This is a genomic window from Pseudomonas sp. R3-41, from assembly GCF_054161485.1.
On the sequence record NZ_CP096421.1, the window covers coordinates 1,894,314 to 1,950,774 of the forward strand.

Sequence of the window (56,461 nt, forward strand, 5' to 3'; positions counted from 1 at the left end):
CGCAGCGATAAGCAGCAGATATTTAGCCACGGAAAAACTCCAGCATGGCGTCGCTGTTGACGCGGTAATTAAGGTTGCCGCAGTGGCCGCCCAGTGGATAAACCGTCAGGCGATCGCCAAAGGTCTTGCGCAGGAAGCCCAGGTCGCCCGGGCCGAGAATGACGTCGTCGGCGTTGTGCATGACCGAAATCTTCGTGCTGGCCTGCAAATAATCCTTCAGTGCGTACAGGCTCACCTGGTCGACCAGTTGCAGCAGGCTGCCGCCGTCGGTGCGCGCGCGCCACATCGGGATCACCTGCTCGGTGAGGTAGCAGTCGAAATCGCATTGCAGCGCGCGCTTGAGGAATGGCGTGAGGCTGGTGCTTTCGGTGATCGGGAATTTCGGCGGGATGATCAGGCCCCGGCGGTTGATCAGGTCCGAGGTGAAGGCGATGTCGGCCGCCGAGAAGCGGAACGAGGTGCCGATCAACATCGCCATCTGCTCGTTGCTCAGGTGTTGCTTGGACTGCTGGAAGTCATACAGCAACGCATCGTTGAGGTCGATGTAGCCTTTTTGCTGGAAGTAGCGGGTCAGCTTGTTCAACACCAGTTCATAAAAAGTCGTGGTGCTGTTGATGCCCTTGACCTCGGTCTGGACCAATTTGTCCAGGTTGGTGATCGAGGTGTAGAGGTTCACCGGCGGGTTCAGCAGCAGCACCTTCTTGAAATTGAAGCTGCGCCGGGTTTCGTCCAGGTGGGCGACGAAGGCCGCGTCCAGGGCGCCGAGGCTGTAGCCGGTGAGGTAGTACTCGGTGACGGGGACTTTCGGGTTCTGGGCGCGTACCGCCTGCATCACCCGGTACATGTCTTCGGCGTCTTCCTTGGTGATGCCCGGGGTGGCGAAGCGCGAAGCGGCGCTCATGAAGTCGAAACTGGTGGGCGAAGACAACTGCACCACGTGGTAGCCGGCCTTGTAGTAGAGGCGCTTGAGGTATTCGTTGAGGGTGCTGTCGTAGCGTGCACCGGTGCCGGCGATGAGGAAGATCAGCGGCGCGGGCTTATCCTGGGTGGCCATGCGGTAGGTGAGGCTTTTTACCGGCCAGAAGTTGTCCGGCAGGATGAACTCGCGTTCCGGGCGCAGGGTCAGGCTGTGGTCCGCCTGATTGATGTCTTCGATCAGTGGCAGCTCCGGACGCAGGTCCGGCGGCGTGGTGGCGATGGTCGCCTCGAACGGGTTGGTCAAGGGGTAGCCATAGCTGGCGGCGTCAATATCTGCCGCCAGCGCGGACGCACTCAGGATAAGGCCGCCGAGGAGGGCAGCGAAGCGCAAGGAACGGAGCATGACTGGATCCCTTAGAGGAAGGTGCCGAATGAGGTTCGCAGCCTATGACCACCGAAGCGGAGCCAAGTGCCATGACAGGCACAAAACAGGCACGGACGGGGCGCGATAGTAGCGGGACGATACACGGTCACGCGCAGTGGCGGCTAGTTATCTGGTATTTACTGTATTTCGTCTGCAAACCTCACTGGGAGGGGCGCCAATTGCGCGAAATCATTAGCTGGCGTTCTGATGTCGTTTCTCGTTGCTTCGACGTCGCAGGCAGAGCAGGTTCCGGAGCGGCACAGGTTGATGATCGATCCTGTCAGTACTCCACTGGCGTTCAGACCGGTTTGAGGGCGAGCGTGATGGGGGCGCTGAGCATCATAACTATACGTTGACGCCGCCCGGCATCCGTCGGGCGCAGCACTTTCGGGGAAGTAACGATGAAGATGCGACGACTCTTGGGCGCAGGTGCCGCACTGGTACTGGCCATCAGTTCCACCTTGGCCAGCGCCGAAACCAAAACCCTGAGCATCGGTTACGTTGACGGCTGGTCCGACAGCGTCGCGACCACCCACGTGGCCGCCGAAGTGATCAAGCAGAAACTCGGTTATGACGTGAAGCTGCAAGCGGTCGCGACCGGGATCATGTGGCAAGGCGTGGCCACCGGCAAACTCGACGCGATGCTCTCGGCCTGGCTGCCGGTGACTCACGGCGACTATTGGACCAAGAACAAGGACAACGTGGTCGATTACGGCCCCAACTTCAAGGATGCCAAGATCGGCCTGATCGTGCCGGAGTACGTCAAGGCCAAGTCGCTCGAGGATCTCAAGACCGACGACTCGTTCAAGAAGCGCATCGTCGGCATCGACGCCGGTTCAGGCGTGATGATCAAGACCGAGCAGGCGATCAAGGATTACGACCTGACCGGTTATCAACTCAAGGCCAGTTCCGGCGCCGGCATGATCGCCGAGCTGACCCGTGCCGAGAAGAAAAACGAATCCATCGCCGTTACCGGTTGGGTGCCGCACTGGATGTTCGCCAAGTGGAAACTGCGTTTCCTGGAAGACCCGAAAGGCGTCTACGGCGCGGCTGAGACTGTAAACAGCATCGGCAGCAAGGAGCTGGGGACCAAGGCGCCAGAAGTGGCGGAATTCCTGAAGAAGTTCCAGTGGGCTTCGAAGGACGAGATCGGCGAGGTCATGCTGGCGATCCAGGAAGGCGCCAAGCCGGACGCTGCTGCCAAGGATTGGGTCGCCAAGCACCCGGACCGCGTGAAGGAGTGGACCGGCAAGTAATCGGCCTGGTTTGACTGTTCCGAAAACCGCATGGCTTTTGAGTCATGCGGTTTTTTTGTGCGTGCGATTCCTGACTCCTCCACAAAACCCTGTGGGAGCGGGCTTGCTCGCGAATGCGGTGTGTCAGTTGATCATGTGTTGACTGACACACCGCATTCGCGAGCAAGCCCGCTCCCACAAAGGGAACTGAGAAATGTGCGGAAAACCGGCAAAACCGTCATGTCGTTCTAATACTAAGGTCGTCTGGAACCTGGCCTGGAGCCGCATAGAGTAGAGCTGTTCCAAATAAATCTGTGCTGCGAGGATAAAAACAATGAACGACAGCATTTACCTCTCGATTCAAAACAGCCCGCGCTTCAAGGAGCTGGTGAAGAAACGAGAAAGGTTCGCCTGGATTCTCTCGGCGATCATGCTTGGGCTGTATTCCGGCTTCATTCTTCTGATCGCCTACGGGCCGCATATTCTCGGGGCCAAGATGAGCCCTGGGGCCACCATCACTTGGGGTATCCCCATCGGGGTCGGCCTGATTCTCTCGGCCTTCGTCCTGACCGGTATCTACGTACGGCGCGCCAACGGCGAGTTCGACGACCTGAACAATGCGATTCTCAAGGAGGCTCAGCAATGATCCGGCGTCTACTGGCTCTATTGAGCGTCGCAGCGTTCGCACCGGGCGCCTGGGCGGCTGATGCCCTGACCGGTGCCGTGCAGAAACAACCCCTCAACGTCGCCGCTATCCTGATGTTCGTGGCCTTTGTCGGCGCGACGCTATACATCACCTACTGGGCGTCCAAGAAAAACAATTCGGCGGCCGACTACTATGCGGCCGGCGGCAAGATCACCGGCTTCCAGAACGGCCTGGCAATCGCGGGCGACTACATGTCGGCGGCGTCCTTCCTGGGCATTTCCGCGCTGGTGTTCACCTCCGGCTACGATGGCCTGATCTACTCCATCGGCTTCCTGGTGGGCTGGCCGATCATTCTGTTCCTGATCGCCGAACGCCTGCGCAACCTGGGTAAATACACCTTTGCCGACGTGGCGTCCTATCGCCTCGGGCAAACCCAGATCCGCAGTCTGTCCGCCTGCGGCTCGCTGGTGGTGGTGGCGTTCTACCTGATCGCGCAAATGGTCGGTGCCGGCAAGCTGATTCAGCTGCTGTTCGGCCTGGACTACCACGTCGCGGTGATCCTGGTGGGTATCCTGATGTGCCTCTACGTGTTGTTCGGCGGCATGCTGGCCACCACCTGGGTGCAGATCATCAAGGCGGTGCTGTTGCTGTCGGGTGCTTCGTTCATGGCCCTGATGGTCATGAAGCACGTCAACTTTGACTTCAACATGTTGTTTGCCGAAGCGGTCAAGGTTCACCCTAAAGGCGAGGCGATCATGAGCCCCGGCGGCCTGGTGAAGGATCCGATCTCGGCCTTCTCCCTCGGCCTGGCGCTGATGTTCGGCACCGCTGGCCTGCCACACATCCTGATGCGCTTCTTCACCGTGAGCGACGCCAAGGAAGCGCGCAAGAGCGTGCTGTATGCCACTGGCTTCATCGGCTACTTCTACATCCTGACCTTCATCATCGGCTTCGGCGCGATCCTGCTGGTCAGCACCAACCCGGCCTTCAAGGACGCGGCAGGTGCCTTGCTGGGCGGCAACAACATGGCAGCGGTGCACCTGTCCAACGCAGTGGGCGGCAGCATCTTCCTGGGCTTCATCTCGGCGGTGGCGTTCGCGACCATCCTGGCGGTAGTAGCAGGCCTGACCCTGGCCGGTGCCTCGGCGGTGTCCCATGACCTGTATGCCAGCGTGATCAAGAAAGGCAAGGCCAACGAGAAGGATGAGATTCGGGTCTCGAAAATCACCACCATCTGTCTGGCGGTGCTGGCAATCGGCCTGGGCATCCTGTTCGAGAAGCAGAACATCGCGTTCATGGTGGGCCTGGCGTTCTCCATCGCAGCGAGCTGCAACTTCCCGGTCCTGCTGCTTTCGATGTACTGGAAGAAGCTGACTACCCGTGGCGCGATGATCGGCGGCTGGCTGGGCCTGGTCAGTGCCGTGGGCCTGATGATCCTCGGCCCGACCATCTGGGTGCAGATCATGGGTCACGAGAAGGCGATCTTCCCGTACGAATACCCAGCGCTGTTCTCGATGGCCATTGCGTTCGTCGGCATCTGGTTCTTCTCCATCACCGACAAATCGGCTGAAGGCGTCAACGAGCGGGCGCTGTTCTTCCCGCAATTCGTGCGTTCGCAGACGGGTCTGGGGGCGAGTGGGGCGGTTAGCCACTGATGTAGCGATAAGTGCTTGAAGAAATACCCCGGTCGAGAGGCTGGGGTATTTTTTTGCATGTGATATTTGCGTTGTCTGTGAGGGCGCCTTCGCGAGCAAGCCCGCTCCCACACTGGATCTGTGTACGACGCAAATCCCCTGTGGGAGCGGGCTTGCTCGCGAAGGCGTCAGACCAGTCACCGCGGATGTAAAAGAGGGCATAAAACAAAACAGCCCCTGCTCTTATATAAGAAGCAGGGGCTGTTTCAGTGCCGCTTGGGACCTAGCGCAAGGCAGGTCTTACTTGCGATCTTCCAGCTGGGTAATGTCACGCGACTCGTAGCCGGTGTACAACTGGCGCGGGCGGCCGATCTTGTACGGGCTGGAGAGCATTTCCTTCCAGTGGGAGATCCAGCCCACGGTCCGCGCCAGGGCGAAGATCACGGTGAACATGCTGGTTGGAATGCCGATCGCCTTGAGGATGATCCCCGAGTAGAAGTCGACGTTCGGGTACAGCGAGCGCTCGATGAAGTATGGGTCGGTCAGGGCGATCTCTTCCAGGCGCATGGCCAGTTCGAGTTGCGGATCGTTCTTGATCCCCAGTTCCTTGAGCACTTCGTCGCAAGTCTGCTTCATCACGGTGGCGCGTGGGTCGCGGTTCTTGTAGACCCGGTGACCGAAGCCCATCAGCTTGAACGGATCGTTCTTGTCCTTGGCCTTGGCGATGAACTTGTCGATGTTCGAGACATCGCCGATTTCATCGAGCATGGTCAGTACCGCTTCGTTGGCACCGCCGTGGGCCGGGCCCCAGAGTGCGGCGATACCGGCGGCGATACAGGCGAACGGGTTGGCACCCGACGAGCCGGCCAGGCGCACGGTGGACGTGGAGGCGTTCTGCTCGTGGTCGGCATGGAGGATGAAGATCCGGTCCATGGCCTTGGCGAGCACCGGGCTGATCGGTTTGATCTCGCACGGGGTGTTGAACATCATATGCAGGAAGTTCTCTGCATAGGTCAGGTCGTTGCGCGGGTACATCATGGGCTGGCCCATGGAGTACTTGTAGACCATGGCTGCCAGGGTCGGCATCTTCGCCACCAGGCGGATCGCGGAGATTTCGCGATGCTGGGGGTTATTGATGTCCAGGGAGTCGTGGTAGAAGGCGGAGAGGGCGCCGACAACGCCGCACATGACGGCCATCGGGTGGGCATCGCGACGGAAACCGTTGAAGAAGGTCTTCAACTGTTCGTGAACCATGGTGTGGTTCTTCACCGTGCTGACGAACTGGGCCTTTTGCTCTGCGGTTGGCAGCTCGCCGTTGAGCAGCAGGTAGCAGGTTTCCAGGTAGTCCGATTTCTCAGCCAGTTGCTCGATCGGGTAGCCGCGGTGCAGCAGGATGCCGTTGTCGCCGTCGATGTAGGTGATTTTCGACTCGCACGAGGCGGTCGACATGAAACCTGGGTCAAAGGTGAAACGGCCCGTGGCCGTCAGGCCCCGTACGTCGATTACATCGGGACCAACGGTGCCGGTTAAAATGGGCAGCTCGACGGGGGCTGCGCCCTCGATGATCAACTGCGCTTTTTTGTCAGCCATGTGGCCTCCTATTAATGCTTGGAATCATCAGACAGACCCCCCACGCAGGGCCCGCACCACTATAGTGAGATAAATCCGAATGTCAATTTGCCTAAAGTCTTGCTCCAGAAGGCTTTAACCGGACTTTTTCCGCGAAATTGCCTGCCGTTTACGCCTTTTGCGCCATATGTGCAATGCGCTATTAGGGGAAGGTGAACGCGTTGTCATTAGTAGCCTAACTGTCTATACTCGGCCACCGACCGCCAGGGGCTTTTGGGCCTGCTTTCTTGGGGGTCGTCACTCCCTGGGTGGTGAGTACCTGACCAGTGCGCGCCCCAACAACTTTGCCCTGATTGTTAGGGGCTCTTCAGTGTGAAAAAAAAGCCGTGAAAAGCCAACGACCTGTAAACCTAGACCTAAGGACCATCAAACTCCCAGTCACTGCTTACACGTCCATTCTTCACCGTATTTCCGGTGTCATCCTCTTCGTCAGCCTGGCCATCATGCTTTATGCATTGGACAAGTCGCTCGATTCGGAAGAAGGCTTCGGTCAGGTGAAGGCGTGTCTGACCAGTCCGCTAGCCAAGCTAGTGATTTGGGGCATCCTGTCCGCCTTGCTGTATCACTTGGTTGCCGGTGTGCGCCACTTGATCATGGACATGGGCATCGGTGAGACGCTGGAAGGCGGCAAACTGGGCTCGAAAATCATTATCGCCGTGTCTGCGGTGCTGATCGTTCTGGCAGGAGTCTGGATATGGTAACCAACGTCACGAACCTTTCGCGTTCGGGCCTCTACGACTGGATGGCCCAGCGTGTGTCTGCGGTCGTTCTCGCGGCTTACTTCATTTTCCTGATCGGATATGTCGTGGCAAACCCTGGCATTGGCTATGCCCAATGGCATGAACTGTTCGCAAACAACTGGATGCGTATCTTCAGTCTGCTGGCACTTGTCGCACTGGGCGCCCACGCCTGGGTCGGCATGTGGACCATCGCGACCGACTACCTGACGCAAATGGCGTTCGGCAAGTCGGCGACTGCCGTACGTTTCCTCTTCCAGGCGGTATGCGGCGTTGCGATGTTCGCTTACTTCGTCTGGGGTGTGCAGATTCTCTGGGGTATCTGATTCATGGCTAACATTCCAACGATTTCTTTCGACGCCATCATTATTGGTGGTGGCGGTGCCGGCATGCGCGCGGCGCTGCAACTGGCACAGGGTGGTCACAAGACTGCCGTGATCACCAAGGTTTTCCCGACGCGCTCGCACACCGTTTCCGCCCAGGGTGGCATCACCTGCGCCATCGCTTCGGCCGACCCGAACGATGACTGGCGCTGGCACATGTACGATACCGTCAAGGGTTCCGACTACATCGGTGACCAGGACGCTATCGAATACATGTGTCAGGAAGGCCCGGCCGCGGTGTTCGAGCTGGACCACATGGGCATGCCGTTCTCCCGTACCGAGCAAGGTCGTATCTACCAGCGTCCGTTCGGCGGGCAGTCCAAGGACTACGGCAAGGGCGGCCAGGCAGCGCGTACTTGCGCGGCGTCCGATCGTACCGGCCACGCACTGCTGCACACCCTGTACCAGGGCAACCTGAAGGCCGGTACCACGTTCCTGAACGAGTACTACGCGGTTGACCTGGTGAAGAACCAGGACGGCGCCTTCGTCGGTGTGATCGCGATCTGCATCGAAACCGGCGAAACCACCTACATCCGCGCCAAGGCCACCGTACTGGCGACCGGCGGTGCAGGCCGTATCTACGCATCCACCACCAATGCCCTGATCAACACCGGTGACGGCGTCGGCATGGCCCTGCGTGCTGGCGTGCCGGTACAAGACATCGAAATGTGGCAGTTCCACCCGACCGGCATCGCCGGCGCCGGTGTACTGGTGACCGAAGGTTGCCGTGGTGAAGGGGGTTACCTGATCAACAAGCACGGCGAGCGTTTCATGGAACGTTATGCGCCGAACGCCAAGGACCTTGCCGGTCGTGACGTCGTGGCTCGTTCGATGGTTAAAGAGATCATCGCCGGCAACGGCTGTGGCCCGAACGGCGACCACGTGATGCTCAAGCTCGATCACCTGGGCGAGGAAGTGCTGCACAGCCGCCTGCCAGGGATCTGCGAACTGTCCAAGACCTTCGCTCACGTCGATCCGGTCGTCGCGCCGGTTCCAGTGGTTCCAACCTGCCACTATATGATGGGCGGCGTTGCCACCAACATCCACGGCCAGGCGATCACCCAGAACGGCGAAGGCGTGGACGAAATCATCCCTGGCCTGTTCGCAGTGGGTGAAGTGGCTTGCGTATCGGTCCACGGTGCCAACCGCCTGGGCGGCAACTCGCTGCTCGACCTGGTGGTCTTCGGTCGTGCTGCCGGCCTGCACTTGGAGAAAGCGCTGTCCGACGGTATCGAGTATGACGATGCCACCGACGCCAACATCGAAGCCGCCCTGGCGCGTCTGTCCGCTCTGAACGAGCGTACCGAAGGCGAAGACGTGGCAACCCTGCGTCGCGAGCTGCAAAACTGCATGCAGAACTACTTCGGTGTGTTCCGTACCGGCGAATACATGCAGAAGGGTATCGCCCAGCTGGCGCAATTGCGTGAACGAATCGCCAACGTGAAGATCAACGATAAGTCGCAGGCGTTCAACACTGCCCGTATCGAAGCGCTGGAATTGCAGAACCTGCTGGAAGTGGCCGAAGCCACCGCCATCGCCGCAGAAGTGCGTAAAGAGTCCCGTGGCGCCCACGCCCGCGAAGACTTCGAAGACCGTGACGACGAAAACTGGCTGTGCCACACCTTGTACTTCCCGGGTGAAAAACGCGTCGCCAAGCGTGCCGTGAACTTCTCGCCGAAGACTGTTCCGACTTTCGAACCAAAAGTCCGGACTTATTAAGGGTGACCGCTATGTTGCAAGTCAGTGTTTATCGCTACAACCCTGATCAGGACGCTGCGCCGTTCATGCAGGACTTCCAGGTCGATACCGGTGGTAAAGACCTGATGGTGCTGGACGTGCTGGCCCTGATCAAAGAGCAGGACGAGGGTTTCTCCTATCGTCGCTCTTGCCGCGAGGGCGTTTGCGGCTCCGACGGCATGAACATCAACGGCAAGAACGGCCTGGCCTGCATCACGCCGTTGTCGGCCGTGGTCAAGGGCAACAAGCTGGTGGTGCGTCCGTTGCCAGGTTTGCCGGTTATCCGTGACCTGGTCGTCGATATGAGCATCTTCTACAAGCAATACGAGAAGGTGAAGCCATTCCTGCAGAACGACACGCCGGCTCCGGCCATCGAGCGTCTGCAGTCTCCGGAAGAGCGTGAAAAGCTCGACGGTCTGTACGAGTGCATCCTGTGCGCTTGCTGCTCGACGTCGTGCCCGTCCTTCTGGTGGAACCCGGACAAGTTCCTGGGCCCGGCCGCCCTGCTGCAAGCGTACCGCTTCCTGGCAGACAGCCGTGACACCAAGACGTCCGAGCGTCTGGCTTCGCTGGATGACCCGTTCAGCGTATTCCGCTGCCGCGGGATCATGAACTGCGTCAACGTCTGTCCGAAAGGCCTGAACCCGACTAAGGCCATCGGTCACATTCGTAACATGCTGCTGCAAAGCGGCGTGTGATTCAGCTGCTGTACCCCGTAGGACCGTTGTACCCGTAAAGGCCAGGGCGCGGGCTTCAACCCGCGTCATGGCTATAACCAGAACAGCCGCTTACAAAGCGGCGGTTCTTATTTTGAAGAAATGAGACAAGCAGGGGCATCCGGGCTGGTACCCGGACTATCAGCGTGATCCTAAGTGGCTTGTTTTAGTCGCTGCACTCGGACTTCTGCAAGTTTGCTCGGTGTTTTCGCCGGTGGTGTTCCCCTAATCGAGGGTGACCAAGCATGCAAGAAAGCGTGATGCAGCGCATGTGGAACAGTGCCCACCTCTCCGGTGGTAACGCTGCCTATGTGGAAGAGCTCTACGAGCTCTACCTGCACGACCCTAACGCTGTGCCAGAAGAATGGCGCACCTACTTTCAGAAGTTGCCCGCTGACGGTAACTCTGCCACCGATGTTTCGCACTCGACGATTCGCGACCATTTCGTGCTGCTGGCAAAGAACCAGCGCCGCGCTCAACCGGTGTCTGCCGGCAGCGTGAGCTCCGAGCACGAGAAGAAGCAAGTTGAAGTACTGCGACTGATCCAGGCCTACCGGATGCGTGGCCACCAGGCAGCCCAGCTTGACCCGCTGGGGCTGTGGCAGCGTCCTGCACCTGCAGACCTGTCGATCACTCACTACGGCTTGACCAATGCCGACCTTGATACGACCTTCCGTGCCGGCGACCTGTTCATCGGCAAAGAGGAAGCGAGCCTACGCGAAATTCACGAAGCGTTGCAGCAGACATATTGCCGCACCATCGGCGCTGAATTTACGCACATCACCGATTCCGAGCAGCGCCAGTGGTTCCAGCAGCGTCTGGAAAGCGTTCGTGGCCGTCCGACGTACTCCGCCGACATCAAGAGCCACTTGCTCGAGCGCGTCACCGCCGGTGAAGGCCTGGAAAAATACCTGGGTACCAAATACCCGGGCACCAAGCGTTTCGGCCTGGAAGGCGGCGAAAGCCTGATTCCGATGCTCGACGAGTTGATCCAGCGTTCCGGTTCCTACGGCACCAAGGAAGTCGTCATCGGCATGGCCCACCGTGGCCGCCTGAACGTTCTGGTCAACACCTTCGGCAAGAACCCGCGCGAGCTGTTCGACGAGTTCGAAGGCAAGAAGAAGGTCGAGCTGGGCTCCGGTGACGTGAAATACCACCAGGGCTTCTCGTCCAACGTGATGACCACCGGTGGCGAAGTCCACTTGGCCATGGCCTTTAACCCGTCCCACCTGGAAATCGTTTCCCCGGTGGTCGAGGGTTCGGTCCGTGCCCGCCAGGATCGTCGTAACGATCCGACCGGCGAGAAGGTGCTGCCGATCTCCATCCACGGTGACGCGGCATTCGCCGGTCAAGGCGTGGTCATGGAAACCTTCCAGATGTCGCAGACCCGCGGTTTCAAGACCGGCGGCACCGTGCACATCGTGATCAACAACCAGGTCGGTTTCACCATCAGCAACCCGCTGGACTCGCGCTCCACCGAGTACGCAACCGACGTCGCGAAAATGATCCAGGCGCCGATTCTCCATGTGAATGGCGATGACCCGGAAGCCGTGCTGTTCGTGACCCAGTTGGCCATCGACTACCGCATGCAATACAAGCGTGACGTGGTGATCGACCTGGTCTGCTACCGTCGTCGCGGTCACAACGAGGCCGACGAGCCAAGCGGCACCCAGCCGCTGATGTACCAGCAGATCGCCAAGCAGCGCACCACCCGTGAGCTGTATGCCGAGCGCCTGACCCAGGGCGGTGTGCTGGATGCCGGCCGCGTCCAGGAAAAAGTCGATGAATATCGCAACGCCCTGGATAACGGCCTGCACGTGGTAAAAAGCCTGGTCAAGGAACCGAACAAGGAACTGTTCGTGGACTGGCGTCCGTACCTGGGCCACGCCTGGACCGCGCGTCACGACACGCGTTTCGACCTCAAGACCCTGCAGGAATTGTCCGCCAAGCTGCTGGAAATCCCGGAAGGCTTCGTGGTCCAGCGCCAGGTTGCGAAAATCTACGAAGACCGGCAGAAGATGCAAGCCGGTGGCCTGCCGATCAACTGGGGTTACGCCGAAACCATGGCGTACGCGACCCTGGCGTTCGAAGGTCACCCGATCCGCATCACCGGCCAGGACGTAGGCCGCGGCACTTTCTCGCACCGCCACGCGGCGCTGCACAACCAGAAAGACGCCAGCACCCACATCCCGCTGCAACACCTGTATAAAGGCCAGCCACGTTTCGACCTGTACGATTCGCTGCTGTCCGAGGAAGCCGTCCTGGCGTTCGAATATGGCTATTCCACCACCGAGCCAAATGCCCTGGTGATCTGGGAAGCGCAGTTCGGCGACTTCGCCAACGGTGCCCAGGTGGTTGTCGACCAGTTCATCACCAGCGGCGAGCACAAGTGGGGCCGTCTCTGCGGTCTGACCATGCTGTTGCCACACGGTTATGAAGGGCAGGGGCCGGAGCACTCGTCGGCACGTCTGGAACGCTACCTGCAGCTGTGCGCCGAGCACAACGTCCAGGTTTGCGTACCGACGACTCCGGCGCAGATCTACCACCTGCTGCGTCGCCAGGTCATCCGTCCGCTGCGCAAGCCGCTGATCGTGCTGACACCGAAGTCGCTGCTGCGTCACAAACTGGCGATTTCCACGCTCGAGGACCTGGCCGAAGGCTCGTTCCAGACGGTCATTTCGGAAATCGACACCCTGGACGCGGCGAAAGTGACTCGCCTGGTCCTGTGCAGCGGCAAGGTCTACTACGACCTGCTGGAAAAACGTCGTGCCGAAGGCCGCGAAGACATCGCCATCGTGCGTATCGAGCAGCTTTACCCGTTCCCGGAAGAAGACCTGATGGAGGCCATCGCGCCTTACACCAACCTCACCCATGTGGTGTGGTGTCAGGAAGAACCGATGAACCAAGGCGCGTGGTACAGCAGCCAGCATCACCTGCGTCGCAGCATCGGCAACCATAACAAGGCCCTGGGCCTGGAATATGCCGGCCGTGATGCTTCCGCTGCACCTGCGTGTGGTTATGCGTCGATGCACGCCGAGCAGCAGGAAAAACTGCTGCAAGATGCCTTCACTGTTTAACGCCTTCGCGCTGACTGAAACCGAATTTTAAGGACCCACAGATAATGGCTATCGAAATCAAAGCCCCGTCATTCCCGGAATCGGTTGCCGATGGCACCGTTGCCACCTGGCACAAGAAACCAGGCGAGGCCGTCAAGCGTGACGACCTGATCGTCGACATCGAGACCGACAAGGTCGTGCTGGAAGTATTGGCCGAAGCTGACGGCGTGCTGGGCGCAATCGTTGCCGAAGAGGGCGCTACCGTTCTGTCGAACCAGGTCCTGGGCTCGATCGAAGAGGGCGGCGCTGCTGCCGCCGCTCCAGCCGCCGCTGCCGCACCGGCTGCCGCTCAGGCCGCTGCGCCTGCTGCTTCGGGCGAAGACGATCCAGTCGCCGCGCCTGCTGCTCGCAAGTTGGCTGAAGAGAATGGCATCAACATCGCTTCCGTTGCCGGCACTGGCAAGGGCGGTCGTGTGACCAAGGAAGACGTGGTGGCAGCCGTTGCCGCCAAGAAAGCCGCGCCAGCCGCCGCGCCTGCCAAGCCTGCCGCACCTGCCGCCGCCGCTCCGGTGTTCGCTGCCGGTGATCGCGTTGAAAAACGCGTTCCGATGACCCGCGTTCGCGCCACCGTGGCCAAGCGTCTGGTTGAAGCCCAGTCGAACATGGCGATGCTGACCACTTTCAACGAAGTCGACATGACCGAAGTCATGGCCCTGCGTTCGAAGTACAAGGACCTGTTCGAGAAGTCCCACAACGGCGTACGCCTGGGCTTCATGTCGTTCTTCGTCAAGGCTGCCACCGAAGCGCTGAAACGCTTCCCGGCCGTCAACGCGTCGATCGACGGTTCCGACATCGTCTACCACGGCTACGCCGACATCGGTGTTGCTGTTTCCAGCGACCGTGGCCTGGTGGTTCCGGTACTGCGCAACGCCGAGCTGATGAGCCTGGCCGAAATCGAAGGCGGCATCGCCACCTTCGGCAAGAAGGCCCGTGACGGCAAGCTGTCCATCGAAGAGATGACCGGCGGTACGTTCACCATCACCAACGGTGGTACATTCGGTTCGATGATGTCGACCCCGATCGTCAACCCGCCGCAAGCGGCTATCCTGGGCATGCACAACATCCTGCAGCGTCCGATGGCGATCAACGGTCAGGTCGTGATTCGTCCGATGATGTACCTGGCTCTGTCCTACGATCACCGCCTGATCGACGGCAAAGAAGCCGTGACGTTCCTGGTCACCATCAAGAACCTGCTTGAAGATCCGGCTCGTCTGCTGCTGGATATCTGATTTTCGCCGCGAGGGCCGGTCTGTCGACCGGCCTCTTGCTGAAACAACCGGTTTCGTCCCTCGACGGTCACCCCAAGTGATCGTCCGGTTTGATTCGAAAAGGAATGACTCATGACTCAGAAATTCGACGTGGTAGTGATTGGTGCGGGCCCTGGCGGCTACGTAGCGGCCATCAAGGCTGCGCAACTGGGCCTCTCCACTGCCTGCATCGAGAAATACACCGACAAGGAAGGCAAACAGGCCTTGGGCGGTACTTGCCTGAACGTCGGTTGCATTCCGTCCAAGGCGCTGCTGGACAGCTCCTGGAAATACAAGGAAGCGAAAGAAAGCTTCAACGTTCACGGTATCTCTACCGGTGAAGTGAAGATGGACGTCGCCGCGATGGTTGGCCGCAAGGCTGGCATCGTCAAGAACCTGACCAGCGGTGTCGCCACCCTGTTCAAGGCCAACGGCGTGACCTCCATCGAAGGCCACGGCAAGCTGCTGCTGGGCAAGAAAGTCGAAGTGACCAAGCCAGACGGCTCGGTTGAAGTGATCGAAGCCGAAAACGTCATCCTGGCACCCGGCTCGCGTCCAATCGACATTCCACCGGCTCCGGTCGACCAGAATGTGATCGTCGACTCCACCGGCGCCCTGGAATTCCAGACCGTGCCAAAACGCCTGGGCGTGATCGGCGCTGGCGTGATCGGCCTCGAGCTGGGTTCGGTATGGTCGCGCCTGGGCGCTGAAGTGACCGTGCTCGAAGCCCTCGACACCTTCCTGATGGCCGCTGACACCGCGGTATCCAAGGAAGCGCTGAAAACCCTGACCAAACAGGGCCTGGACATCAAGCTGGGCGCTCGCGTGACCGGTTCGAAGGTCAACGGCGAAGAAGTCGTGGTGACCTACACCGACGCCAAGGGCGAACAGACCATCACCTTCGACAAGCTGATCGTTGCGGTCGGCCGTCGTCCGGTGACCACCGACCTGCTGGCTGCCGACAGCGGCGTGGAAATCGACGAGCGCGGCTTCATCGCGGTCGATGACCATTGCGCTACCGCCGTACCGGGCGTGTTCGCCATCGGTGACGTGGTTCGCGGCATGATGCTGGCCCACAAGGCTTCCGAAGAAGGCATCATGGTCGTCGAGCGCATCAAGGGCCACAAAGCCCAGATGAACTACGACCTGATCCCATCGGTTATCTACACCCACCCGGAAATCGCATGGGTTGGCAAGACCGAGCAGGCCTTGAAAGCCGAAGGCGTTGAAGTTAACGTCGGCACCTTCCCGTTCGCAGCCTCCGGCCGTGCCATGGCAGCCAACGATACCGGTGGTTTCGTGAAAGTCATTGCCGACGCCAAGACGGATCGCGTATTGGGCGTTCACGTCATTGGCCCAAGCGCTGCCGAGCTGGTACAGCAAGGCGCGATCGGTATGGAATTCGGCACCAGCGCTGAGGATCTGGGCATGATGGTCTTCTCCCATCCGACCCTGTCCGAAGCCTTGCACGAAGCGGCCCTGGCCGTAAATGGCGGCGCCATCCACGTGGCCAACCGCAAGAAGCGTTAATAGACAATAAGAAACCACGGCGGTATGGCCCGTCGTGAGCCTTGCGAGCAAGACTCACCGCGGAATATCCGCTGGACGCAGCCTTGCGTAGCGACACTGGTTCACCGGAACGCTACGCAAGCAGCAGTCACAGGTGGTGCGGCACCACAACGGTGCAGCACCGAATGCGCAGTACCTAACGAAGACGGTAATAAGCATGAATCTTCACGAGTATCAGGGTAAGCAGCTGTTCGCTGAGTACGGCCTGCCAGTATCCACCGGCTACGCGGTAGACACCCCGGAAGCGGCAGCAGAAGCTTGCGACAAAATCGGCGGCAGCGAATGGGTTGTCAAAGCCCAGGTTCACGCCGGTGGTCGCGGTAAAGCGGGCGGCGTCAAGCTGGTTCGCAGCAAAGAAGACGCCAAAGCCTTCGCACAGCAGTGGCTGGGCAAGCGTCTGGTGACTTACCAGACTGACGCCAACGGCCAGCCAGTCACCAAGATCCTGGTTGAATCGTGCACTGATATCGCTAAAGAGCTGTACCTGGGCGCTGTCGTTGACCGTTCGAGCCGCCGTATCGTGTTCATGGCTTCCACCGAAGGTGGCGTGGACATCGAGAAAATCGCTCACGATACCCCTGAGAAAATCCTCAAGGCCACCATCGATCCGCTGGTTGGCGCACAGCCATTCCAGGGTCGCGAGCTGGCATTCCAGCTGGGTCTGGAAGGCAAGCAGGTCACTCAGTTCGCCAAGATCTTCGTAGGCCTGGCCAAGCTGTTCCAGGACCACGACCTGGCCCTGCTGGAAGTGAACCCGCTGGTGATCAAGGCCGACGGCGACCTGCACTGCCTCGATGCCAAGATCAACATCGACGCCAACGCCATGTACCGTCAGCCTAAGCTGAAGACTTTCCACGATCCGTCGCAAGACGATCCGCGCGAAGCGCACGCTGCCAAGTTCGAACTGAACTACGTAGCCCTGGAAGGCAACATCGGCTGCATGGTCAACGGTGCCGGCCTGGCCATGGGTACCATGGACATCGTCAACCTGCATGGCGGCAAGCCAGCCAACTTCCTCGACGTGGGCGGCGGTGCTACCAAGGAACGCGTTACCGAAGCGTTCAAGATCATCCTGTCCGACACCAACGTCGCTGCAGTACTGGTCAACATCTTCGGCGGCATCGTTCGCTGCGACATGATTGCCGAAGGCATCATCGGCGCCGTGAAAGAAGTCGGCGTGAAAATCCCGGTTGTTGTTCGCCTTGAAGGCAACAACGCTGAGCTGGGCGCTAAAGTACTGGCAGAAAGCGGTTTGAACATCATCGCTGCTACCAGCCTGACCGACGCTGCTCAACAAGTCGTTAAAGCTGCGGAGGGCAAATAATGAGCGTCCTGATCAACAAAGACACCAAGGTTATCTGCCAGGGCATTACCGGTTCGCAAGGTAGTTTCCACACCCAGCAAGCCCTGGAATACGGCACCAAGATGGTTGGCGGCGTGACTCCGGGCAAAGGCGGCACCGAGCATCTGGGCCTGCCCGTGTTCAACACCGTGAAAGACGCTGTAGCCGCCACTGGCGCTACCGCCAGCGTGATCTACGTTCCGGCTCCTTTCTGCAAGGACTCCATCCTTGAAGCAGCGTTCGGCGGCATCAAGCTGATCGTCTGCATCACCGAAGGCATCCCGACCATCGACATGCTGGAAGCCAAGGTCAAGTGCGACGAGCTGGGTATCACCCTGATCGGCCCTAACTGCCCAGGCGTGATCACTCCAGGCGAATGCAAGATCGGCATCATGCCAGGTCACATTCACTTGCCAGGCAAGGTCGGTATCGTGTCCCGTTCCGGCACCCTGACCTACGAAGCCGTGAAGCAGACCACTGACGCCGGTTTCGGTCAGTCGACTTGCGTCGGCATCGGCGGTGACCCGATCCCAGGCTCGAACTTCATCGACATCCTGAAGCTGTTCCAGGAAGACCCGAAGACCGAAGCGATCGTCATGATCGGTGAGATCGGCGGTTCGGCTGAAGAAGAAGCGGCTGCCTACATCAAGGCCAACGTGACCAAGCCGGTTGTTTCCTACATTGCTGGTGTGACTGCTCCTCCGGGCAAGCGCATGGGCCATGCTGGCGCAATCATCTCTGGCGGCAAAGGCACTGCAGACGAGAAGTTCGCTGCGCTGCAAGACGCAGGCGTAAAAACCGTGCGTTCGCTGGCAGACATCGGCAAGGCCCTGGCCGAGCTGACTGGCTGGGAAATGAAGAAGTAAGCTTCGGCTGACCTTTTCGTTCCAGCAACAAAGGCCACCTCCGGGTGGCCTTTGTCGTTTCTGGCCGACTGTACAGCCGTTTTACTTGGGAAATGTAGGGAGGTCCTTGTGGCGAGGGAGCTTGCTCCCGCTCGGCTGCGCAGCAGTCGTAAACCAGACTGCGCCGTTTACCTGAATAGATCCGGTTGCCTGTATTGGGGCTGCTGCGCAGCCCAGCGGGAGCAAGCTCCCTCGCCACAAAGGCATGAGTGTATTGCATTGTGGGAGCAAGCTTGCTCGCGATGACGGAATTACAGTCGTCAACCATTTAGATGCAAAAACGCGACACGGGAGCGTCGTGCATCGGATAGTTTGCCCCTTTACAGTGCGTTTTATCGCCAAATTCGTTAGGCTAGCAGCCATTTTTGCGATCGCTGCCCAAAAGGAAGCGCCGCGCTAAACGGGTCGGTCCCATACGGATCGGCAGCATTTCCCTCTACCCTCGGGGAAATCCCTCTCTAAATTCCGATTCAGTAGTGTGGTTTCCTTAATGAAAGTGTTGAAAGGCCAGGACATCCTGGCGCTTGGTTTCATGACATTTGCCCTGTTCGTCGGGGCTGGCAACATCATCTTCCCGCCTATCGTCGGTTTGCAGTCCGGGCCCCATGTCTGGATGGCGGCGCTGGGCTTCTTGATCACCGCGGTCGGGCTGCCGGTCATCACGGTCGTTGCATTGGCCAAGGTCGGCGGCGCGATGGATGCCCTGAGCAGCCCCATCGGAAAAATCGCCGGTGGGTTGCTGGCGGCGGTGTGCTACCTGGCTGTCGGCCCGCTGTTCGCCACGCCACGTACCGCCACCGTTTCGTTCGAAGTCGGCTTGGCGCCTCTGACCGGCGAAAGCCCGCTGGCGCTGTTCCTCTACAGCGCGGTGTATTTCCTGCTGGTGTTTTTCATCTCGCTCTACCCGGGCCGCCTGCTGGACACCGTCGGACGTTTCCTTGCTCCCCTGAAGATCATCGCCCTGGCCGTGCTCGGCATCGCTGCGTTTGCCTTGCCGGCCGGCGATATCGGCGTGGCCACGCCCGAATACGTGGCGGCGCCGTTTTCCCAAGGCTTCATCAATGGCTACCTGACCATGGATACCCTGGGCGCCTTGGTGTTCGGCATTGTCATCGTCAATGCGATCCGCTCCCGGGGCGTCGAGTCACCGGCCCTGATCACCCGTTACGCGATCATCGCCGGGCTGATTGCCGGCGTGGGTCTGGCGCTGGTCTACGTCAGCCTGTTCCGCCTGGGTTCGGGCAGCCATGAAGTAGCCGCGGGCGCAACCAATGGCGCCGCCGTGCTGCACGCCTATGTGCAACACACCTTCGGCAGCCTGGGCAGCGGTTTCCTGGCGGTGCTGATTTCCCTGGCGTGCCTGGTGACCGCGGTCGGCCTGACCTGCGCCTGCGCCGAGTACTTCAGCCGCGTGTTGCCGCTGTCCTACAAGACCTTGGTGGTGATCCTGGCGGCCTTTTCGCTGTTGGTGTCCAACCTGGGCCTGACCAAGCTGATCGCGTTCTCGATTCCGGTCCTCACCGCGATCTACCCACCGTGCATCGCCCTGGTGGCCCTGAGCTTCTGCAAGGATTTCTGGCACGAGCAGGGGCGCATCGTTGGCCCGGTGATGCTGGTGTCGTTCCTGTTTGGCCTGATCGATGCGCTCAAGGGCGCGGGGCTGGCGGACTGGATGCCGACGCAGCTGGCTCACTTGCCGCTGAGCGAGCAAGGCCTGGCCTGGCTGGTGCCTTCGGTGATGACCCTGGCGGTCGCGGTGGTGTGTGATCGCCTGCTGGGCAAGCGCAGCGAAGCGTTGGCGTAAGCGACAACAGGCAGATCCACCGGCAAGAACCGAAATGCCCCGTATCAATCGATACGGGGCATTTTTTTTGGGCGGCAGTGTCTTTTTTCGTGGGTAAACGTCGAAGCAGTGTCTTGAAAAACCTGCAGAACCCTGTGGGAGCGGGCTTGCTCGCGAATGCGGTGTACCAGCTACAAATATGCCGTTTGACACACCGCATTCGCGAGCAAGCCCGCTCCCACAGGGGTCCATTGCAAGTTGCCACAGCTTTGTTTTCGTCACAGGAAATCGAATGTCATTCATCCAAGCCAACCTGATCCATCTGCTTGCCGCCGCCTGGTTCATCATCTGCTGGGCGGGCTACACCCGTTATGCCTCCTGGAAGGCCCGCGACACGGCCTGCCTGGCCAGTGTCATGCACCTGTACCGCGAAGACTGGATGCGCCGCATGCTGCTGCGCGAGAACCGCATCGCCGATGCCAGCGTGATCGGCAACCTGGAGCGCAACGCGTCATTCTTCGCTTCCAGCACACTGATCATCCTGGCGGGCATCCTGACGGTGCTTGGGGCCTCGGATCGGGCGGTGTCGTTGCTGGCGGACATCCCCTTGGTGCAACAGGCTTCCCAGGGCATGGCGGAGGTCAAGTTGCTGTGCCTGGCACTGGTGTTCGTGTATGCGTTCTTCACGTTCAGTTGGTGCATGCGCCAATACAACTTCGCGGCGGTGCTGATTGGTTCGGCACCGATGATCGGCGAGCGCCATGTCTCGGAGCAAGAGCGCAAAGCCTTCGCACTAAGGGCGGCGCGGGTGATTTCCATGGCGGCCAACCAATTCAACTTCGGCCTGCGTGCCTATTACTTCGGCATGACCATGTTGGCGTGGTTTGTCAGCCCCTGGTTATTCATGTTGATGAGTGCAGGCGTGGTGTTCGTGTTGTATCAGCGCGAGTTTCACTCCGATGTGCTGGATGTGATGGTCTATACCCCCACCGAAGCACCAGCGCCCGAGGCCGGCAAGGAAGCGGCCTGACAGACGCCGCCTCCAAATCACAGGCAAAAGAAAACCCGCGCCAGGCGGGTTTTCTTTTACTGCTAAAACCGTATCAGTTGGTTTTAGGCGCTTCAGGAGCAGGAGCAGGAGCTTGTTCCTGCTGCGCGGCACTGTTCGATTCAGACTGAGCTTTGGCGGCTTCGGCGTTTTCTTTCGCCGCGTCGTTCACTTTATCCTGTGCTTTGTTCATGTCTTGCTGAGCTTGCTCAGCGTGTTGTTGGGCATCTTGAGCTTTGTCCTCGGATTTTTTATCGCAGGCAGCGAGGCCGAGGGAAGCGGCCAACATCAAGGCAATAGCAAAAGTCTTACGCATGGGGTGTTTCTCCTTATGGAAATAACTACTGGCCTTTTGAGCGCGCCCCTTCAGGTTAAGTTCCTCTTTTGCTACAGATATATAACTTTGCACGCTCGCGGAACTTTAGCGAACACGCCCGTTGCCGGGCCTCTGCACAAACGAGGGCATTGATGGACATGGCTGAAGATCCCATTTTTGAGCGTGCTACACGCTTTTTATCCGCCCTGCGGCATTGCCAGGTGCTGGGCTTGAAGCTGCACAGCGCCAGTCGCGATGGGCTGACGGTCATCCTGCCGTTCAGCCCGCAAATCGTTGGTAATCCCCTGACGGGCATCATCCACGGTGGCGCGTTGACCTCATTGATGGACACCGCGTGCGGCATGTCGACCTTGTGTGTGCTGCCGCAATTCGAAGTCTGTCCCACCCTCGACCTGCGCATCGACTACATGCACGCCGCCGAGCCGCACAAGGACGTCTATGGTTTCGCGCAATGCTATCGGGTGACCCCGGACGTGATCTTCACCCGCGGTTTCGCCTATCAGGACGACCCCGAGCAGCCCATCGCCCACGTGGTGGGCACGTTCATGCGCCTGGGCCAGCATGCCAGGGGCATGGGCAAGGCCAGTCCGATAACCACCGTGGGCCAACCATGACCGATACCACCCAGGAACAACTGCGCCGCGCCTGCGAGCAGGGCGACTATGCGCTGCTACTTGCCTCGATTCCCTATGCCCAACTCATCGGCGTCGACTGCAGGCGCCAGGGCGATGACTTGCTGTTTCGCCTGCCGGCCAACAAGGACAACATTGGTAACCCTTTAATGCCGGCCATCCATGGCGGGGTCATCGCCGGCTTCATGGAACTGGCCGCTGCGGTGCATTTGTTGATCGCCACCGGCACGCCAGGCATACCGAAAATCATCGACTTTTCCCTGGATTACCTGCGCACCGGACAGTTTCGCGACACCTACGCCAAATGCCAGGTCTGGCGCCAGGGGCGACGGGTCGCCAACGTTGCGATCACGGCTTGGCAAGACGTCGAAGCCCAACCCATCGCCACTGCCCGGGCGCATTTCAAGATCCAGGAACCCTCAAAACCTGATCGCCCTTGAAATCATCCGCGTCGCCCCCACCTTGAGGACATCCCGCCGCCAATCTCAGCGAGGCGGACACCACCATCCACTTGGAGTTTGATGACCATGAGCGTGGAAACTCAAAAGGAAACCCTGGGCTTCCAGACCGAGGTGAAGCAACTGCTGCACCTGATGATTCACTCGCTGTATTCGAATAAGGAAATTTTCCTTCGCGAGCTGATTTCGAACGCCTCCGACGCTGTCGACAAATTACGTTTCGAAGCCCTTTCCAAGCCTGAACTGCTGGAAGGCGGCGCTGAGCTGAAAATCCGTGTGAGCTTCGACAAGGACGCCAGAACCGTCACCCTCGAAGACAACGGCATCGGCATGAGCCGCGAAGAGGTGATCACGCACCTGGGCACCATCGCCAAGTCCGGCACCGCCGACTTCATGAAGAACCTGTCCGGCGACCAGAAGAAAGATTCCCACCTGATCGGTCAATTCGGCGTCGGTTTCTATTCGGCGTTCATCGTGGCCGACCAGGTCGAAGTGTTCAGCCGCCGTGCCGGCCTCGCTGCGAGCGAAGGCGTGCACTGGTCCTCCAAGGGCGAGGGCGAGTTCGAAGTCGCCACCGTTGACAAGGCTGATCGCGGTACTCGCATCGTGCTGCACCTCAAGTCCGGCGAAGACGAGTTCGCCGATGGCTGGCGCCTGCGCAATATCATCAAGAAGTACTCCGACCATATCGCGCTGCCCATCGAGCTGCCGAAGGAAGTCACCGCCGCCGAAGGTGAAGAAAAGCCTGAAGTGGAGTGGGAAACCGTCAACCGCGCCAGTGCCCTGTGGACCCGTCCACGCACCGAAGTGAAAGACGAGGAATACCAGGAGTTCTACAAGCACATCGCCCACGACTACGAGAACCCGCTGAGCTGGAGCCATAACAAGGTCGAAGGCAAGCTGGAATACAACTCGCTGCTGTACGTGCCGGCCCGCGCACCGTTCGACCTGTACCAGCGCGAAGCGCCACGGGGCTTGAAGCTGTACGTGCAGCGTGTGTTCGTGATGGACCAGGCCGAATCGTTCCTGCCGCTGTACCTGCGCTTCATCAAGGGCGTGGTGGATTCCAACGATTTGTCGCTGAACGTTTCGCGGGAAATCCTGCAGAAAGATCCGATCATCGATTCCATGAAGTCGGCACTGACCAAGCGCGTGCTGGACATGCTGGAAAAACTGGCGAAGAACGAGCCTGATCAGTACAAGAGCTTCTGGAAGAACTTTGGCCAAGTGATGAAGGAAGGTCCGGCCGAGGACTTCGCCAACAAAGAGAAAATCGCCGGCCTGCTGCGCTTTGCGTCGACCCAGGGTGACGATGGCGAGCAGATTGTTGGCCTGGCCGATTACCTGGCCCGCGCCAAGGAAGGCCAGGACAAGATCTACTACCTGACCGGTGAAACCTATGCGCAGGTCAAGAACAGCCCGCACCTGGAAGTCTTCCGCAAGAAAGGCATCGAAGTGCTGCTGCTGACCGACCGCATCGACGAGTGGCTGATGAGCTACCTCAGCGAGTTCGACGGCAAGAGCTTCGTCGATGTGGCCCGTGGTGACCTAGACCTCGGCAACCTGGATTCGGAAGAAGACAAGAAGGCCGCCGAAGAAGTCGCCAAGAGCAAGGAAGGCCTGGTGGAGCGGATCAAGACCGCCCTGGGCGACGCTGTCAGCGAAGTGCGCGTCTCGCACCGCCTGACCGACTCCCCGGCGATCCTGGCCATCGGTGAGCAGGACCTGGGCCTGCAAATGCGCCAGATCCTCGAAGCCAGCGGCCAGAAAGTCCCGGACTCCAAGCCGATCTTCGAATTCAACCCGGCCCACCCGCTGGTGGAAAAACTCGACAACGAGCAGAGTGAAGAGCGTTTCGGCGATCTGTCGCACATCCTGTTCGACCAGGCGGCCCTGGCGGCCGGCGACAGCCTGAAGGACCCGGCGGCGTATGTGCGTCGCCTGAACAAGCTGTTGGTTGAACTGTCAGCTTAAACAAGTGCAGGAAAAACCCGCTTCGGCGGGTTTTTTCATTTCTGGTGTTCAGTCAAAGAGGAGTCCGTCATGAGTCAGGTTACGGTTCGTTCGCTGGTCTATCAGATCGATGGTCAAAGTTATGAAGGGCGCCTGGCCTTCGACATTAACCAGCAGGGCCCGCGCCCGGGTTTGCTGATGGCGCCGAACTGGATGGGTGTCGGGGCGGGTGCCGAGGACATTGCCAAGTCGGTGGCGGCCAACGGTTATGTGGTGCTGATCGCCGACTTGTATGGGCAAACGGTGCGCCCGACCAATGCCGATGAGGCGGGGGCGGCGATGATGCCCCTCAAGAACGACCGGGCATTGTTGCGCAAGCGCATGCAGGCTGCGTTCGAGCAGTTGCAAAGCCAGGGCGAAGCCGAGGTCGACACGACGAAGCTGGCCACGTTCGGCTTCTGCTTCGGCGGTTGCTGTTCATTGGAACTGGCTCGCACCGGCGCACCGCTCAAGGCCGCGATTTCCTTCCACGGCACCCTGGATACACCGAACCCGGCCGATGCGCAGAACATCAAGGGCGCGGTGCTGGTGATGCATGGCGCTTGCGACCCGCTGGTGCCGAAAGAGCAGCTGCCGGCCTTTGAAGAGGAAATGAATGCCGCCGGGGTGGATTGGCAGTTGCTGAGCTACGGCGGTGCGGTGCACTCGTTCACTGATCCGCAGGCCAATGTGCCGGGCAAGATGATGTACGACGCCAAGGTCGCCGGGCGGGCGTTCCGCTCGATGCATAATTTGTTGGATGAAGTGTTCAAGGGCTGAGGTCGGGGCGGGTACTGAGCATTGTTGGTGTCAGGACTGGCCCCTTCGCGAGCAAGCCCGCTCCCACAGTGGATCTGCGATGCCCACAGTGCTGCGGGCGACTCGGTCCTTGTGGGAGCGGGCTTGCTCGCGAAGGGGCCCAGCCAGACAACCCTGAACTCAGGGCAGCTCGATCCGCTCGCTTTCCCCCGGCACCGTCGGCCAGTCCCCAGCCGCCCAGCGCCGGCGGGCTTCATCGATCCGGGCCGGGTCGCTGGAAACGAAATTCCAGTTCATCCGCCGCGGCCCGTCCAGGGGCGCGCCGCCGAACAGCACGGCATGGCAATCGCTGTCGGCAAACAGTGTCATATCTTCCCCGGCTGGCAATATCACCAGGGAATGGGCTTCTACCGGCTCACCCTCCAATAACGCCTCGCCACTGATCACATACAGGGCCCGTTCTTCATGCTCGGTGGGAATCAGCAAGGTCGTTGCTGTTTGCAGGTTCAACTCGGCGTACAGCGTTGGCGACAGCACCGGTACCGGTGATTCCAGGCAAAAGCCTGCCCCGGCGATCATGCGGATGCTGACCCCCAGGTTCTCACTGACCGGCAGGCTCTGCGCGGGGTGATGGCTGTAGTGCCCCGGGCCCTGTTCGTGGGACTTGGGCGAGGCCAGCCAGACTTGCAACCCGTGCATGGCGAAAGGGCTGCCCAGCAATGACTCCGGGGTGCGCTCGACGTGGGCGATGGCGCTGCCGGCGGTCATCCAACTGACATCGCCAGCGTCCACCACCTGGTCGGAGCCCAGGCTGTCCTTGTGCTGGAGTTTGCCTTCGAACAGGTAGGTGAGGGTGGACAGGCCAATGTGTGGATGCTGGCGGATGTTCATGCCTTTGCCGGCCGGGTAGGTGGTTGGCAGCATGTGATCGAAAAACACGAAAGGCCCGACGCTGCGGCATTTGGCGGACGGCAGCGGGCGAAGGATCGGCTGGCCTTCGACGTCTTCGGCGCGGGGACGAACGGTCAGGAGGGTGGTCATGTTGTCTTCCAGGTTGAACAACGGTTGGCCGAAGCATAACCCGCCGCCGGCAGACACTGCACATGCGCCTTGAACCCAGGCGGGACGGCGAGGGTCTACGCTGTTCATGGCTTCTGGAGACCGCCCGTGCCTTTGACCCGTTTGATCCTTGCCTGGCTGCTGGTCGTTTCGAGCGCCACCGCCATGGCCCGCGAATATGCCTACAGCGATGCGCACCTGCATTACGTCGATTTCTTCCAGGAAAGCGCCGGCATGCCCAAGCTGCTTCAGGCGATGGCGGACAATCGCATTGAGCATGTGATGATTTCCGGCGTGCCGGTGGCCAAGAAATGGCATGAGGACGAGCCCAAGCGTCCGCGTTATTACGCCGGTGATGACGCGGATGCCTATTGGTACAGCGCCACCGATGTGATCGTCGCCGCAGCAGTGAGCAAGCTGACCGACGAACAGCGCCAGCACTTCCATCCGTTCCTGTCGGGCTTCAATCCCAACGACAAGAACTCCGCCGCCCACATCCAGCGCATGCTCGATCTCTATCCGGGGTTGTGGCAGGGCATCGGTGAAGTCTTCACCCGCCATGACGACCTGACGGCGCTGACCTCGGGCGACACGCCACGGGCCAACAACGAAGCCATGACGCGGATCTATCACCTGGCGGCGGAGAACGACCTGCCAGTGATGCTGCATTCCAACATCACGTCCAAGCGTGAGAAAAATCCGCTGTACCTGGCGGAAATCGAGGAGCCGTTGCGCAATCACCCGCATACGCGCTTCATCTGGGCCCATGCAGGCACCAGCATGGAAATCCATCGTCACCAGACCCGCTTGGATTTTCTGCTGCCGACCCTGACCCGCCTGCTCGAGGCCTACCCCAATCTCTACGTCGACCTGTCCTGGAGCGTACTCACGCCGTACTTGCTGGATGAGGTGGGCAAGCCTCGGGTTGAGTGGGTAAAGCTGGTGGAGCGCTTTCCTGAGCGTTTCATGGTGGGGTCGGATGTGGTTGGGCGTTTCAACAAGTTGGGTGAGGAACTGCGCAGCTTCGATCCGTTCCTCGATGCCTTGCCGCAAGACGTGGCGAGGAGAGTGGCGCGGGATAACTTCCTGGCGGTGCTGCCCCGCTCAGTGGCCCGCTAAGCCCGCTTTTGTGGCGAGGGAGCTTGCTCCCGCTGGGCTACGCAGTAGCCCCAAAATCTGGCGACTGCTGCGCAGTCGAGCGGGAGCAAGCTCCCTCGCCACAGGGGCAACCCTATCTCCGGGCCATAGCTGGCCTGGCCAACATCGCTTTGTCATCAGCCTGTCACTCCCGCGTCATACCCTCGCGCTCATCTCAATCAAGGAGCGCACTATGCACATCACCCGTTCAAGCGCACTGGTCGCGCTGTTGTTGACCTGCGGCCTGGCCCAGGCGGAAGTTCGTGTCGAAGGCCCGGTGGAATACGGTGTCTTTGAAGGGCCCCAGGCTGAGTTGCAATCGGGCGAGCGGGTCCTGCGGCGCAGCAACGAGCAGATCCGCCAGACCGAGAGCGTACCGGCGAAGCTGGGCACCAAATTCGGCATGCGCTATCAGTTGGCTGGCAAGGTTGCTGACGACCAGCCGTTGACCCTGTTGTACTTCACTCCCGGTATCCGCACCCCCGATGGCGTGCGCCACGACAAATTCGAGGTCATCCAGAAACTGGTACCTGGCGCGCCTCAGGACGTCATGGCCTACGAGTTCACCGAAAGCCACGAAGTGGTGCCGGGAGAGTGGCGATTCATGGTGTTCCAGGGTGATCGGCTGCTGACACAGCAGCGGTTTGTCGTGCGCTGAATTCCACCCACTGCAGATCTCATGTGGGAGCGGGCTTGCTCGCGAATGCGGAGTGTCAGCTAGCAATGTGCCGTCTGATCCGCCGCATTCGCGAGCAAGCCCGCTCCCACAAGGTATTCAGGCATATCCGTCAGGCAAAAAAACGCCCCGAACCAGTCGGGGCGTTTTTTTGTGTGGCGTAGCAGCGGGGCTTACTTGCCCTGCCAGCGCTTCATCACCAGGGTGGCGTTAGTGCCACCGAAGCCGAAGCTGTTGCTCATCACGGTATTGATGGTGGCGTTCTCGCGAGTCTTGGTCAGGATGGGCAGGTCGGCCACTTCCGGGTCCAGCTCGTCGATGTTGGCCGAACCGGCCATGAAGTTGCCTTCCATCATCAGCATGCAGTAGATCGCTTCGTGAACGCCGGCGGCGCCCAGGGAGTGACCTGACAGGCTCTTGGTGGAGCTGATGGCCGGGGCCTTGTCGCCGAACACTTCGCGCACACCTTTCATTTCCGCGACGTCGCCGACCGGAGTCGAGGTGCCGTGGGTGTTCAGGTAGTCGATCGGTGCATCAACGGTGGACATGGCCATCTGCATGCAACGCACGGCGCCTTCACCGCTTGGTGCGACCATGTCGTAGCCGTCGGAAGTGGCGCCGTAGCCGACGATTTCCGCGTAGATCTTGGCACCACGGGCCAGGGCGTGTTCCAGCTCCTCGACCACCACCATGCCGCCGCCGCCAGCGATGACGAAGCCGTCACGGTCTGCATCGTAGGCGCGGGAAGCCTTGTCCGGGGTGTCGTTGCGCTTGCTGGACAGGGCGCCCATCGCGTCGAACAGGAACGACTGGCTCCAATGTTCTTCTTCGCCGCCACCGGCGAATACGATGTCCTGCTTGCCCATCTGGATCTGCTCGACTGCGGTACCAATGCAGTGGGCACTGGTGGCGCAAGCGGAGGAGATCGAGTAGTTCAGGCCCTTGATCTTGAACGGCGTGGCCAGGCAGGCCGAAACGGTGCTGCCCATGGTCCGCGTGACGCGGTACGGGCCAACGCGCTTGACGCCTTTTTCGCGCAGGATGTCCAGCGCTTCCATCTGGTTCAAGGTGGAGGCGCCGCCGGAGCCGGCGATCAGGCCGGTACGCGGGTTGGAAACCTGCTCTTCGGTCAGGCCGGAGTCAGCGATGGCGTCCTTCATGGCCAGGTAGGCGTAAGCCGCCGCATGGCCGACGAAACGGTAGATCTTGCGATCGATCAGTTCTTCGAGGGGAAGGTCAATGGAGCCGGAAACCTGGCTACGCAGACCCATTTCGGCATATTCCGGGTTGAACCGGATGCCAGGGCGACTTGCACGCAGGTTAGCGGAGACGGTCTCTTTGTCATTGCCCAGGCACGAAACGATGCCCAGACCAGTGATAACGACGCGGCGCATGCGGATAACCCTTAGAAGTTGTCAGTGGAGGTGAAAACGCCGACCCGGAGGCCTTCGGCGGTGTAGATCTCGCGACCGTCCACGGCAACCGAACCATCGGCAATGGCCATGTTCAGCTTGCCCTTGAGGACGCGTTTGATATGAATGTTATAGGTGATTTTCTTGGCGGTCGGCAGGACCTGACCAAAGAACTTCACTTCGCCCGAACCCAGGGCGCGACCGCGACCTGGCAGGCCTTGCCAGCCGAGGAAAAAACCGACCAGTTGCCACATGGCGTCCAGGCCCAGGCAGCCCGGCATTACCGGATCGCCTTCGAAGTGGCAGGCGAAGAACCACAGGTCCGGAGTGATATCCAGCTCGGCGACCAATTCACCTTTGCCGTACTTGCCACCCTCTTCGCTGATATGGGTGATGCGATCCACCATCAGCATGTTCGGGGCGGGCAGTTGCGCGTTACCTGGGCCGAACAGCTCACCGCGACTGCAGCGCAGCAGATCTTCCCGGGTAAAGGCGTTTTGTTTGGTCATGCGAGCTCCTCAATAGTCCCATGCGGCAGGGTGGGGCAAATCTTCCCGGCCGATCGAAGCGTTCATGCCTCGAATCGACAGCCTACTCATAGACTATTGCGTTGTAGTGAAAGTCACAGCACACGGGAAATGAATGTACACCTGTGCACTGAAATTTTTATTCAAGCCCCAATCGAGGCTCGTTCGGGTGCCTAAGACTGCCGCACTTTCGCCTTTCACGCCAGTCACAGATGGTCTGGCGAGCTGTTCTAATTCACCCAGCGCTGCAGAATCTGTTGCAGTTCGTTCCTTTTGAACGGCTTGGCCAGGTAATCGTTCATGCCCGCCGCGAGGCAGGCTTCGCGGTCGCCCTGCAAGGCGTTGGCCGTCAGGGCGATGATCGGCACCTGGTCGCAACCCGGCAACTGGCGGATCTGCCGCGTGGCTTCGTAGCCATCGATGATGGGCAACCGGCAATCCATGAGGATCGCTTCGAAAATCAGGCTCTCGGCGCTGCGTACGGCCTGGGCGCCATCGGTGGCGATGCTGACGGTGAAACCCAGGCTGCGCAGCATGGCTTCGACCACCGTCTGGTTGACCGGATTGTCTTCCACCAGCAACACGTTGCGGCCTTCGCCATCGCCGCTGCCGATAGGCAGGCGCGGCACCAGGGTCGCTGGTGTCTGGCGCGACAGGGCCAGCGGGATCTCGAGAGTGAACACCGAGCCTTGGCCTTCTTCGCTCTGGGCCCGCAGCGTCCCGCCCATGCGTTCGGCCAGGGTGCGGGCGATCGGCAGGCCCAGGCCTGTGCCGCCGTAGCGCCGGGAAATCGAATTGTCGGCCTGCTGGAAGGCATCGAACATGCGCTCCAGGCTCTCGGCGGGGATGCCGATGCCACTGTCGCGCACCGTGCAGGTGAACCACAGCAGTTCGTGGTCCAGGGCCTGCCACTGGCATTGCACGGTGACACGGCCTTGCTCGGTGAATTTCAGCGCGTTGCCGATCAGGTTCACCAGGATCTGCCGGATCCGCGTCGGATCGCCCTGGACCTGCAAGGCCTGCATGTCGTCCGGGACCCGCAGGTCCAGGCCCAGCTTGCGCTGCGCGGCGCTGTGCTGGAAAGACTGCGCGCAACTGCCCACCAGTTCGGCCAGGTTGAACGGGATGTGCTCCAGTTCCAGGGCCGAACGCTCGATGCGCGAGAAGTCGAGGATGTCGTTGATCACCTTCAACAGGTGTTCGGTGGATTCCGAAGCCAGCGCCGTGTACTCGTGCTGCTCGTCGGTCATGCGGGTGGTTTCCAGCAGCTGCAACATGCCCAGTACGCCGTTCATGGGCGTGCGCAGTTCATGGCTCATCATCGCCAGGAACTCGGACTTGGCGCTGTTGGCTTTTTCCGCTTCTTCGCGGGTCTTGATCAGCTGTGCCATGGCCTGCTGCTGTTCGCGGCTGGCTTGTTCCAGGCCGTCGGCCAGGTTGTTGATGTGCCGCGACAAGGCCCCCAGTTCGGTGTCATCGACGATGGGCAGCGGGGTACTGTAGTCGCCTTGCTGGATAGCCTTGACCGCGTTGCCGATGTCGCGGATCGGCCGGGACAGGCTGGTCGCCAGCCGACGTGCCACCAGGAAGGTGAACAGCAGAGCGAACAACGCCAGGATCGCGGCCTTGAACAGGATTTCCTGTTGCCGCTGGCTGAAGGCGTCGCTGGACATGCCGACGATCACGCGGCCCAGGTAATCTTCGCCGGACGCCTCCATGGCGGTGCTGTTGCCCTGCAGGAAATCATTGTTCAGGGCAATGCGCTGCAGGCGCACCGGGGCCTGGAAGACGTCGATCTGCTGGGCACGGCTGTGGACCTGCTCGGGTTGTTCGACATACACCAGGACCTTGTCGGCGCTGTCCTGGACTTCCAGGAAGCGCACGTGTGGGGTCGCCAGGGTTGCGGTGAGCAGGCTTTCAAGCACCTCTTTGTTGCCGGAAATCACGCCGTATTCCGTGGCGGGGGCCAGTTGGTTGGCGATCAGTTGCCCGGTGTGATTGAGCTCCTGGCGCAAGTCCTGGATCCGCACGAAGGTAAAGAAAGTGATCAGCAGCAAGGTCAGCAGCAACGCCGGGCCGAGGGCGATGAGCTGGGTGCGGGTGTTGATGTCCCAACGGCGACGCAAGGTCATGGGCGGTGTTCTCCTTCGGCCAACGTTGCCGCGACGGATTCGGCGTCAATCGGTTCGATCCCCAGCGAGCGGGAGACCTGCCGGTTGCCCAGGACTTTGAAGCGGTCCGGATACAGCGTGCGCGGCCAGGTCGTGGCGGGGCGGTCAAGCAGCTCGTCGAGGATCGCCAGCCAGTCTTGTTGGTCGCTGTAGGTGCTGGCCAGGCTGCCGGCCTTGACGAATGCGGCGCTGGGCCCGATCAGCGCGCGTTGCCGGGCATAGCTGCTGAGCAACAGGTTCTTCACGGTCTTGGGGTTGTACAAGTCGGGGTCATCCAGGCCCAGCAGCACATCGCTTTGGCCCAGCAGGTTTTGCAGGGGACGGCTGTCGCTGGTGTCGTCCCAACGTTCGCTGACGATGACCAGGCCCAGCGGTGCCGCGGCCTGTCGGAGGTCCTTGAGCAGGAATTCGCTGTGGGCGTCGTAAAGCACCCCGACCCGTCGCACTTGCGGCAGGATGGTGCGGATCAGCCGCAATTGGCGCGCCATCGGTGGATCGCTCCACAGCAGGCTCAGGTGCGCGGGCGTGGCGTCGCCCAGGCGGTCGCGGGCTTGCTGGCGGCTGATGCGCAGGACCAGGGTGGCCGGGCCCCGCGCGTCTTGCAGGCGCCACTCCAGGCTGGGCAAGTCAAGCAGGATCAGGCGCACAGTGTCCGGCAGCTTGTCCGGCGTCGGCAGGTTGACCAGTGGCGTAAAACGTACGCTGTCTTCGGGGCGCAGGGTTTTCAGGGCCTGGGTGAAAGACTGTACGCCGGGGCTGTCCTCGGCGCCGGTCAACAGTATCTCGGCGGCCCGGGCCTGGAGGGTTGCCAGCCAGCCGGCAAACACCAGGCACAGGGCCAGCGTCAGGCGGCCATGAAATGGCGTCTTGCGGGGGCGGCGCCGGGACATCTAGAACGATAGCTCCGCGCTGAAGTACACCACATGGCGGGAGTCGTAGCGGTTGTCGACGAAGGTCATGGGCTGGTTGTCCAGGCGCTGTTGCAGCACGCCCGCCAGTTCCAGGCTGGCCTTGCCCAGGGGAATGCGCCGGGCGACGCGGGTGTCGACCCGTTCGAAGCGATAACCGTTGAGGTCGTCGGCGGCGTAGTAGAACAGCGCACTGTTCCAGCCTTGGCCCCAATCCCGTAGCCAGCCGGCCGAACCGCTGTTGCGGGCGGTCAGTTGTTCGTCGAGGGGGTTGCTGGCCTGGGCGTCGACATAGGCATAGGTCAGGCGCAGACGGTCGGCGCTGGTCATGCGCCAGTCGAACTGGGTCTCGACCCCGGAGAACTGCGATTCATTGGCATTGCTGGCGATGTACTGATTGTTGCGCAGCGGCTCGCTGATCATGCCGGTGATTTCGTCATGGAACAGCTTCACGTCGACCGCCAGTCCCACGTCCACGAAATAACCGTTGTAGCCCAGTTCCCGAGAGCGCATGTGCTCTTGCTCCAGGTTGCCCGGGCCGCGGGTCCGGACGAAATAACGGGCACTGTTCTGGCCGAAGGCGGCAGGCTGCAGGTTGGTGACCTGGTAGCTCCAGTTGACGTTGTTCTCGAACATGTCCGGCGAGCGCACGGCTTCGGAGTACACCGCCCGCAGGCCGTGGCGCGGCGTGATCAGGTAGTTGACCGCAACCCGTGGGGTCAGCGAGCTGCCGGTCAGGCGGGTGTCCTCGAACATCGCGCCACCCTGCAACAGCCAATGCTCGGTAGCCCGCCATTCGAGCTGGCCGAACAGGCGCCAGGTGGTGTCGTCCAGGGTGCCGTTGAAGTACGTCTCCGAGTCGGCCCGGTCGTAGCGATAATTGGCGCCGGTGACCAGTCGCAGGCTGTCGGACAGGCTCAGGGTGTCCTGGATCTCCAGGTCGTAGCGCGATTCCCGGGCGCTCTGGTCGATATCGCCGCACAGGGTCCGCGAGGCGCCGTTGCGCCACTGGTCGAGCACCTGGTTGGCCAACGCCTGTTCCTGTGGCGTGCCGGGTGGCGCGCCGATGCTGGTATAGCTGGGGATATTGCGCGCCAGCTTCTCGGCATAGTTGGGGTTGAGCTGCCACAGGTCGGTCAGTTGCGGGCTGAAAGACACCTCGGCGTCACAGGCGCGCCAGGTCTGTTGGCGATCCCAGTGCTGGATCGAGCCTTGTACATAAAGGCTGTGGTTGGGGTCCAGGTCCAGGTTCCAGCGCAGTGAGCCGGCATAGTCCTTGGCGATGACGTCGGAATTATCCCCAGCGGCGGTAATCCCGGCAAACACGGGATGGTAGGTATAAGGTCGCTGGTTGGTCCCGTCCTTGGCGTTCAATTGCCAGTCGATGCTCTGCCGCTCGTCCAGGGTCTGGCTGACCGACAGATTGAAGCGATTCAGGCGGCGGCTGTCGCGGTAGTCGGCACCGTTGCGGTCGCTGTCAAAACCATCGTCCTCCTGGCCGGACAGCGACAACCGCAGGTCGCCGCCTTCCCAGCCGGTGCCCTGGCTGGCGTACCAGTCACTGATGCCACGCTGGCCCCGGGTGATTTTCAACCGGGTGCCATGGCTGTCGGCCGGGGCGCGGGTGATGATGTTGACCACCGCCATCAGCGCGTTGGCGCCATAGCTGACGGTGTTGGGGCCGCGGAAGACTTCGATCCGCTCGATGTCTTCCATGGCTACCGGAATATCGCTCCAGTCCACCGTGGCCAGGCCGGCGCGGTACACCGAGCGGCCGTCGATCAGCACTTGCATGCGCCGCGCTTCGCTGGCGTTGGTGCCGTGGTAGTTCACGGCGGCCTGGTTGCCGGTGATGTTGCCGACCATCATGCCCGGTACCAGGCGCAGCAATTCGCTGATGTCCCGGGCGCCGCTGGCCTTGATCAGCTCGCTGTCGAGCACGGTCATGCTGCCTGGCACCGCCGCCGGCGATTGCTTCAGGCGCGTGGCGGTGAGTACCTGGGGCAGGGGCTGGCTGTCCACGAACAAGTCGTCGGCCAGCACTGGCGGGCTGATGATCAGCGCCAAGAGCAGGGACGAACCTGAACGGGAAGGGCCAACGGACACGGCACAGCCTATGAGAATGGACGGATGACGGGCATGTTAACTGAGCTGAACGACTTTTCCATTCACGTTGACAGCATTTTCCTAGGAATTGGTGGTCAGCTTCCTACAGCTGGCGGTAATTGTTGCCGGGGCTGGTCGCCATCCGGCCGCTCCGTATAATGCCCCGCATTGCCACTTGGTATGGATGAACGGATTGCATATGACTGAACAGCGCCCGATTGCGGTCCTGGGGGGCGGGAGTTTCGGTACCGCCGTGGCTAACCTGCTGGCCGAGAATGGCCACCCGGTGCGCCAGTGGATGCGTGACCCGGAACAGGCCGAGGCCATCCGGGTCAACCGCGAGAACCCACGTTACCTCAAGGGCATCAAGATCCGCCCGGAAGTGGTGCCGGTGACTGACTTGCAGGCCACCCTGGAGGGTAGCGACCTGTTCTTCGTCGCCTTGCCGTCCAGCGCCTTGCGTTCGGTGTTGGCACCCCATGCCGAGCGCCTGAGCGGCAAACTGTTGGTGAGCCTGACCAAGGGCATCGAAGCCCAGACCTTCAAGCTGATGAGCGAAATTCTCGAAGAAATCGCCCCCAAGGCGCGGATCGGTGTGATTTCCGGTCCGAACCTGGCGCGGGAAATCGCCGAGCACGCGCTGACCGCCACGGTGGTCGCCAGTGAGGATGAGCAATTGTGCCAACAGGTCCAGGCCGCACTCCATGGCCGCACCTTTCGGGTCTACGCCAGTGCTGACCGTTTTGGAGTGGAGTTGGGCGGTGCACTGAAGAACGTCTATGCCATCATCGCCGGCATGGCGGTGGCGCTGGACATGGGCGAGAACACCAAGAGCATGCTGATCACCCGCGCGCTGGCGGAAATGACCCGCTTCGCCGTCAGCCAAGGCGCCAACCCGATGACCTTCCTGGGATTGGCCGGGGTGGGCGACCTGATCGTCACCTGTTCCTCGCCCAAGAGTCGCAACTATCAGGTCGGCTTTGCCCTCGGCCAAGGCTTGAGCCTTGATGAGGCTGTGTCGCGCCTGGGTGAAGTGGCCGAAGGGGTCAATACCCTCAAGGTGCTCAAGGCCAAGTCCCAGGAGGCGGGGGTGTACATGCCGCTGGTCGCCGGGCTGCACGCGATCCTGTTTGAAGGGCGCACGCTGGAACAGGTGATCGAGCTGTTGATGCGTGGTGAACCGAAGACCGACGTTGATTTCATTTCCACCAGCGGTTTCAACTGAACCGCTATTGAAGCAAGCAGGAGCGAGCCATGAACGATCCGCAAGGGCAACCCCAATACGAATCCATCCTGCTGCGTGTGCTGTGGATGGTGGTTTACCTGCTGGTCTGGCAGGTGGCGCAATTCATCCTCGGCGCCGTGGTGCTGGTGCAATTGATCTATAGGCTGATCTACGGCGCGCCCAGCGCGAGCCTGATGAATTTCGGTGACAGCCTGAGCCAGTTCCTGGCGCAGATCGGCCGTTTCGGCACCTTCCACAGCGACCAGAAGCCCTGGCCGTTCGCGGACTGGCCGACCCCACGCACGCCGGAAGGTGAAGCGCCTCACGCCGTGGCGCCGGCGCCGCATCCGGTCCGGGACGAGGAGCCGAAGCTATGAAACTGTGGGTATTACGTCACGGAGAGGCAGAGCCCCATGGTGTGCGTCCCGATCCAGAGCGGGTCTTGACGGTGCATGGTCGCAAGGAAGTGTTGCTCAGTGCCGAACGGTTGATGGGGGAGCCATTGCGGGCCATCTATGCCAGCCCTTATGTGCGCGCCCAGCAGACCGCGCAACTGGTGCGCGAAGCACTGGGTTTCGAACCTGAACTGATCACCGTCGATTGGCTCACGCCGGAGACCCGGCCGGCCGATGTGTTGCGGCATCTGAAGGATCAGGACGATGTGCTGCTGGTCAGTCATAACCCTTTGGTGGGCAGCTTGCTGGGCTTCCTGCAGCACGGCCACCTGAAACAGCCCGAGCAAGTGCAAACGGCTGGGCTGGCCGAGCTGGAAGGCGATATGCCGCTGGCCGGGGCGATGAGCCTCAAGCGCCGTAATACCTGATCCATTCCAGCGTCTGCATCGCGGGCAAGCCTTGCTCCCACAGTGCTGTGCAGGATTGAATGTAATAAAAACCAGAAAGGAAGGGCAGCGATGAGTCTGTGGCGCACCACCCCCAACATCGAGCAACTGAACGCCGCCGGTAAAAACACCATCAGCGAAGTGCTGGATATCCGTTTCGAGTCGTTCGACGACGAGTCCCTGACCGCCAGCATGGTGGTCGATCAGCGTACCCACCAGCCGTTCGGCCTGTTGCATGGCGGTGCTTCGGTGGTCCTGGCCGAAACGGTCGGGTCCATGGCCGCCTACCTGTGTGTGGATGCCAGCAAGTTCTATTGCGTCGGCCTGGAGATCAATGCCAACCACCTGCGCGGTGTGCGCAGCGGACGGGTAACGGCCACGGCCCGGATGGTTCACCTGGGCCGTACCACCCAGGTCTGGGACATTCGCCTGGTCAATGACGAGGGCAAGCTCAATTGCGTGTCGCGCCTGACCATGGCCGTGGTGCCGCTGGGTGAGCAACCACCGGCGCGTTGAACCCCTTATGGCGGGTGAAACGCCCTTGTGGCGAGGGAGCTTGCTCCCGCTGGACTGCGCAGCAGGCCCAAGACCAGGCGCTGCGGTTTGTCAGGCGGAGGGTTTGGGGGCCGCTTCGCGGCCCAGCGGGAGCAAGCTCCCTCGCCACAAGTTTCATCGCTCATACAACCCCATAGCCCAAGCCCGACTGTCATCATTCCTGTCAGTTACGGTCATTGCCGCGCCGTCGGGTTCTGCGGACAATCTGCCGCAGTTCCCCAATGGATCGGCTGTCATGTCGCAACAGATTTTTTTCGCCCACGCCAATGGGTTTCCCTCGGCCACCTACGGCAAGTTGTTCGCCGCGCTGGCGCCGCAGTACCAGGTCGCGCATTTGGAATTGCACGGCCATGACCCGCGCTTTCCGGTCGACGACAACTGGCACAACCTGGTGGACGAACTGATCCATCACCTGGAACAGCAGCCGGCGCCAGTGTGGGGCGTCGGCCACTCCCTGGGCGGCGTGCTGCACCTGCACGCGGCGTTGCGCTGCCCTGAGCTGTATCGCGGCGTGGTCATGCTCGATTCGCCAGTGCTGACTCGTACCGACCAGTGGGTCATCCTGGCGGCCAAGCGCCTGGGGTTTATTGATCGCCTGACCCCGGCCGGCCGGACCCTGGGGCGGCGCGAGGAGTTTGCCGACCTGGCGTCGGCCCGGCAGTATTTTGCCGGCAAGACACTGTTTCGCGGTTTTGACCCGGATTGCTTCGACGCCTACCTGCAACACGGCCTGCAACAAGTCGGCGACCGGCTGCGGCTGCGCTTCGACCCGGCCACGGAAATCAGCATTTACCGCGGCGTGCCGCACACCAGCCCGGGTCGGCCCCGTAAGCTCAAGGTGCCATTGGCCGTGGTGCGCGGCCGGCAGAGTCGCGTGGTGATGCGCCATCACACCCGTTCGGTGGGACGCATGCTCCATGGCGAATCCCTGAGCATGCCCGGCGGTCACATGTTCCCCCTCGAGCGTCCTCAAGACACGGCGAACCTGCTCAAGAACCTCTTCCAGCGTTGGGAAGGGCGCAGCGCATGAGTGTGGTCGAAGAGGTCCGCCTGAGCCTGCCTCACATCGAACTGGCGGCTCACTTGTTCGGCCCGGAAGACGGGCTGCCGGTGATTGCCCTGCACGGTTGGCTGGACAACGCCAACAGCTTCGCCCGCCTGGCGCCCAGGCTCGAAGGGCTGCGGGTGATCGCCCTGGACATGGCCGGCCACGGTCATTCCGGGCACCGGCCGCCGGGTGCCGGCTATGCCTTGTGGGACTACGCCCAGGATGTGCTGCAAGTGGCCGAACAACTGGGCTTGAGGCGCTTCGCCCTGTTGGGGCATTCCATGGGCGCCATCGTGTCGCTGGTGCTGGCCGGTTCCCTGCCGGAACGGGTGACGCACCTGGGGTTGATCGACGGGGTGATTCCTCCGACCGCCAAAGGTGATAACGCGGCCGAACGCATGGGCATGGCCCTGCAAGCCCAGTTGGATTTGCAGCAAAAACGCAAGCCGGTCTACAAAACCCTCGACCGAGCCATCGAAGCGCGCATGAAGGGGCTGGTGGCGGTCAGCCGTGAGGCTGCCGAGTTGCTGGCCCAGCGCGGCCTGATGCCGGTGCCGGGGGGGTACACCTGGCGCACCGACAACCGCCTGACCCTGCCATCGCCCCTGCGCCTGACCGAAGAGCAGGCCATGGCGTTCGTTGCCCGGGTCGCTTGTCCGGCGCATCTGGTGGTGGCGGCCGACGGCATGCTTGGCCAACACCCGGAGCTGCTGGAGCGTCTACCCTTCAGTCATGAGCAGTTGCCCGGCGGCCATCATTTGCACCTGAACGACGAGGTCGGTGCCGGGCTTGTAGCAGACTGTTTCAATCGGTTCTTCACCGTTCCTTGACTTGCGCCGGGCAACTGTCGAGGCTGGGCGGGTTGAAAAGGAGACAACCATGACAGACCTCTGTTTGCCAGCTTCGCAGTGCATCGACGACGCCCGTTGCGTTCAAGCGTCCCAGGCCAAGCCGATCCGATGAAATTATCCGTTCACTCACTCGTCCTGCTGGCGCTGGCCTGCCTCAGCCCGGCGTCGTTCGCCGTCGATGTGCCGGGCAGTCGCGACCTGGAACGCGTGCCGCGCATGCCCGATGCCCAAATCGTCGATTACCGGCAAGGCAGCGATCTGGAACGCGTCTACCCCATGGGCTCGATCCGCAAGATCAGCGGCCAGTTGCGCTTTGACGGCCAGGTCGATGCCCGTGGGAATGTCACGTCGGTCACCTACGAACTGCCGCCGGAACATTCCGCCACCCAAGCCTTTACCGCGGCTCGCGAAGCGTTGCAGAAACAGGGTGCCGAGCTGTTGTTCTGGTGCCAGGCCCGCGATTGCGGCGAAAGCAGCCTGTGGGCCAACGACGTCTTCGGCAATGCCAAGCTCTATGGCGCCGACAACGGCCAGGCCTTCCTGCTGCTGCGCCTGGCGCCGCCGGCGGACAACACGCTGATCGCGCTTTATTCCATCACCCGCGGCAATCGCAAGGCCTACCTGCATGTCGAGCAGTTCGAGGCGAACGCAGCGCTGGGAGACTTGCTGCCAACATCGGCCACGCTGTTGCGCCAGCTCAAGGACACCGGTGTCCTGGACTTGCCGCGTCTTGCCGGTGAGCCGGACGACACCTGGTTGCGCCTGTTGTCCCGGGCGCTGAACCTGGACACGGGCCTGCGGGTCGGTATCGCCGGTCCCCGGGCCGAGGACTGGCGTGAGGCACTGGCGGGCCAGGGCGTCCGGGCGGCGCGCATGGAGGCCGCCAGCGGCGAAGCGACGGGATTGCGCCTGGAACTGCTGCGCTAAGCTGTCGGGGCAGCGGGTTTCACGCCGCTGTCTCGGTCCTGTTCATTTTTTCGAGACCCTACATGCTCAATAACGATCGGCTGTTGGTGCAGATCCTGCTCCTGGTGTTGTTCGGCGCAAGCCTCTGGGTCATGGCGCCGTTCTGGTCGGCGCTGTTCTGGGGCGCGGTGCTGGCGTTCGCCAGTTGGCCGTTGATGCGCCTGCTGACCCGCTGGGTCAATGGCCGCGAATCCCTGGCGGCGGCGTTGCTGACGGTGGGCTGGATGCTCTTGGTAGCGGTGCCGCTGGTGTGGCTGGGTTTCAACCTGGCCGACCATGTGCGCGATGCCACTGTGTTCATCAAGGACGTACAAGTCGATGGCTTGCCGGAAGCGCCCGACTGGCTGGCCGGCGTGCCGTTGGTGGGCGGGCGGCTGGTTGGCATCTGGAACAGCATCGACCAGCAGGGCGCGGCCATGATGGTGTCCATCAGGCCGTACCTGGGACAAGTCGGTAACTGGCTGCTGGCGCGCAGTGCGCAGATTGGCGGCGGCATACTCGAGCTGACCCTGAGCATCGTGTTCGTGTTCTTTTTCTATCGCGATGGCCCACGTCTGGCGGTGTTCGTCCATGGGCTGCTGGAACGTCTGATCGGCGACCGTGCCGGTTACTACATCGAATTGGTGGCCGGTACGGTGCAACGGGTGGTCAACGGCGTGATCGGCACCGCGGCGGCCCAGGCCGTGCTGGCGCTGATCGGCTTCCTGATCGCCGGGGTGCCGGGAGCACTGGTGCTGGGGATCGTCACGTTCCTGCTGAGCCTGATTCCCATGGGCCCACCCCTGGTCTGGATCCCCGCCACGGCGTGGCTGGCGTGGAAGGGCGAATACGGGATGGCGGTGTTCCTCGGCATCTGGGGCACGTTCATCATCAGCGGCGTGGACAACGTGCTCAAACCCTACCTGATCAGCCGTGGCGGCAACTTGCCCTTGGTCATTGTGTTGCTGGGGGTGTTTGGCGGGTTGATCGCCTTCGGTTTCATCGGCCTGTTCATCGGCCCGACCCTGCTGGCGGTGGCGTACAGCCTGTTGACGGACTGGAGCAAAAGCCAGGCGCGGTAGGTTGAGTGGCGAGTACCTTGTGGCGAGGGAGCTTGCTCCCGCTGGGTTGCGAAGCGACCCCAAACCAATACCTCGGTCAGCCTGATACTCCGCAGTGCCTGGTTTCAGGGCTGCTGCGCAGCCCAGCGGGAGCAAGCTCCCTCGCCACAGGGTGATCGCCGACCCATCAGGCTCCACAAAGCCTCCAGATCAATGCTGGCCCATCAGGCTCCACAAGCCTCCAGATCAATGCTGGCCCAGGCTCCACAAAGCCTTCAGATCAACGCCGCCCCTGTGGGAGCGAGCTTGCTCGCGATAGCGGTATGTCAGTCAATGTCGATGTTGGCTGACGGGGCCTCATCGCGAGCAAGCTCGCTCCCACAGGGAAGATAAGCGGGCTTATGGGCGAGGCAAGCTGATCACCGCCGTCAAGCCACCTCCAGGCGTCTCCTCCAGGCTCAACTGCCCGCCCAGGCGTTCCGTGGCTTCCCGAGCGATGGTCATGCCCAGGCCAACACCGCCGGAGTTGCGATTGCGCGAACCTTCCAGGCGGAAAAAGGGTTCGAACACCGCCTCGCGCTTGTCCGCGGCAATACCGGGGCCGTGGTCGACGACTCGGATCAGCAGCAGATGTTTCTGGTCCTGCAAGGTAATCAAGGCATGGCCGGCGTAGCGCAGGGCATTGTCGATGAGGTTGTTGAGGCACGAGCGCAGTGCCATCGGTTGCACCTGCAGCGGCGCGCAGGTCCCGCTGACCTGCACATCCGAGCCCTGGTCCTGGGCGTTTTCGCTCAATGATTCGGCCAAGGCCTGCACGTCCATCCATTGCAGCGCTTCACTGGTGCGCTGTTCGTGCAAGTAGGTCAGGGTGGCATCGAGCATGCCGATCATGTCGTCCAGGTCCTGGCGCATCTGGCCTTGCAGCTTGACGTCATCGATCTGCTCCAGGCGCAGCTTGAGCCGCGAAAGCGGTGTGCGCAGGTCATGGGACACCGCGCCGAGCATGCGCGAGCGCTGCTGCACCTGCTCGCGGATCCGTTGCTGCATCAGATTGAACGTATGGGCCGCCTGCCGTGCCTCACGAGGGCCGTTTTCCTCCAGCGGCGGGCTGTCGAGGTTTTCGCTCAGGCGCTCGGCGGCATCGCTCAGGCGCTGGATCGGTCGGGTCAGAAGCTTGGCGCCGTACCAGGCCGCAATGATCAGGCACACGAATTGAAACGTCAGCGGCACCACCGGGCCGCCGAACCAGGGGCGTGGACGGCGGTTGGGGGGCGGGCCGAAGCGCGGGGGACCGTCGCCTTGCTGGCTCATTCCAGCCTGCTGCCCGGGAGGTGGCGGTTGGTCGTAATGGAAAAACCAGGCAAAGGCCAGCAGATGCGCCAGGACAATCGCCAGCAGCAGCACGCCAAACAGGCGACCGAACAAGGAGTCCAGGCGCAATCGCATCAACCGATGTCCCTGGCGTCGAATAAATAACCCTCACCGCGTACCGTCTTGATCAGTTGCGGGGCCTTGGGGTCGTCGCCCAGCTTTTGGCGCAGGCGTGACACGAGCAAGTCGATGCTGCGGTCGAACGCTTCGATGGAGCGACCACGGGCCGCATCCAGCAGTTGTTCGCGGCTGAGCACCCGGCGCGGTCGTTCGATGAAGACCCACAACAGGCGGAACTCGGCATTGGACAGTGGCACCACCAACCCGTCGCCCGAGATCAGTTGGCGCAACACGCTATTGAGCCGCCAGTTGTCGAAACGAATATTGGCCCGCTGCTCGGTGCGGTCGTCGCGCACCCGGCGCAGGACGGTCTGGATGCGCGCCACCAGTTCCCTGGGTTCGAACGGCTTGGCCATGTAGTCATCGGCGCCCAGTTCCAGGCCGATGATGCGGTCGGTGGGCTCGCAACGGGCCGTGAGCATCAGGATCGGGATGTCCGATTCGGCGCGCAACCAGCGGCACAACTGCAAGCCGTCCTCACCCGGCAGCATCAGGTCGAGCACGACCACGTCGAAGTGCTCGGCCTTCATCGCCTGGCGCATGGCCGCGCCATCGGTCACGCCGCTGGCCCGAATGCTGAAGCGGGCCAGGTAATCGATCAGCAGTTCGCGGATCGGCACGTCATCATCGACGATCAGCGCGCGGGTGCTCCAGCGCTTGTCATCTTGAGCGTCAGAATTTGCAACAGGGGTGTTCTGCATGGATGCATCATCTGCCAGGTTGGCTGCCAACCACAAAGAAGGCGGCGAGGTTGAGGCTTCAGCATAGGCGTCGTGCCGCGACGCGTGAAGCGCCGAAAGAGCGGGTTGCGGCGGACGGTAGCGTGACGACGTGTTGTACGCATGTCATATATGTATCGGCTTCGACACAAAAGTCGGTATTGTCCGTATTGCCTGGGGAGGCGGTGAGATTTACCGATCATCGGGTCCCGCACGGGCGCTCGTTCCGCTACAATGCGCGCCGATTTCGACTTGCCTGAGAGCCCGCTCATGTCCGCCTGCCAGACGCCCATCATCGTCGCCCTGGATTTCCCCACCCGTGACGCCGCCCTGAAGCTGGCCGACCAGTTGGACCCCGCGCTTTGCCGGGTCAAAGTCGGCAAGGAATTGTTCACCAGTTGCGCTTCGGAAATTGTCGGGACCCTGCGTGACAAGGGTTTCGAGGTGTTCCTGGACCTGAAATTCCACGATATTCCCAACACCACCGCCATGGCCGTCAAGGCGGCTGCGGAGATGGGCGTGTGGATGGTCAACGTGCATTGCTCCGGTGGCCTGCGCATGATGGCGGCCTGCCGTGAAGTGCTGGACCAGCGCAACGGCCCGAAACCGTTGCTGATCGGCGTGACCGTGCTGACCAGCATGGAGCGCGAGGACCTGGCCGGGATCGGCCTGGACATCGAGCCCCAGGAGCAGGTGCTGCGCTTGGCGGCGCTGGCGCAGAAGGCCGGCCTGGACGGTCTGGTCTGTTCGGCCCTGGAAGCCGGCGCCTTGAAAGCGGCTCACCCGACGCTGCAATTGGTGACCCCGGGGATTCGTCCGGCGGGCAGCGCCCAGGACGACCAGCGTCGCATCCTGACCCCGCGCCAGGCGCTGGATGCCGGCTCCGACTACCTGGTGATCGGTCGCCCGATCAGCCAGGCCGCCGATCCGGCCAAGGCCTTGGCGGCGGTCGTGGCCGAACTGGCCTGAGCAAACACTGAGAGCCCTTGTGGGAGCGGGCTTGCTCGCGAATGCGGAGTGTCAGGCGCCCTTTAGGCCTGCTGACCCACCGCATTCGCGAGCAAGCCCGCTCCCACAGTTGTTTTGTGTCAGGCCTTAACCTGCATCCACAGCTGATGCGTATCAGACCTTGAGGACGAGCTTCCCGAAGTTCTCCCCGCTGAACAACTTGGTCAGCGTCTCGGGAAAGGTCTCCAATCCTTCGACGATGTCTTCCTTGCTCTTGAGCTGCCCCTTGGCCATCCAGCCGGCCATTTCCTGCCCGGCGGCAGCGAACTGCGAGGCGTAGTCCATGACCACGAAACCTTCCATGCGTGCCCGGTTGACCAGCAGTGACAGGTAATTGGCGGGGCCTTTCACCGCTTCCTTGTTGTTGTACTGGCTGATGGCGCCGCAGATCACCACGCGGGCCTTGAGGTTCAGGCGGCTGAGCACGGCATCGAGGATGTCGCCCCCGACGTTATCGAAATACACGTCCACGCCTTTGGGGCAATCGCGCTTGAGGCCGGCATGGACGTCTTCGTTCTTGTAGTCGATGGCGCCGTCGAAGCCCAGTTCATCCACCAGGAATTTGCATTTGTCGGCGCCGCCGGCAATGCCCACCACGCGACAGCCCTTGAGCTTGGCAATCTGCCCGGCAATGCTGCCTACCGCACCGGCGGCCCCCGACAGCACCACGGTCTCGCCGGCCTTGGGCGCGCCGACGTCCAGCAGGGCGAAGTAGGCGGTCATGCCGGTCATACCCAGGGCGGACAGGTAGCGGGGCAGCGGTGCCAGTTTCGGATCGACTTTGTAGAAGCCTCTTGGCTCGCCGAGGAAATAATCCTGCACACCCAAGGCTCCGTTGACGTAGTCCCCGACCGCGAACCCCGGGTTGTTCGAGGCAATCACCTGGCCGACGCCCAATGCTCGCATCACTTCACCGATGCCGACCGGCGGGATATAGGATTTGCCCTCGTTCATCCACCCGCGCATGGCCGGGTCCAGGGACAGGTATTCATTCTTCACCAGGATCTGGCCGGCTGCCGGTTCGCCCACCGGGACTTGCTGATAGGTGAACGTCTCGCGGGTCGCGGCGCCTACCGGGCGTTTGGCGAGCAGGAACTGGCGATTGGTCTGGGCGGTCATGGTTGGCACTCAAGATGAATGAAGTCTTGTTGATAGACCTTCGAAGCATTTGCCGCAAGCTTTGCCGATACAGCGAATGCAGTTCGATCCAACAGAGTGATAGTTCGCCCAGGGGCCTTATCACTGGCGCCCATGAATGCTCAACCGGCAGTTGGATAGTGCTGCCGTGCTCTCGGGACCTGTGGCTAGACTGGCGTCATCTCCCGCATTCTTCGAGGAACTGACAATGAGCATGACGTTTTCCGGACAGGTCGCCGTGGTCACGGGCGCCGCCGCTGGCATTGGCCGCGCTACCGCTCAGGCCTTTGCGGCAGAGGGCCTGAAAGTCGTGGTGGCCGACCTGGACATAGCGGGCGGCGAGGGCACCGTGCAGTCGATTCGTGATGCGGGCGGCGACGCGGTGTTCGTGCGCTGCAATGTCACGCTGGAAAATGAGGTGCGGCACCTGATGGATGAGGTGATCAGGACCTACGGTCGCCTTGACTATGCCTTCAACAACGCCGGGATCGAGATCGAGAAGGGCAAGTTGGCCGACGGTACCCTCGATGAGTTCGACGCGATCATGGGGGTCAATGTGAAGGGCGTCTGGTTGTGCATGAAGTACCAGTTGCCTTTGCTGCTGGCCCAGGGCGGCGGCGCTATCGTCAACACGGCCTCGGTGGCCGGCCTGGGCGCAGCGCCGAAAATGAGCATCTATGCCGCCTCCAAGCACGCCGTGATCGGCTTGACCAAATCGGCCGCCATCGAATACGCCAAGAAAAAGATCCGCGTGAACGCGGTCTGTCCGGCGGTGATCGACACCGACATGTTCCGTCGGGCCTATGAGGCAGACCCGAAAAAAGGCGAGTTCGCCAATGCCATGCACCCGGTGGGGCGTATCGGCAAAGTCGAGGAAATCGCCAGCGCCGTGCTGTACCTGTGCAGCGACGGCGCGGCGTTCACCACCGGCCACTCCCTGGCGGTGGACGGTGGGGTCACGGCGTTCTGAGGACGCTTCCCTTGGCTTGTAGGACGAAGCCCGCACTGGTTGCGGGCTTTTTCTTTGGGGGGGGGAACGGTCTATCAATGTGTTTCAAAGAGTGAGAATCAGCGGTTTTGGCGACTTTGTCGTACATCGCTCGGGGGTGGCCTGTGCTTAACTGTTTCCGGAAATAAAACAAACGCTTAGGAGCTTGGTTACTCATGGAGTTGAGAATCGACCGGCAGGCCTTGGTGCCTGTCGTGCAGCAAATCGTCGACGCGCTGACCGGATGGATCCGACAGGATGCGGTGCAACCAGGGACTCGCCTGCCGTCCGTGCGCCAACTGGCGCGGCAGAACCTGCTCAGCCAGTCCAGCGTCAATGAAGCGTGTGAGCGCCTGGTTGCCCAAGGCCTGCTGGCGTCCCGGCATGGTTCCAGTTTTTTTGTCGCACCATCCCCTGTGCCCGGGGTCGTGTCCACCGACCCGAGTCGCCAGCAGGACACGCTCGCTGGAGCCGGTGAAACCCCGCAATGGGCGTTGCAATTGGGGTGTGGCGGGTTGCCCGAGAGCTGGCGTGAAAGCGATGACCTGGGCTATGCGATCCGTCAGGTCACCCGCACCGATATGGCGGGGTTGTTCAACTACAGCACGCCGTTGGGGCTGCCCGCCTTGCGCGAGCAACTGTCCAGGCGCCTGAAGCAATTCAATATCGAGGCTGATAAAGACTCGATCCTGACCACCGCTGGGGCGACCCAGGGGCTGGACCTGATCGTGCGGACACTGTTGCAGCCAGGCGCTTGCGTGATAGTGGAGAGCCCAGGCTATTCAAACCTGTTTGACCTGCTCCGGTTGCACAAGATCGAAATGCTCGAACTGCCCAGGACCCCGCGCGGCCCGGACGTCGATGTGCTGCAGGACTTGTTGGCGAAACACCGGCCCAGTGCGCTGTTCGTCAACAGCGCCTGCCACAATCCGACCGGCACCAGCCTGGCCCCGGCCGTGGCCCAACGGTTGCTGCAATTGACGAAGCAACACGCCGTGCTGGTGATCGAAGACGATGCCTATGGTGACTTCCAGAACTCGGCGCGGACCCGGCTGGCGGCGCTGGATGCCGACGTGGTCTACGTGGGCAGTTTCTCGAAGACCCTGAGCAGTTCGTTACGCGTCGGTTTTGTGGTGGCCGCGCCGTCCATCATTGCGCGTCTGAGCGAGGTCAAGGGCATTACCAGCATGGGTGTGTCGCGGTTCTGTGAGTCGGTGCTTGCCAATCTCCTGGCCAACGGGGCCTATCGCAAGCTGGTCCAGCGCCAGCGGCAACGCCTGGGCGTCGATACGGCGGCGCTGTTGCAGGTATTGGAGGACGCCGACTGGGAGGTGTTTGGAAAACCCACCGGAGGGCTTTTCATCTGGGCGAAACCGCCAATCAGCGACTACGCTGGATTACAGCGTCTGGCCAGGCGCTTCGGTGTGCTGCTGTCTTCGTCTACGGCCTTCAGTCCTTCGGGCGCTGACAGCGACTGGCTACGGATCAACGTGGCCTATGCCCGTGATCCCCGGGCGCTGGTTTTTTTCCGGGCCGCAACGCTGGATCGACCTCAAGTGTCCTGAAAACGACGAAGCTGTAGCTTTTTGCCATTATTCCGACGCCAGCATCTTGTGTTGCAGGGCGTCTCGTTGCGAATCTGCAATCAACACACACTGGCAGAGGACTGGGCGCAATGATTTCGGCCGTGCAAGGACGTTTTGCCAACTTGGGTATGGCAAAAAAACTGGGTATCGGATTTGTCCTGGTGCTGCTGTTGACCGCTGTGGTCGCGGCCATTGGCGTCTGGTCCCTGCAAACCATCAGCCATCGTTTCGGTGGCCTGAAACAGATGTCGTCCCTCAACAGCGGGTTGCTCAAGGTCCGGCTGCTGGAGCAGGAGTACGCCTCGCGTTCCGACCCCAAGACGGCCGATGCCCTGCGCCAGGGGGTCGACGGGCTTGTGGCCCTGGCGAACGAGCTCAAGGCACAGTCGGCTGCCAATGTGCCGGTGATGAATGATGTCGAGCAGGCGCTGGGCGCGTACCGCAAGGCGTTCGATGAGTTTGTCGGGTTGAGCCAGAGCAAGGACCTGGCACTGGAAATGGCCAGTTGGTCGGTGTCCAGCGTGGCCAACAACCTTGATGTGTTGCAGGCCGGGCTGGCGGATGACGGTACCTATACCTTGAAAGACTCCGAAGGCAAGGAGGGTGCCGAATTCATCGAGCAGGCCAACCAGATCAGCGAAGTGTCGCGGTTGATGTTGCAGGCCATGAATGAAGCGCGGGTCCGCCTGGACCAGAGCCGCAAAGGCAATGTCGAGGGCGCCGGGGAAGGCAGCATTGAACAGGCCGAGCAGGCGATGAAACAGGCCGAAGCGCTCAAGACCACGGTCAAGGACCCGGGTTACCAGACCGTGCTGAACGAAGTGGCCGGGCACATCGCCGGCTTCAACCAGCAACTGGCCGAGTACACCGGGCTGCTGGCGAAGGAAAAAATCGTCTACCAGCAACTGCACGAGCGGGCCGACCAGGTGGTGGCGCGGGTCGACCAGGCCTTCAGTGCCGAAGACCAGGCCATGCAGGCAGAATTGAAGAAGAACTCGCTGCTGATCGTCGGTTCGTCGGCCTTGGCGTTGCTGGTGGGGTTGATCGCGGCGTGGGTCATCACCCGGCTGATCGTGACGCCGCTGCGCAGCGTCATTCGCGTTGCCCAGCAGATTGCGGCGGGTGACTTGAGCGCCACGGTCGAAGTGACGCGCCGGGACGAGATTGGCCAGTTGATGCTGGCCATGCAACAGATGGGTGCAGGGCTGAGCAGTATCGTCAGCGGTTTGCAGGCCGGGATCGAGCAATTGGCCAATTCGGCGCAGTCACTGTCGGCGGTGACCGAGCAGACCAACCTGGAAGTCAGCAGCCAGAAAGAGGAAACCGAGCAGGTCGCCACGGCCATGAACCAGATGACCGCCACCGTGCACGATGTGGCGCGCAATGCCGAAGAAGCGGCGCAAGCGGCCCAGACGGCCGACGACAAGGTCGAAAGCGGCCAGCAGGTGGTGCGCCAGAGCATGGTGCGCATCGAACAACTGGCCGATTCGGCGACGTCGGCCAGTTCCAGCATCGAAAGCCTCAGCGCCGAGATCCAGAACATCGGCACGGTGCTGGAAGTCATCAAGAGCGTGGCCGAGCAAACCAACCTGCTGGCGCTCAATGCCGCTATCGAGGCGGCCCGCGCCGGGGAACAGGGCAGGGGCTTCGCGGTCGTGGCCGATGAAGTGCGGGCCCTGGCCAGGCGCACGCAACAGTCCACCGAGGAGATCGAACGGCTGGTGAGCGCCTTGCGTTCAGCGGCCCAGGCCTCCGTTCAGCAGATCCAGAGCAGCGGCGAGCTGGTGAAGATGGCGGTCAGCGACGCACTGCAGACCGAGAGCGCCTTGGGCAGCATTGCGGCGGCGGTGTCGTTGATCCAGCAGATGAACCAACAGATCGCCGCGGCGGCCGAGCAACAGAGCTCGGTGGCTGAAGAGATCAATCGCAGCGTGACCAGTATTCGCGCCAGCGCCGATCAATCCTCCCTGGCGATGCGCGGCAATGCCGCATCCAGCATCGAGCTGGCGCAGTTGGGGGTTGAGTTGAAGGGAATGGTGGGGCATTTCAGGTTGTAAGCCGGTGGCGGCTCGTCAGCGATACCTGTGGCGAGGGAGCTTGCTCCCGTTTGGGTGCGAAGCACCCACCGCTCAAGGACCGTTGCGCCCGAAATGTCGGGCCGGCCCAGCGGGAGCAAGCTCCCTCGCCACAAGGGAACTCGCTTCGGCCCTTAATCTCAGTCGTAGACCTTCTTCTTTTTCCACTCGTCGTTTATTTCGTCGTCCTTCAAGCCCTCAGTCAACTGGTTGACCTCGCCCTCGACCGGCTGGGTGCTGGCCAGGACCTGGGCATTGGCGCGGGCCAGGAGTTTCTCCAGGTAGGCCAGTTGTTCGGCGTAGACCTGGGGTTCCTGTTGCTTGCGCAAGTACTGCACGCCGCGCTCGAAGGCCAGGCGGGCTTGCCCGGGTTGTTCCTGCTGCAACGCCTGCTGGCCGAGATTGTTGAAGAACTCGATGTGCAGCAGCACCAGGATGTGCCGCACTTCGCGGATCCAGCGCTTGGCTTCGTTGGGCGGCAGGAAACCGTCCTGGGCGGCGCGGGTAATCTGGCCGTGCAACGCCTCGAGCAGAAAACGTACGTCCTTGGCCTTGGCTTCGGTCTGGATCGGTGCCGGCGGATTGTTCACCGGGATCGATTCACCTTGGGCGGCCAGTGCGCTCAATTCGTCCAGGCGTGCCTTGACCGTGGAATTGGTTTTCTCCAGGTTCAGCAAGCGCTGGCAGACGTTCATCTCGAGGCGGGTCATCAACAGCTTCAGGGCAGGGGTCATCAACTGCCCGGGAAAGGTTTCGGTGAGCTCGCCACAGCGACGCATGCGGTCGTTGAGTTCTACCTTGGTGCGGGCCTTTTCCAGCTTGTTGTTTTCCACCACGTGGTTCATGTAGCCAATGGCGATCAACAGGGCGATCCCGGCTACGACGAGCAGGGTGATCATGAGTGGTGTCACCGGTAAGACCTCTTTATTAGGGTACGCATGTCATGAGTGTAGTGGCTTGGCTTTTAAGCGCATAGGCCCGAGCAACGCGATTAGACGGGCGTCGTGCTGTTTGTAGGAAGCATAACCGGGTAGGAGCACATTGCCATCATTTGCCGGGCGCGACTATAGCGTCTCGGCGGGCGACAGAATATAGGCGTCAGAGACCGGACGAGGGAAATGCGCGGATCGCCCCCTCAAACCGGGCGAAGTCATTGATTTAAATAAATTTATATCTGGGGGTTGACGACCCTTCAATCCATCCATAGAATGCGCGCCACTTACAGCGTAAAGCACTCAGCCAAACGCTCTAAGCAGTGAATGTTGTACGTGTGTCCCCTTCGTCTAGTGGCCTAGGACACCGCCCTTTCACGGCGGTAACAGGGGTTCGAGTCCCCTAGGGGACGCCAATGCGGGAATAGCTCAGTTGGTAGAGCACGACCTTGCCAAGGTCGGGGTCGCGAGTTCGAGTCTCGTTTCCCGCTCCAATTTAAACAGCGTTGCTTTCGGGCAGGGCTGAGTGAAGCCAGAGCCGACATCTTCGGATGCGGATTTGGGCACTGAAATACACACCATGTTTTCAGTTAGTGTGTCCCCTTCGTCTAGTGGCCTAGGACACCGCCCTTTCACGGCGGTAACAGGGGTTCGAGTCCCCTAGGGGACGCCATTTGCGGGAATAGCTCAGTTGGTAGAGCACGACCTTGCCAAGGTCGGGGTCGCGAGTTCGAGTCTCGTTTCCCGCTCCAAATTCAAAAAAACGCCGCTCATATGAGCGGCGTTTTTTTATGCCCGTAAAAAGGCCGTCCAGCGCTCTTATGCCTACAACGAGCGATTTTCGTTGGCTGAGGAGACGGGTGGCGTTTTACCTTAAAAATGAAGGTGAAACGAAATGACTTCATGCAAAACTTAAGGGAAAACCTTAAGGAAGATTAATAGTTCATTCCTAAAAAAAAGCACTTCTCCTAACCTTCCAGTACCCATTCTGGAGGTGCACTTATGCTGGTTTTTATTAAATCGATGGTCATTGGGCTATGTATTGCAGCCCCGGTGGGACCCATTGGGTTGTTGTGCATACAAAGAAGCCTGATGCAGGGATGGAGGGCTGGTTTCGCGACGGGATTGGGGGCGGCCACCGCCGATTCGATCTATGGATTCATCGGGGCCCTGGGGGTCACGGCCATCATCGCGACGCTGATCAGCTTTAAACCTTGGTTGTGCATCTTCGGCGGGCTGTTCCTCGCCTATATCGGCTATCAGACAATACGTGCGAAAGGCGGCGCGACCGCCATGGCGGGTGAGCGGGCCGATATGTTCAAAGCCTACTCGACAACGCTGTTCCTGACCCTGTCGAACCCCATGACCATCTTGTCGTTTATCGCGATATTTGCCGCGTTGAGCGATGGCATGGCCGGCGGCCAAGGCGGCCAGCACGCCTTGTTACCGATGGTGACCGGTATATTCCTGGGCTCGGCGGCCTGGTGGCTGGGGTTAAGCGGGTTCTCCTCCATTTTCAAGGCACGGATTGCCGAATCGAAGCTACGGCTGATCAACTATTTTTCAGGGACGATCATCGCTGTTCTGGGGGCCTATCAGGTCGCCACGGGTGTCATGCTGGTTACGGCAACCTGATCGAAAGCGATGCATGAATAGAGGTCCTACTGCCTAATGCCTGTCAATTAAGTGGATAGCACGGGCAAACACACAAACCGTGGCGAGGGAGCTTGCTCCCGCTGGGCTGCGTAGCAGCCCCAAAAACAGGGCCGCTTCGCGACCCAGCGGGAGCAAGCTCCCTCGCCACAGGGTTACTGCCTGGCTTTATTTCGCTTAACTGATCGGCATTGGTCCTACTGCCGCCTGGACTCAACATACGCCCTGAATCGACTTATGGCCTGGGTGACGTCTGAGGCGGTGGCATTGCTGAATGAAAGCCTGACTTGGTTAGCCGCCTCATTCGTCAGCGAAAATAAAGTGGTCGGGAAGACGATCACTTTGAACTGCTGGGCGCATTCGCGCATTTCAGCTTCGCCAAAGACGAAAGGCAGCTGCACGTTGATAAAGAAGCCGCCTGTCGGGTGATTCCAACTGACCGATCTTTGAACGCCGGCCTTGAGCGGAAATTCACGTTCAAGGCATTCAAGCATGTGGTTCCTTTTGTTCGTATAGGACAACACCCTGGGCCGGTTCAGCCCCTTCAGCGAGTAGTCGTTCTCGATCAGCACGCCGGCGACGACCGCTTGGCACAGGGCTGGAGTGTTAACGGTGATCAGGCTTTTGGCCTTGCACAACCTTGTGTTGAACGACATGACGCCTGGGCCCTGCGGAGCGACCACATAACCCATGCGCAAGCCCGGAAAAATCGATTTGGCAAAAGAACCGAGCAAGAACACCCGACTGCTGTCGATGGACTTCATGGACGCAATGGCAGCGCCTTCGTACCTGAAGTAGCGGTAGGCCGTGTCTTCAAGGATGAAAAAGCCCTTTTCCCTGGCCAAGGCAAGCATGGCTGTCCTGGCGTGATAGGAAAGGCTGTCGGCGGTCGGATTGCTGAAGTCTGGAACGGCATAAAGTGCTTTGATTTTTTCTCCTCTGGACTCAAGTGCTTCAACGATCTTGCGCAGGGCGATCGGGTCGAGAAAAGCCGCCATGGGGACTGGGACGATCTTTATGCCCAGCAGTTTTGCGATGCCGGTGATCCCGGAAAACACCGGGTCAGGCACCAACAACACCCCACCGCCTTCAAGGATGGACAGGAGCGTCAAGGCGCAGGCTTCCTGAAACCCCAGGCACACCACGATGCTTTCAGGATTGGAGACGGTTATCCCCTCATCCACCTGCAAATAGGTGGCGATCGTTTCATTGATGATCCCGGAGGTTTTTCCATATTGGCAAAGCAGCGTCGCCAGCGATTGCTCGGTGCCGGCGACATGATGTTTGTAGTGGGCCAGGCCCTTGTCGATGAGCGCCGGGTCGCACTGCTGATCATCGGGTCGACCGGAAGCCAGTGAAATGGCCTGGGGGTTTTCTTGGGCGATGGAATTTAGAAGGTGGATAACGTTCAGGATGGGGTCGTCGAATATCGTGTTTTCGAATGCGCCGGTCACTTTCTTTGCTCCATAAAAAAGCAACGAGCCATTGAAGGCTCGTTGCTCGTGATGACACCGCTATGCAGGATCTTTCTGATCGACCTTGCTTTCCATGGTTTCGAATGCCTGGAGCAGATCCTCCTTGAGATCGTCGAGATCCTCCAGGCCAAAGCACAATCGAACCAGGCCCTTCTCGATGCCCATGTCGGCTTTTTCCTGATCCGTCATCGAGGCGTGGCTGCCACTGAAGGGCTGGGCGACCATTGACGTGACACAGGCCATTCCAGTGCCCGTGCCAAACCATTTGAGTGCGCTGGTGAACGTTTTGTAAAAGGGCACTAGGTCCGGCCGAATATCAACAAACACAATGCCGCCATAACCGGTCAATTGCTTGCCATCGATGCGTGGGTAATAGACATGCTCGATGAAGGGCAACTCACGCAGATAATTGAGCATGCTAGCGGTCGTCTGGGTGTGTTTTTCCATGCGCAGGTTGAACGTCTGCATGCTCCTGCGCAGCAACCAGGCGCTATTGGGGGTCAGTATCGTGCCTGAATAAAAGCGGCCCTCAAGGAGGCGGTTATAGATCGTCTCATTGTTGACCAGCACCAGGCCGCCCATGACATCACTGTGTCCGGAGAAGTATTTGGTTGCGCTGTACAGGGAAATGTCGGCGCCAAAGTTCAACGGCTTCTGGAATATCGGCGTGGCCCAGGTATTGTCAACGACCACCAGGGCCAGCGGGTTGTTTTGCTTGACGGCCCTGCTGACGGCATGGATATCAATGTCTTTCAGGAACGGGTTGGTCGGTGTTTCGAATATCACCATGTCGACGTTCGCCGGCAAGCCCTTCAAACCCTCGGCCGTGGTGAGATCCAGAATCGTCAGGTGCGCGCCGATACGTGCCGCATAGCGCTGGAACAATTTATAAGAGCAGCCATAAATGTATTTGTTGATGACCAGCGAAGCGCCCGGTTTCAACAATTCCAACACCATATAGATCGCGCTCATCCCGGTGCTGTAGGCCAGGGCATATTCGCTGCCCTCCAGGGACGCGACGACCTGTTCCAATTCAGTCACATTGGGGTTGGCTTTCCTTGAGTAGAAGAAGGCCGAGTCCGCGTTGAACGCGCTGCACTGATAAATAGGCGTTACCGAAGGGTGAGCGTCCCGGTCATCCACCTTGATATGAAGTATTTCAGTCGACACTTTCATGCTTGGCTGACCAGTTTGATGACCTGTTCATACATGTTCTGCTTGCCCTCGTAACCAACGGTCGGGGTGATGTCATTTTGCGAAATGCCGATCTCTTCAATCGACTCTGTCGGGAAGTGAGCCCTGTCGAAAACTTCATGGAGGTTGGAGTTCACGCCGTTGGGGAGCCAGACCTCAGGGCCTGTTTCATCGATGCGGGCCTTGGCAATGATGAATCGATAGCTTTCATGGGGACGCAAGGTCAATGACTTCCACTCACTGTTGTGCCCATCGGTGTAATTGCGTCGCAGGTAGACGGTCTGTTCGAAGTCTTCGGTATTGAGCACTTGGGCGTGCAGCGACACGATGTCCCCGTGCCACTCGAACTTACGCTTCTCATAAGCGCTCAACGCGTCCTCGCGCAACTCGACGGGGGCGTACGCCTGGTGTTCGCCGAGTAATTTGAAATGCGC

Annotated in this window: 50 protein-coding genes, 4 tRNA genes and 1 pseudogene (2 of these 55 only partly in view); 38 read left to right on the forward strand and 17 right to left on the reverse strand. The window is 60.8% G+C overall.

The features are described from left to right. Positions 1-30, reverse strand: partial view of an MlaA family lipoprotein gene (locus M1D99_RS08525; RefSeq protein ID WP_186708152.1) — the beginning only. Its footprint begins 759 nt before the window's first position; only the first 30 of its 789 coding nucleotides appear in the window; it begins with the start codon at positions 28-30; its stop codon lies off the left edge, out of view. After that, positions 23-1,321 (reverse strand): serine/threonine protein kinase, encoded by a 1,299-nt coding sequence (locus tag M1D99_RS08530; protein WP_411385326.1) that lies wholly within the window; start codon positions 1,319-1,321, stop codon positions 23-25. Before M1D99_RS08530 ends, M1D99_RS08525 begins: the two co-directional genes overlap by 8 nt. 422 nt (positions 1,322-1,743) lie before the next feature. Between M1D99_RS08530 and M1D99_RS08535 the strand changes: the two genes are divergently transcribed. The 3 genes from M1D99_RS08535 (at position 1,744) to M1D99_RS08545 (ending at position 4,878) form a co-directional block, all read left to right on the forward strand. Then, positions 1,744-2,598: a glycine betaine ABC transporter substrate-binding protein gene (locus M1D99_RS08535; RefSeq protein ID WP_186708148.1), complete on the forward strand. Its 855-nt coding sequence runs from the start codon at positions 1,744-1,746 to the stop codon at positions 2,596-2,598. 313 nt (positions 2,599-2,911) lie between these two features. Further along, entirely contained in the window at positions 2,912-3,223 is a 312-nt protein-coding gene (locus M1D99_RS08540) for a DUF485 domain-containing protein (protein ID WP_186708146.1), read from the forward strand. Continuing rightward, on the forward strand, positions 3,220-4,878 hold the full coding sequence (locus M1D99_RS08545; RefSeq protein WP_434703405.1) for a cation acetate symporter: 1,659 nt from the start codon (positions 3,220-3,222) through the stop codon (positions 4,876-4,878). Before M1D99_RS08540 ends, M1D99_RS08545 begins: the two co-directional genes overlap by 4 nt. Before the next feature lie 279 nt (positions 4,879-5,157). Here the strand turns inward: M1D99_RS08545 and gltA are convergent, their stop codons facing one another. After that, positions 5,158-6,447 carry a citrate synthase gene (gene gltA, locus M1D99_RS08550; protein ID WP_003204440.1) on the reverse strand — a complete coding sequence of 430 codons (1,290 nt, stop codon included), beginning with the start codon at positions 6,445-6,447 and terminating at the stop codon, positions 5,158-5,160. 365 nt (positions 6,448-6,812) lie between these two features. Here gltA and sdhC point away from each other — a divergent pair, with 365 nt between their 5' ends. The 11 genes from sdhC to M1D99_RS08605 all read left to right on the forward strand — a co-directional run bounded on the left by sdhC (position 6,813) and on the right by M1D99_RS08605 (position 21,051). Further along, positions 6,813-7,187 (forward strand): succinate dehydrogenase, cytochrome b556 subunit, encoded by a 375-nt coding sequence (gene sdhC / locus M1D99_RS08555; RefSeq protein WP_003179220.1) that lies wholly within the window; start codon positions 6,813-6,815, stop codon positions 7,185-7,187. Next, positions 7,181-7,549 carry a succinate dehydrogenase, hydrophobic membrane anchor protein gene (gene sdhD / locus M1D99_RS08560; protein WP_030138327.1) on the forward strand — a complete coding sequence of 123 codons (369 nt, stop codon included), beginning with the start codon at positions 7,181-7,183 and terminating at the stop codon, positions 7,547-7,549. The genes sdhC and sdhD overlap by 7 nt, the downstream gene beginning before the upstream one ends. A gap of 3 nt (positions 7,550-7,552) precedes the next feature. Then, entirely contained in the window at positions 7,553-9,325 is a 1,773-nt protein-coding gene (gene sdhA, locus M1D99_RS08565) for a succinate dehydrogenase flavoprotein subunit (RefSeq protein ID WP_053123969.1), read from the forward strand. Positions 9,326-9,336: 11 nt separating this feature from the next. After that, positions 9,337-10,041, forward strand: coding sequence for a succinate dehydrogenase iron-sulfur subunit (locus M1D99_RS08570; RefSeq protein ID WP_053123967.1), 705 nt, complete (start codon positions 9,337-9,339; stop codon positions 10,039-10,041). Positions 10,042-10,304: 263 nt separating this feature from the next. Then, positions 10,305-13,136 carry a 2-oxoglutarate dehydrogenase E1 component gene (locus tag M1D99_RS08575; protein WP_434574676.1) on the forward strand — a complete coding sequence of 944 codons (2,832 nt, stop codon included), beginning with the start codon at positions 10,305-10,307 and terminating at the stop codon, positions 13,134-13,136. A gap of 44 nt (positions 13,137-13,180) precedes the next feature. After that, positions 13,181-14,404 (forward strand): 2-oxoglutarate dehydrogenase complex dihydrolipoyllysine-residue succinyltransferase, encoded by a 1,224-nt coding sequence (gene odhB, locus M1D99_RS08580; RefSeq protein ID WP_186708140.1) that lies wholly within the window; start codon positions 13,181-13,183, stop codon positions 14,402-14,404. A 111-nt stretch (positions 14,405-14,515) separates the two neighbouring features. Then, entirely contained in the window at positions 14,516-15,952 is a 1,437-nt protein-coding gene (gene lpdA, locus M1D99_RS08585; RefSeq protein ID WP_186708138.1) for a dihydrolipoyl dehydrogenase, read from the forward strand. A gap of 196 nt (positions 15,953-16,148) precedes the next feature. Continuing rightward, entirely contained in the window at positions 16,149-17,315 is a 1,167-nt protein-coding gene (gene sucC / locus M1D99_RS08590; protein WP_003179235.1) for an ADP-forming succinate--CoA ligase subunit beta, read from the forward strand. After that, the gene (gene sucD / locus M1D99_RS08595; RefSeq protein ID WP_014339581.1) at positions 17,315-18,199 is read left to right on the forward strand and encodes a succinate--CoA ligase subunit alpha; all 885 of its coding nucleotides are present in this window, start codon (positions 17,315-17,317) and stop codon (positions 18,197-18,199) included. The genes sucC and sucD overlap by 1 nt, the downstream gene beginning before the upstream one ends. Positions 18,200-18,728: 529 nt before the next feature. Next, on the forward strand, positions 18,729-20,042 hold the full coding sequence (brnQ, locus tag M1D99_RS08600) for a branched-chain amino acid transport system II carrier protein (RefSeq protein ID WP_053123957.1): 1,314 nt from the start codon (positions 18,729-18,731) through the stop codon (positions 20,040-20,042). Between the two features lie 271 nt (positions 20,043-20,313). Continuing rightward, positions 20,314-21,051 (forward strand): DUF599 domain-containing protein, encoded by a 738-nt coding sequence (locus M1D99_RS08605; RefSeq protein WP_186708136.1) that lies wholly within the window; start codon positions 20,314-20,316, stop codon positions 21,049-21,051. A 73-nt stretch (positions 21,052-21,124) separates the two neighbouring features. Here M1D99_RS08605 and M1D99_RS08610 read toward each other — a convergent pair whose 3' ends face one another. Then, complete coding sequence (locus tag M1D99_RS08610; protein ID WP_186708134.1) at positions 21,125-21,385, reverse strand: hypothetical protein; 261 nt, start codon at positions 21,383-21,385, stop codon at positions 21,125-21,127. A gap of 158 nt (positions 21,386-21,543) precedes the next feature. Here M1D99_RS08610 and M1D99_RS08615 point away from each other — a divergent pair, with 158 nt between their 5' ends. The 4 genes from M1D99_RS08615 to M1D99_RS08630 all read left to right on the forward strand — a co-directional run bounded on the left by M1D99_RS08615 (position 21,544) and on the right by M1D99_RS08630 (position 25,268). Next, a complete protein-coding gene (locus M1D99_RS08615; protein WP_434574679.1) occupies positions 21,544-22,020 on the forward strand; it encodes a PaaI family thioesterase in 477 nt (158 codons plus the stop codon). After that, positions 22,017-22,478, forward strand: a complete 462-nt coding sequence (locus M1D99_RS08620) for a PaaI family thioesterase (RefSeq protein ID WP_458131645.1) — start codon at positions 22,017-22,019, stop codon at positions 22,476-22,478. Before M1D99_RS08615 ends, M1D99_RS08620 begins: the two co-directional genes overlap by 4 nt. 87 nt (positions 22,479-22,565) lie before the next feature. Beyond that, complete coding sequence (htpG, locus tag M1D99_RS08625; protein ID WP_434574683.1) at positions 22,566-24,470, forward strand: molecular chaperone HtpG; 1,905 nt, start codon at positions 22,566-22,568, stop codon at positions 24,468-24,470. Between the two features lie 69 nt (positions 24,471-24,539). Next, on the forward strand, positions 24,540-25,268 hold the full coding sequence (locus tag M1D99_RS08630; protein ID WP_186708128.1) for a dienelactone hydrolase family protein: 729 nt from the start codon (positions 24,540-24,542) through the stop codon (positions 25,266-25,268). A gap of 159 nt (positions 25,269-25,427) precedes the next feature. Here the strand turns inward: M1D99_RS08630 and M1D99_RS08635 are convergent, their stop codons facing one another. Continuing rightward, on the reverse strand, positions 25,428-26,288 hold the full coding sequence (locus M1D99_RS08635) for a pirin family protein (protein WP_458132118.1): 861 nt from the start codon (positions 26,286-26,288) through the stop codon (positions 25,428-25,430). 183 nt (positions 26,289-26,471) lie between these two features. Here M1D99_RS08635 and M1D99_RS08640 point away from each other — a divergent pair, with 183 nt between their 5' ends. Beyond that, complete coding sequence (locus tag M1D99_RS08640; RefSeq protein WP_458132119.1) at positions 26,472-27,425, forward strand: amidohydrolase family protein; 954 nt, start codon at positions 26,472-26,474, stop codon at positions 27,423-27,425. A gap of 211 nt (positions 27,426-27,636) precedes the next feature. Next, positions 27,637-28,101, forward strand: a complete 465-nt coding sequence (locus tag M1D99_RS08645) for a DUF3859 domain-containing protein (RefSeq protein ID WP_458131646.1) — start codon at positions 27,637-27,639, stop codon at positions 28,099-28,101. A 191-nt stretch (positions 28,102-28,292) separates the two neighbouring features. Here M1D99_RS08645 and fabB read toward each other — a convergent pair whose 3' ends face one another. The 5 genes from fabB to M1D99_RS08670 all read right to left on the reverse strand — a co-directional run bounded on the left by fabB (position 28,293) and on the right by M1D99_RS08670 (position 35,243). Further along, complete coding sequence (gene fabB, locus M1D99_RS08650; RefSeq protein WP_434574686.1) at positions 28,293-29,513, reverse strand: beta-ketoacyl-ACP synthase I; 1,221 nt, start codon at positions 29,511-29,513, stop codon at positions 28,293-28,295. 11 nt (positions 29,514-29,524) lie between these two features. Further along, a complete protein-coding gene (gene fabA / locus M1D99_RS08655) occupies positions 29,525-30,040 on the reverse strand; it encodes a 3-hydroxyacyl-[acyl-carrier-protein] dehydratase FabA (RefSeq protein WP_003204400.1) in 516 nt (171 codons plus the stop codon). Positions 30,041-30,288: 248 nt separating this feature from the next. Next, complete coding sequence (locus M1D99_RS08660; protein WP_434574688.1) at positions 30,289-32,190, reverse strand: ATP-binding protein; 1,902 nt, start codon at positions 32,188-32,190, stop codon at positions 30,289-30,291. Continuing rightward, the gene (locus M1D99_RS08665; RefSeq protein WP_434574689.1) at positions 32,187-33,119 is read right to left on the reverse strand and encodes an ABC transporter substrate-binding protein; all 933 of its coding nucleotides are present in this window, start codon (positions 33,117-33,119) and stop codon (positions 32,187-32,189) included. Before M1D99_RS08665 ends, M1D99_RS08660 begins: the two co-directional genes overlap by 4 nt. Then, positions 33,120-35,243: a TonB-dependent receptor plug domain-containing protein gene (locus M1D99_RS08670; protein ID WP_458131647.1), complete on the reverse strand. Its 2,124-nt coding sequence runs from the start codon at positions 35,241-35,243 to the stop codon at positions 33,120-33,122. Positions 35,244-35,442: 199 nt separating this feature from the next. Here M1D99_RS08670 and M1D99_RS08675 point away from each other — a divergent pair, with 199 nt between their 5' ends. The 8 genes from M1D99_RS08675 (at position 35,443) to M1D99_RS08710 (ending at position 41,790) form a co-directional block, all read left to right on the forward strand. After that, positions 35,443-36,468, forward strand: a complete 1,026-nt coding sequence (locus tag M1D99_RS08675) for an NAD(P)H-dependent glycerol-3-phosphate dehydrogenase (RefSeq protein ID WP_186708114.1) — start codon at positions 35,443-35,445, stop codon at positions 36,466-36,468. A 29-nt stretch (positions 36,469-36,497) separates the two neighbouring features. Next, positions 36,498-36,845, forward strand: a complete 348-nt coding sequence (locus M1D99_RS08680; protein ID WP_053123936.1) for a DUF4389 domain-containing protein — start codon at positions 36,498-36,500, stop codon at positions 36,843-36,845. Further along, positions 36,842-37,291 carry a phosphohistidine phosphatase SixA gene (gene sixA / locus M1D99_RS08685; protein ID WP_458131648.1) on the forward strand — a complete coding sequence of 150 codons (450 nt, stop codon included), beginning with the start codon at positions 36,842-36,844 and terminating at the stop codon, positions 37,289-37,291. The genes M1D99_RS08680 and sixA overlap by 4 nt, the downstream gene beginning before the upstream one ends. A gap of 90 nt (positions 37,292-37,381) precedes the next feature. Beyond that, on the forward strand, positions 37,382-37,825 hold the full coding sequence (locus M1D99_RS08690) for a hotdog fold thioesterase (protein WP_186708110.1): 444 nt from the start codon (positions 37,382-37,384) through the stop codon (positions 37,823-37,825). Positions 37,826-38,099: 274 nt separating this feature from the next. Next, positions 38,100-38,894: an alpha/beta fold hydrolase gene (locus tag M1D99_RS08695; protein WP_057451981.1), complete on the forward strand. Its 795-nt coding sequence runs from the start codon at positions 38,100-38,102 to the stop codon at positions 38,892-38,894. Continuing rightward, a complete protein-coding gene (locus M1D99_RS08700) occupies positions 38,891-39,742 on the forward strand; it encodes an alpha/beta hydrolase (protein ID WP_458131649.1) in 852 nt (283 codons plus the stop codon). Before M1D99_RS08695 ends, M1D99_RS08700 begins: the two co-directional genes overlap by 4 nt. 129 nt (positions 39,743-39,871) lie before the next feature. Beyond that, on the forward strand, positions 39,872-40,690 hold the full coding sequence (locus M1D99_RS08705) for a DUF4892 domain-containing protein (protein WP_186708106.1): 819 nt from the start codon (positions 39,872-39,874) through the stop codon (positions 40,688-40,690). Between the two features lie 62 nt (positions 40,691-40,752). Then, positions 40,753-41,790, forward strand: coding sequence for an AI-2E family transporter (locus M1D99_RS08710; RefSeq protein WP_458131650.1), 1,038 nt, complete (start codon positions 40,753-40,755; stop codon positions 41,788-41,790). Positions 41,791-42,168: 378 nt separating this feature from the next. Here the strand turns inward: M1D99_RS08710 and M1D99_RS08715 are convergent, their stop codons facing one another. Both M1D99_RS08715 and M1D99_RS08720 read right to left on the reverse strand, forming a co-directional pair. Next, a complete protein-coding gene (locus M1D99_RS08715) occupies positions 42,169-43,215 on the reverse strand; it encodes a sensor histidine kinase (protein ID WP_458131651.1) in 1,047 nt (348 codons plus the stop codon). Beyond that, positions 43,215-43,961 carry a response regulator gene (locus tag M1D99_RS08720; protein WP_186708100.1) on the reverse strand — a complete coding sequence of 249 codons (747 nt, stop codon included), beginning with the start codon at positions 43,959-43,961 and terminating at the stop codon, positions 43,215-43,217. Before M1D99_RS08720 ends, M1D99_RS08715 begins: the two co-directional genes overlap by 1 nt. Before the next feature lie 288 nt (positions 43,962-44,249). On the opposite strand from M1D99_RS08720, the gene pyrF reads away from it, so the two are divergent. Beyond that, positions 44,250-44,948 (forward strand): orotidine-5'-phosphate decarboxylase, encoded by a 699-nt coding sequence (pyrF, locus tag M1D99_RS08725; protein WP_458131652.1) that lies wholly within the window; start codon positions 44,250-44,252, stop codon positions 44,946-44,948. Positions 44,949-45,101: 153 nt separating this feature from the next. Here pyrF and M1D99_RS08730 read toward each other — a convergent pair whose 3' ends face one another. Further along, complete coding sequence (locus M1D99_RS08730) at positions 45,102-46,106, reverse strand: NADP-dependent oxidoreductase (protein ID WP_434574703.1); 1,005 nt, start codon at positions 46,104-46,106, stop codon at positions 45,102-45,104. A 226-nt stretch (positions 46,107-46,332) separates the two neighbouring features. On the opposite strand from M1D99_RS08730, the gene M1D99_RS08735 reads away from it, so the two are divergent. From M1D99_RS08735 to M1D99_RS08750, 4 genes and pseudogenes are all read left to right on the forward strand, one after another. Further along, a complete protein-coding gene (locus M1D99_RS08735) occupies positions 46,333-47,094 on the forward strand; it encodes an SDR family oxidoreductase (RefSeq protein ID WP_434574705.1) in 762 nt (253 codons plus the stop codon). A gap of 194 nt (positions 47,095-47,288) precedes the next feature. Then, entirely contained in the window at positions 47,289-48,677 is a 1,389-nt protein-coding gene (locus M1D99_RS08740) for an aminotransferase-like domain-containing protein (protein ID WP_434574707.1), read from the forward strand. A 992-nt stretch (positions 48,678-49,669) separates the two neighbouring features. Further along, positions 49,670-49,846, forward strand: a pseudogene (locus M1D99_RS08745) (HAMP domain-containing protein); the annotation flags it as partial. 204 nt (positions 49,847-50,050) lie between these two features. After that, on the forward strand, positions 50,051-50,755 hold the full coding sequence (locus M1D99_RS08750) for a methyl-accepting chemotaxis protein (protein ID WP_434576387.1): 705 nt from the start codon (positions 50,051-50,053) through the stop codon (positions 50,753-50,755). Between the two features lie 158 nt (positions 50,756-50,913). Here M1D99_RS08750 and M1D99_RS08755 read toward each other — a convergent pair whose 3' ends face one another. Beyond that, positions 50,914-51,672 carry a hypothetical protein gene (locus tag M1D99_RS08755; RefSeq protein WP_186708088.1) on the reverse strand — a complete coding sequence of 253 codons (759 nt, stop codon included), beginning with the start codon at positions 51,670-51,672 and terminating at the stop codon, positions 50,914-50,916. A gap of 373 nt (positions 51,673-52,045) precedes the next feature. Between M1D99_RS08755 and M1D99_RS08760 the strand changes: the two genes are divergently transcribed. From M1D99_RS08760 to M1D99_RS08780, 5 genes are all read left to right on the forward strand, one after another. Beyond that, positions 52,046-52,121: transfer RNA gene (locus M1D99_RS08760), tRNA-Glu, on the forward strand. 2 nt (positions 52,122-52,123) lie between these two features. Beyond that, positions 52,124-52,199 (forward strand) — tRNA-Gly (locus M1D99_RS08765). A gap of 103 nt (positions 52,200-52,302) precedes the next feature. Continuing rightward, a tRNA-Glu gene (locus M1D99_RS08770) sits at positions 52,303-52,378 on the forward strand. 3 nt (positions 52,379-52,381) lie between these two features. Continuing rightward, positions 52,382-52,457, forward strand: a tRNA-Gly gene (locus M1D99_RS08775). Positions 52,458-52,707: 250 nt separating this feature from the next. After that, complete coding sequence (locus M1D99_RS08780; protein ID WP_434574709.1) at positions 52,708-53,340, forward strand: LysE family translocator; 633 nt, start codon at positions 52,708-52,710, stop codon at positions 53,338-53,340. A gap of 215 nt (positions 53,341-53,555) precedes the next feature. On the opposite strand, the gene M1D99_RS08785 is transcribed toward M1D99_RS08780, so the two are convergent. The 3 genes in view from M1D99_RS08785 to amrS are tightly spaced (at most 60 nt apart) and all read right to left on the reverse strand, a layout consistent with a single transcriptional unit that may run on beyond the window. Further along, positions 53,556-54,812, reverse strand: a complete 1,257-nt coding sequence (locus M1D99_RS08785) for an aminotransferase-like domain-containing protein (RefSeq protein WP_434574711.1) — start codon at positions 54,810-54,812, stop codon at positions 53,556-53,558. A gap of 60 nt (positions 54,813-54,872) precedes the next feature. Beyond that, complete coding sequence (locus M1D99_RS08790) at positions 54,873-56,009, reverse strand: PLP-dependent transferase (protein ID WP_434574713.1); 1,137 nt, start codon at positions 56,007-56,009, stop codon at positions 54,873-54,875. Further along, positions 56,006-56,461: the 3' portion of an AmmeMemoRadiSam system radical SAM enzyme gene (gene amrS, locus M1D99_RS08795; protein WP_431481309.1), read on the reverse strand. The gene runs 1,029 nt beyond the window's last position; only the last 456 of its 1,485 coding nucleotides appear in the window; its start codon lies off the right edge, out of view — the gene reads right to left on this strand; its stop codon occupies positions 56,006-56,008. The genes M1D99_RS08790 and amrS overlap by 4 nt, the downstream gene beginning before the upstream one ends.

Excerpts from the sequence above, each read along its gene's own strand:
- M1D99_RS08530 (WP_411385326.1), bottom strand. The coding sequence starts at position 1,321 with ATGCTCCGTTCCTTGCGCTTCGCTGCCCTCCTCGGCGGCCTTATCCTG.
- M1D99_RS08535 (WP_186708148.1), top strand. The coding sequence starts at position 1,744 with ATGAAGATGCGACGACTCTTGGGCGCAGGTGCCGCACTGGTACTGGCC.
- M1D99_RS08540 (WP_186708146.1), top strand. The coding sequence starts at position 2,912 with ATGAACGACAGCATTTACCTCTCGATTCAAAACAGCCCGCGCTTCAAG.
- M1D99_RS08545 (WP_434703405.1), top strand. The coding sequence starts at position 3,220 with ATGATCCGGCGTCTACTGGCTCTATTGAGCGTCGCAGCGTTCGCACCG.
- gltA (WP_003204440.1), bottom strand. The coding sequence starts at position 6,447 with ATGGCTGACAAAAAAGCGCAGTTGATCATCGAGGGCGCAGCCCCCGTC.
- sdhD (WP_030138327.1), top strand. The coding sequence starts at position 7,181 with ATGGTAACCAACGTCACGAACCTTTCGCGTTCGGGCCTCTACGACTGG.
- sdhA (WP_053123969.1), top strand. The coding sequence starts at position 7,553 with ATGGCTAACATTCCAACGATTTCTTTCGACGCCATCATTATTGGTGGT.
- M1D99_RS08570 (WP_053123967.1), top strand. The coding sequence starts at position 9,337 with ATGTTGCAAGTCAGTGTTTATCGCTACAACCCTGATCAGGACGCTGCG.
- M1D99_RS08575 (WP_434574676.1), top strand. The coding sequence starts at position 10,305 with ATGCAAGAAAGCGTGATGCAGCGCATGTGGAACAGTGCCCACCTCTCC.
- odhB (WP_186708140.1), top strand. The coding sequence starts at position 13,181 with ATGGCTATCGAAATCAAAGCCCCGTCATTCCCGGAATCGGTTGCCGAT.
- lpdA (WP_186708138.1), top strand. The coding sequence starts at position 14,516 with ATGACTCAGAAATTCGACGTGGTAGTGATTGGTGCGGGCCCTGGCGGC.
- sucC (WP_003179235.1), top strand. The coding sequence starts at position 16,149 with ATGAATCTTCACGAGTATCAGGGTAAGCAGCTGTTCGCTGAGTACGGC.
- sucD (WP_014339581.1), top strand. The coding sequence starts at position 17,315 with ATGAGCGTCCTGATCAACAAAGACACCAAGGTTATCTGCCAGGGCATT.
- brnQ (WP_053123957.1), top strand. The coding sequence starts at position 18,729 with ATGAAAGTGTTGAAAGGCCAGGACATCCTGGCGCTTGGTTTCATGACA.
- M1D99_RS08605 (WP_186708136.1), top strand. The coding sequence starts at position 20,314 with ATGTCATTCATCCAAGCCAACCTGATCCATCTGCTTGCCGCCGCCTGG.
- M1D99_RS08610 (WP_186708134.1), bottom strand. The coding sequence starts at position 21,385 with ATGCGTAAGACTTTTGCTATTGCCTTGATGTTGGCCGCTTCCCTCGGC.
- M1D99_RS08615 (WP_434574679.1), top strand. The coding sequence starts at position 21,544 with ATGGCTGAAGATCCCATTTTTGAGCGTGCTACACGCTTTTTATCCGCC.
- M1D99_RS08620 (WP_458131645.1), top strand. The coding sequence starts at position 22,017 with ATGACCGATACCACCCAGGAACAACTGCGCCGCGCCTGCGAGCAGGGC.
- htpG (WP_434574683.1), top strand. The coding sequence starts at position 22,566 with ATGAGCGTGGAAACTCAAAAGGAAACCCTGGGCTTCCAGACCGAGGTG.
- M1D99_RS08630 (WP_186708128.1), top strand. The coding sequence starts at position 24,540 with ATGAGTCAGGTTACGGTTCGTTCGCTGGTCTATCAGATCGATGGTCAA.
- M1D99_RS08635 (WP_458132118.1), bottom strand. The coding sequence starts at position 26,288 with ATGACCACCCTCCTGACCGTTCGTCCCCGCGCCGAAGACGTCGAAGGC.
- M1D99_RS08640 (WP_458132119.1), top strand. The coding sequence starts at position 26,472 with ATGGCCCGCGAATATGCCTACAGCGATGCGCACCTGCATTACGTCGAT.
- M1D99_RS08645 (WP_458131646.1), top strand. The coding sequence starts at position 27,637 with ATGCACATCACCCGTTCAAGCGCACTGGTCGCGCTGTTGTTGACCTGC.
- fabB (WP_434574686.1), bottom strand. The coding sequence starts at position 29,513 with ATGCGCCGCGTCGTTATCACTGGTCTGGGCATCGTTTCGTGCCTGGGC.
- fabA (WP_003204400.1), bottom strand. The coding sequence starts at position 30,040 with ATGACCAAACAAAACGCCTTTACCCGGGAAGATCTGCTGCGCTGCAGT.
- M1D99_RS08660 (WP_434574688.1), bottom strand. The coding sequence starts at position 32,190 with ATGACCTTGCGTCGCCGTTGGGACATCAACACCCGCACCCAGCTCATC.
- M1D99_RS08665 (WP_434574689.1), bottom strand. The coding sequence starts at position 33,119 with ATGTCCCGGCGCCGCCCCCGCAAGACGCCATTTCATGGCCGCCTGACG.
- M1D99_RS08675 (WP_186708114.1), top strand. The coding sequence starts at position 35,443 with ATGACTGAACAGCGCCCGATTGCGGTCCTGGGGGGCGGGAGTTTCGGT.
- M1D99_RS08680 (WP_053123936.1), top strand. The coding sequence starts at position 36,498 with ATGAACGATCCGCAAGGGCAACCCCAATACGAATCCATCCTGCTGCGT.
- sixA (WP_458131648.1), top strand. The coding sequence starts at position 36,842 with ATGAAACTGTGGGTATTACGTCACGGAGAGGCAGAGCCCCATGGTGTG.
- M1D99_RS08690 (WP_186708110.1), top strand. The coding sequence starts at position 37,382 with ATGAGTCTGTGGCGCACCACCCCCAACATCGAGCAACTGAACGCCGCC.
- M1D99_RS08695 (WP_057451981.1), top strand. The coding sequence starts at position 38,100 with ATGTCGCAACAGATTTTTTTCGCCCACGCCAATGGGTTTCCCTCGGCC.
- M1D99_RS08700 (WP_458131649.1), top strand. The coding sequence starts at position 38,891 with ATGAGTGTGGTCGAAGAGGTCCGCCTGAGCCTGCCTCACATCGAACTG.
- M1D99_RS08705 (WP_186708106.1), top strand. The coding sequence starts at position 39,872 with ATGAAATTATCCGTTCACTCACTCGTCCTGCTGGCGCTGGCCTGCCTC.
- M1D99_RS08710 (WP_458131650.1), top strand. The coding sequence starts at position 40,753 with ATGCTCAATAACGATCGGCTGTTGGTGCAGATCCTGCTCCTGGTGTTG.
- M1D99_RS08715 (WP_458131651.1), bottom strand. The coding sequence starts at position 43,215 with ATGCGATTGCGCCTGGACTCCTTGTTCGGTCGCCTGTTTGGCGTGCTG.
- M1D99_RS08720 (WP_186708100.1), bottom strand. The coding sequence starts at position 43,961 with ATGCAGAACACCCCTGTTGCAAATTCTGACGCTCAAGATGACAAGCGC.
- pyrF (WP_458131652.1), top strand. The coding sequence starts at position 44,250 with ATGTCCGCCTGCCAGACGCCCATCATCGTCGCCCTGGATTTCCCCACC.
- M1D99_RS08730 (WP_434574703.1), bottom strand. The coding sequence starts at position 46,106 with ATGACCGCCCAGACCAATCGCCAGTTCCTGCTCGCCAAACGCCCGGTA.
- M1D99_RS08735 (WP_434574705.1), top strand. The coding sequence starts at position 46,333 with ATGAGCATGACGTTTTCCGGACAGGTCGCCGTGGTCACGGGCGCCGCC.
- M1D99_RS08740 (WP_434574707.1), top strand. The coding sequence starts at position 47,289 with ATGGAGTTGAGAATCGACCGGCAGGCCTTGGTGCCTGTCGTGCAGCAA.
- M1D99_RS08750 (WP_434576387.1), top strand. The coding sequence starts at position 50,051 with ATGACCGCCACCGTGCACGATGTGGCGCGCAATGCCGAAGAAGCGGCG.
- M1D99_RS08755 (WP_186708088.1), bottom strand. The coding sequence starts at position 51,672 with ATGATCACCCTGCTCGTCGTAGCCGGGATCGCCCTGTTGATCGCCATT.
- M1D99_RS08780 (WP_434574709.1), top strand. The coding sequence starts at position 52,708 with ATGCTGGTTTTTATTAAATCGATGGTCATTGGGCTATGTATTGCAGCC.
- M1D99_RS08790 (WP_434574713.1), bottom strand. The coding sequence starts at position 56,009 with ATGAAAGTGTCGACTGAAATACTTCATATCAAGGTGGATGACCGGGAC.